At 37.8% G+C, this 57,671-nt stretch carries 56 protein-coding genes and 2 other annotated features (2 of these 58 running past the window's edge); of the genes, 7 read left to right on the forward strand and 49 right to left on the reverse strand.

What is annotated here, in order from left to right; genetic code table 11:
* Nucleotides 1–289, reverse strand: partial view of a GNAT family N-acetyltransferase gene (locus tag AZF08_RS03430; protein ID WP_033672657.1) — the 5' portion only. Its footprint begins 218 nt before the window's first position; the window shows 289 of its 507 coding nt (coding positions 1–289); the start codon lies at nucleotides 287–289; the stop codon falls past the left edge of the window.
* A 4-nt stretch (nucleotides 290–293) separates the two neighbouring features.
* Nucleotides 294–1,247, reverse strand: a complete 954-nt coding sequence (locus tag AZF08_RS03435) for a LacI family DNA-binding transcriptional regulator (RefSeq protein WP_051725617.1) — start codon at nucleotides 1,245–1,247, stop codon at nucleotides 294–296.
* A gap of 124 nt (nucleotides 1,248–1,371) precedes the next feature.
* Between AZF08_RS03435 and AZF08_RS03440 the strand changes: the two genes are divergently transcribed.
* Nucleotides 1,372–2,127: an HAD family hydrolase gene (locus tag AZF08_RS03440; protein ID WP_033672659.1), complete on the forward strand. Its 756-nt coding sequence runs from the start codon at nucleotides 1,372–1,374 to the stop codon at nucleotides 2,125–2,127.
* A 172-nt stretch (nucleotides 2,128–2,299) separates the two neighbouring features.
* Here AZF08_RS03440 and AZF08_RS03445 read toward each other — a convergent pair whose 3' ends face one another.
* From AZF08_RS03445 to AZF08_RS03490, 10 genes are all read right to left on the reverse strand, one after another.
* Nucleotides 2,300–2,695: an ankyrin repeat domain-containing protein gene (locus AZF08_RS03445; protein WP_033672660.1), complete on the reverse strand. Its 396-nt coding sequence runs from the start codon at nucleotides 2,693–2,695 to the stop codon at nucleotides 2,300–2,302.
* The gene (locus tag AZF08_RS03450) at nucleotides 2,662–3,480 is read right to left on the reverse strand and encodes an ABC transporter ATP-binding protein (RefSeq protein WP_033672661.1); all 819 of its coding nucleotides are present in this window, start codon (nucleotides 3,478–3,480) and stop codon (nucleotides 2,662–2,664) included. The genes AZF08_RS03445 and AZF08_RS03450 overlap by 34 nt, the downstream gene beginning before the upstream one ends.
* Nucleotides 3,467–4,495 (reverse strand): FecCD family ABC transporter permease, encoded by a 1,029-nt coding sequence (locus tag AZF08_RS03455; RefSeq protein ID WP_033672894.1) that lies wholly within the window; start codon nucleotides 4,493–4,495, stop codon nucleotides 3,467–3,469. Before AZF08_RS03455 ends, AZF08_RS03450 begins: the two co-directional genes overlap by 14 nt.
* A gap of 5 nt (nucleotides 4,496–4,500) precedes the next feature.
* Nucleotides 4,501–5,448: a helical backbone metal receptor gene (locus tag AZF08_RS03460; RefSeq protein WP_033672662.1), complete on the reverse strand. Its 948-nt coding sequence runs from the start codon at nucleotides 5,446–5,448 to the stop codon at nucleotides 4,501–4,503.
* 165 nt (nucleotides 5,449–5,613) lie between these two features.
* Entirely contained in the window at nucleotides 5,614–5,841 is a 228-nt protein-coding gene (locus tag AZF08_RS03465) for a YrhC family protein (RefSeq protein ID WP_033672663.1), read from the reverse strand.
* A gap of 126 nt (nucleotides 5,842–5,967) precedes the next feature.
* Nucleotides 5,968–8,571: a bifunctional acetaldehyde-CoA/alcohol dehydrogenase gene (adhE, locus tag AZF08_RS03470; protein ID WP_033672664.1), complete on the reverse strand. Its 2,604-nt coding sequence runs from the start codon at nucleotides 8,569–8,571 to the stop codon at nucleotides 5,968–5,970.
* A 240-nt stretch (nucleotides 8,572–8,811) separates the two neighbouring features.
* On the reverse strand, nucleotides 8,812–9,945 hold the full coding sequence (locus AZF08_RS03475; RefSeq protein WP_033672665.1) for a bifunctional cystathionine gamma-lyase/homocysteine desulfhydrase: 1,134 nt from the start codon (nucleotides 9,943–9,945) through the stop codon (nucleotides 8,812–8,814).
* A 3-nt stretch (nucleotides 9,946–9,948) separates the two neighbouring features.
* Nucleotides 9,949–10,872 (reverse strand): O-acetylserine dependent cystathionine beta-synthase, encoded by a 924-nt coding sequence (locus tag AZF08_RS03480; protein WP_033672666.1) that lies wholly within the window; start codon nucleotides 10,870–10,872, stop codon nucleotides 9,949–9,951.
* 82 nt (nucleotides 10,873–10,954) lie between these two features.
* The gene (gene mtnN / locus AZF08_RS03485; protein ID WP_033672667.1) at nucleotides 10,955–11,650 is read right to left on the reverse strand and encodes a 5'-methylthioadenosine/S-adenosylhomocysteine nucleosidase; all 696 of its coding nucleotides are present in this window, start codon (nucleotides 11,648–11,650) and stop codon (nucleotides 10,955–10,957) included.
* Between the two features lie 14 nt (nucleotides 11,651–11,664).
* Nucleotides 11,665–12,303: a class I SAM-dependent DNA methyltransferase gene (locus AZF08_RS03490; RefSeq protein ID WP_033672668.1), complete on the reverse strand. Its 639-nt coding sequence runs from the start codon at nucleotides 12,301–12,303 to the stop codon at nucleotides 11,665–11,667.
* A gap of 136 nt (nucleotides 12,304–12,439) precedes the next feature.
* Here AZF08_RS03490 and AZF08_RS03495 point away from each other — a divergent pair, with 136 nt between their 5' ends.
* Nucleotides 12,440–12,655, forward strand: coding sequence for a YrzA family protein (locus tag AZF08_RS03495; protein WP_033672669.1), 216 nt, complete (start codon nucleotides 12,440–12,442; stop codon nucleotides 12,653–12,655).
* Between the two features lie 38 nt (nucleotides 12,656–12,693).
* On the opposite strand, the gene AZF08_RS03500 is transcribed toward AZF08_RS03495, so the two are convergent.
* The 13 genes from AZF08_RS03500 to AZF08_RS03560 all read right to left on the reverse strand — a co-directional run bounded on the left by AZF08_RS03500 (nucleotide 12,694) and on the right by AZF08_RS03560 (nucleotide 26,296).
* On the reverse strand, nucleotides 12,694–13,335 hold the full coding sequence (locus AZF08_RS03500) for a YrrS family protein (protein ID WP_033672671.1): 642 nt from the start codon (nucleotides 13,333–13,335) through the stop codon (nucleotides 12,694–12,696).
* Nucleotides 13,336–13,451: 116 nt separating this feature from the next.
* Nucleotides 13,452–15,203: a peptidoglycan D,D-transpeptidase FtsI family protein gene (locus tag AZF08_RS03505; RefSeq protein WP_033672672.1), complete on the reverse strand. Its 1,752-nt coding sequence runs from the start codon at nucleotides 15,201–15,203 to the stop codon at nucleotides 13,452–13,454.
* A 109-nt stretch (nucleotides 15,204–15,312) separates the two neighbouring features.
* A complete protein-coding gene (gene greA / locus AZF08_RS03510; RefSeq protein WP_033672673.1) occupies nucleotides 15,313–15,789 on the reverse strand; it encodes a transcription elongation factor GreA in 477 nt (158 codons plus the stop codon).
* Between the two features lie 281 nt (nucleotides 15,790–16,070).
* Entirely contained in the window at nucleotides 16,071–16,709 is a 639-nt protein-coding gene (udk, locus tag AZF08_RS03515) for a uridine kinase (RefSeq protein WP_033672674.1), read from the reverse strand.
* 17 nt (nucleotides 16,710–16,726) lie between these two features.
* Nucleotides 16,727–18,007: a peptidase U32 family protein gene (locus AZF08_RS03520; RefSeq protein ID WP_033672675.1), complete on the reverse strand. Its 1,281-nt coding sequence runs from the start codon at nucleotides 18,005–18,007 to the stop codon at nucleotides 16,727–16,729.
* An 18-nt stretch (nucleotides 18,008–18,025) separates the two neighbouring features.
* The gene (locus AZF08_RS03525; RefSeq protein ID WP_033672676.1) at nucleotides 18,026–18,955 is read right to left on the reverse strand and encodes a peptidase U32 family protein; all 930 of its coding nucleotides are present in this window, start codon (nucleotides 18,953–18,955) and stop codon (nucleotides 18,026–18,028) included.
* A gap of 7 nt (nucleotides 18,956–18,962) precedes the next feature.
* Complete coding sequence (locus AZF08_RS03530; RefSeq protein WP_033672677.1) at nucleotides 18,963–19,604, reverse strand: O-methyltransferase; 642 nt, start codon at nucleotides 19,602–19,604, stop codon at nucleotides 18,963–18,965.
* A gap of 215 nt (nucleotides 19,605–19,819) precedes the next feature.
* Nucleotides 19,820–20,890, reverse strand: a complete 1,071-nt coding sequence (gene mltG / locus AZF08_RS03535; RefSeq protein WP_033672678.1) for an endolytic transglycosylase MltG — start codon at nucleotides 20,888–20,890, stop codon at nucleotides 19,820–19,822.
* Between the two features lie 223 nt (nucleotides 20,891–21,113).
* A complete protein-coding gene (locus tag AZF08_RS03540; RefSeq protein ID WP_033672679.1) occupies nucleotides 21,114–21,398 on the reverse strand; it encodes a DUF1292 domain-containing protein in 285 nt (94 codons plus the stop codon).
* Nucleotides 21,399–21,410: 12 nt separating this feature from the next.
* Nucleotides 21,411–21,824: a Holliday junction resolvase RuvX gene (gene ruvX / locus AZF08_RS03545; protein WP_033672680.1), complete on the reverse strand. Its 414-nt coding sequence runs from the start codon at nucleotides 21,822–21,824 to the stop codon at nucleotides 21,411–21,413.
* Nucleotides 21,825–21,827: 3 nt separating this feature from the next.
* On the reverse strand, nucleotides 21,828–22,094 hold the full coding sequence (locus AZF08_RS03550) for an IreB family regulatory phosphoprotein (RefSeq protein ID WP_033672681.1): 267 nt from the start codon (nucleotides 22,092–22,094) through the stop codon (nucleotides 21,828–21,830).
* A gap of 78 nt (nucleotides 22,095–22,172) precedes the next feature.
* Nucleotides 22,173–24,815, reverse strand: coding sequence for an alanine--tRNA ligase (gene alaS / locus AZF08_RS03555; RefSeq protein WP_033672682.1), 2,643 nt, complete (start codon nucleotides 24,813–24,815; stop codon nucleotides 22,173–22,175).
* Between the two features lie 54 nt (nucleotides 24,816–24,869).
* Nucleotides 24,870–25,137 (reverse strand) — a binding site (T-box leader).
* 82 nt (nucleotides 25,138–25,219) lie between these two features.
* Nucleotides 25,220–26,296: an AI-2E family transporter gene (locus AZF08_RS03560; RefSeq protein ID WP_082245977.1), complete on the reverse strand. Its 1,077-nt coding sequence runs from the start codon at nucleotides 26,294–26,296 to the stop codon at nucleotides 25,220–25,222.
* 180 nt (nucleotides 26,297–26,476) lie between these two features.
* Here AZF08_RS03560 and AZF08_RS03565 point away from each other — a divergent pair, with 180 nt between their 5' ends.
* Entirely contained in the window at nucleotides 26,477–26,689 is a 213-nt protein-coding gene (locus AZF08_RS03565) for a hypothetical protein (protein WP_033672895.1), read from the forward strand.
* Between the two features lie 45 nt (nucleotides 26,690–26,734).
* Here the strand turns inward: AZF08_RS03565 and AZF08_RS03570 are convergent, their stop codons facing one another.
* The 7 genes from AZF08_RS03570 to cymR all read right to left on the reverse strand — a co-directional run bounded on the left by AZF08_RS03570 (nucleotide 26,735) and on the right by cymR (nucleotide 33,197).
* Nucleotides 26,735–26,863 (reverse strand): YrzQ family protein, encoded by a 129-nt coding sequence (locus AZF08_RS03570; protein ID WP_033672684.1) that lies wholly within the window; start codon nucleotides 26,861–26,863, stop codon nucleotides 26,735–26,737.
* Between the two features lie 18 nt (nucleotides 26,864–26,881).
* The gene (locus AZF08_RS03575) at nucleotides 26,882–27,070 is read right to left on the reverse strand and encodes a hypothetical protein (protein ID WP_000490499.1); all 189 of its coding nucleotides are present in this window, start codon (nucleotides 27,068–27,070) and stop codon (nucleotides 26,882–26,884) included.
* A gap of 186 nt (nucleotides 27,071–27,256) precedes the next feature.
* Nucleotides 27,257–29,593 (reverse strand): SF1B family DNA helicase RecD2, encoded by a 2,337-nt coding sequence (recD2, locus tag AZF08_RS03580; protein ID WP_033672685.1) that lies wholly within the window; start codon nucleotides 29,591–29,593, stop codon nucleotides 27,257–27,259.
* 102 nt (nucleotides 29,594–29,695) lie between these two features.
* Nucleotides 29,696–30,355 (reverse strand): tetratricopeptide repeat protein, encoded by a 660-nt coding sequence (locus tag AZF08_RS03585; RefSeq protein ID WP_033672686.1) that lies wholly within the window; start codon nucleotides 30,353–30,355, stop codon nucleotides 29,696–29,698.
* A gap of 112 nt (nucleotides 30,356–30,467) precedes the next feature.
* Nucleotides 30,468–31,583 carry a tRNA 2-thiouridine(34) synthase MnmA gene (gene mnmA, locus AZF08_RS03590; RefSeq protein WP_033672687.1) on the reverse strand — a complete coding sequence of 372 codons (1,116 nt, stop codon included), beginning with the start codon at nucleotides 31,581–31,583 and terminating at the stop codon, nucleotides 30,468–30,470.
* Nucleotides 31,584–31,599: 16 nt separating this feature from the next.
* Nucleotides 31,600–32,745, reverse strand: coding sequence for a cysteine desulfurase family protein (locus tag AZF08_RS03595; RefSeq protein ID WP_033672688.1), 1,146 nt, complete (start codon nucleotides 32,743–32,745; stop codon nucleotides 31,600–31,602).
* 35 nt (nucleotides 32,746–32,780) lie between these two features.
* Nucleotides 32,781–33,197: a cysteine metabolism transcriptional regulator CymR gene (cymR, locus tag AZF08_RS03600; protein ID WP_000704116.1), complete on the reverse strand. Its 417-nt coding sequence runs from the start codon at nucleotides 33,195–33,197 to the stop codon at nucleotides 32,781–32,783.
* A 306-nt stretch (nucleotides 33,198–33,503) separates the two neighbouring features.
* Here cymR and AZF08_RS03605 point away from each other — a divergent pair, with 306 nt between their 5' ends.
* Together AZF08_RS03605 and AZF08_RS03610 are read left to right on the forward strand one after the other, a co-directional pair.
* Nucleotides 33,504–34,778: a replication-associated recombination protein A gene (locus AZF08_RS03605; protein WP_033672689.1), complete on the forward strand. Its 1,275-nt coding sequence runs from the start codon at nucleotides 33,504–33,506 to the stop codon at nucleotides 34,776–34,778.
* A 51-nt stretch (nucleotides 34,779–34,829) separates the two neighbouring features.
* Nucleotides 34,830–35,474, forward strand: a complete 645-nt coding sequence (locus AZF08_RS03610) for an RsfA family transcriptional regulator (RefSeq protein ID WP_033672690.1) — start codon at nucleotides 34,830–34,832, stop codon at nucleotides 35,472–35,474.
* A gap of 296 nt (nucleotides 35,475–35,770) precedes the next feature.
* Here the strand turns inward: AZF08_RS03610 and AZF08_RS03615 are convergent, their stop codons facing one another.
* From AZF08_RS03615 to AZF08_RS03675, 13 genes are all read right to left on the reverse strand, one after another.
* On the reverse strand, nucleotides 35,771–36,025 hold the full coding sequence (locus tag AZF08_RS03615; RefSeq protein WP_033672691.1) for a hypothetical protein: 255 nt from the start codon (nucleotides 36,023–36,025) through the stop codon (nucleotides 35,771–35,773).
* A 131-nt stretch (nucleotides 36,026–36,156) separates the two neighbouring features.
* Nucleotides 36,157–36,924, reverse strand: a complete 768-nt coding sequence (locus AZF08_RS03620) for a tRNA threonylcarbamoyladenosine dehydratase (RefSeq protein ID WP_033672692.1) — start codon at nucleotides 36,922–36,924, stop codon at nucleotides 36,157–36,159.
* Between the two features lie 582 nt (nucleotides 36,925–37,506).
* Nucleotides 37,507–39,282: an aspartate--tRNA ligase gene (aspS, locus tag AZF08_RS03625; RefSeq protein WP_033672693.1), complete on the reverse strand. Its 1,776-nt coding sequence runs from the start codon at nucleotides 39,280–39,282 to the stop codon at nucleotides 37,507–37,509.
* Nucleotides 39,283–39,294: 12 nt separating this feature from the next.
* On the reverse strand, nucleotides 39,295–40,566 hold the full coding sequence (gene hisS, locus AZF08_RS03630; RefSeq protein ID WP_033672694.1) for a histidine--tRNA ligase: 1,272 nt from the start codon (nucleotides 40,564–40,566) through the stop codon (nucleotides 39,295–39,297).
* 69 nt (nucleotides 40,567–40,635) lie between these two features.
* Nucleotides 40,636–40,867, reverse strand: a binding site (T-box leader).
* Nucleotides 40,868–40,921: 54 nt separating this feature from the next.
* Nucleotides 40,922–41,098, reverse strand: a complete 177-nt coding sequence (locus AZF08_RS30675) for a hypothetical protein (RefSeq protein ID WP_033672695.1) — start codon at nucleotides 41,096–41,098, stop codon at nucleotides 40,922–40,924.
* 289 nt (nucleotides 41,099–41,387) lie between these two features.
* Nucleotides 41,388–42,077 carry an alpha/beta fold hydrolase gene (locus AZF08_RS03640; RefSeq protein WP_033672696.1) on the reverse strand — a complete coding sequence of 230 codons (690 nt, stop codon included), beginning with the start codon at nucleotides 42,075–42,077 and terminating at the stop codon, nucleotides 41,388–41,390.
* Nucleotides 42,078–42,216: 139 nt separating this feature from the next.
* Nucleotides 42,217–42,657 (reverse strand): D-tyrosyl-tRNA(Tyr) deacylase, encoded by a 441-nt coding sequence (locus tag AZF08_RS03645; protein ID WP_033672697.1) that lies wholly within the window; start codon nucleotides 42,655–42,657, stop codon nucleotides 42,217–42,219.
* Between the two features lie 15 nt (nucleotides 42,658–42,672).
* Nucleotides 42,673–44,856, reverse strand: coding sequence for a GTP diphosphokinase (gene relA, locus AZF08_RS03650; RefSeq protein WP_033672698.1), 2,184 nt, complete (start codon nucleotides 44,854–44,856; stop codon nucleotides 42,673–42,675).
* A gap of 210 nt (nucleotides 44,857–45,066) precedes the next feature.
* Nucleotides 45,067–45,579 (reverse strand): adenine phosphoribosyltransferase, encoded by a 513-nt coding sequence (locus tag AZF08_RS03655; RefSeq protein ID WP_033672699.1) that lies wholly within the window; start codon nucleotides 45,577–45,579, stop codon nucleotides 45,067–45,069.
* 47 nt (nucleotides 45,580–45,626) lie between these two features.
* Nucleotides 45,627–47,966 carry a single-stranded-DNA-specific exonuclease RecJ gene (recJ, locus tag AZF08_RS03660; RefSeq protein WP_033672701.1) on the reverse strand — a complete coding sequence of 780 codons (2,340 nt, stop codon included), beginning with the start codon at nucleotides 47,964–47,966 and terminating at the stop codon, nucleotides 45,627–45,629.
* Between the two features lie 122 nt (nucleotides 47,967–48,088).
* Nucleotides 48,089–48,982: a cation diffusion facilitator family transporter gene (locus tag AZF08_RS03665; RefSeq protein ID WP_033672703.1), complete on the reverse strand. Its 894-nt coding sequence runs from the start codon at nucleotides 48,980–48,982 to the stop codon at nucleotides 48,089–48,091.
* A gap of 285 nt (nucleotides 48,983–49,267) precedes the next feature.
* On the reverse strand, nucleotides 49,268–51,529 hold the full coding sequence (gene secDF / locus AZF08_RS03670) for a protein translocase subunit SecDF (RefSeq protein WP_033672704.1): 2,262 nt from the start codon (nucleotides 51,527–51,529) through the stop codon (nucleotides 49,268–49,270).
* Between the two features lie 375 nt (nucleotides 51,530–51,904).
* On the reverse strand, nucleotides 51,905–52,189 hold the full coding sequence (locus AZF08_RS03675) for a post-transcriptional regulator (protein ID WP_033672706.1): 285 nt from the start codon (nucleotides 52,187–52,189) through the stop codon (nucleotides 51,905–51,907).
* Nucleotides 52,190–52,407: 218 nt separating this feature from the next.
* Here AZF08_RS03675 and spoVB point away from each other — a divergent pair, with 218 nt between their 5' ends.
* The gene (gene spoVB, locus AZF08_RS03680) at nucleotides 52,408–53,967 is read left to right on the forward strand and encodes a stage V sporulation protein B (protein WP_033672707.1); all 1,560 of its coding nucleotides are present in this window, start codon (nucleotides 52,408–52,410) and stop codon (nucleotides 53,965–53,967) included.
* Nucleotides 53,968–54,010: 43 nt separating this feature from the next.
* Here spoVB and AZF08_RS03685 read toward each other — a convergent pair whose 3' ends face one another.
* Nucleotides 54,011–54,667, reverse strand: a complete 657-nt coding sequence (locus tag AZF08_RS03685; protein WP_033672708.1) for a DUF421 domain-containing protein — start codon at nucleotides 54,665–54,667, stop codon at nucleotides 54,011–54,013.
* Nucleotides 54,668–54,781: 114 nt separating this feature from the next.
* On the opposite strand from AZF08_RS03685, the gene AZF08_RS03690 reads away from it, so the two are divergent.
* On the forward strand, nucleotides 54,782–55,165 hold the full coding sequence (locus tag AZF08_RS03690; RefSeq protein ID WP_033672709.1) for a TIGR04086 family membrane protein: 384 nt from the start codon (nucleotides 54,782–54,784) through the stop codon (nucleotides 55,163–55,165).
* A 32-nt stretch (nucleotides 55,166–55,197) separates the two neighbouring features.
* Here the strand turns inward: AZF08_RS03690 and yajC are convergent, their stop codons facing one another.
* The 3 genes in view from yajC to queA are tightly spaced (at most 28 nt apart) and all read right to left on the reverse strand, a layout consistent with a single transcriptional unit that may run on beyond the window.
* Complete coding sequence (gene yajC, locus AZF08_RS03695) at nucleotides 55,198–55,458, reverse strand: preprotein translocase subunit YajC (protein ID WP_033672710.1); 261 nt, start codon at nucleotides 55,456–55,458, stop codon at nucleotides 55,198–55,200.
* A 28-nt stretch (nucleotides 55,459–55,486) separates the two neighbouring features.
* Nucleotides 55,487–56,626, reverse strand: coding sequence for a tRNA guanosine(34) transglycosylase Tgt (tgt, locus tag AZF08_RS03700; protein WP_033672711.1), 1,140 nt, complete (start codon nucleotides 56,624–56,626; stop codon nucleotides 55,487–55,489).
* 14 nt (nucleotides 56,627–56,640) lie between these two features.
* Nucleotides 56,641–57,671: the 3' portion of a tRNA preQ1(34) S-adenosylmethionine ribosyltransferase-isomerase QueA gene (gene queA, locus AZF08_RS03705; RefSeq protein ID WP_033672713.1), read on the reverse strand. It continues 22 nt past the right edge of the window; 1,031 of the gene's 1,053 nt are visible here — the last part of the coding sequence; its start codon lies off the right edge, out of view; it ends in the stop codon at nucleotides 56,641–56,643.

The raw sequence follows: 57,671 nt of genomic DNA on the forward strand, positions 1-57,671 counted from the left end.
GCAACCAATAACCAATTTCAATTTCTTCTTTTCCGTCTATTTGCTGCCTAACAAGTCCAGCATGACCAATTGGTGTACCTGTACCCCTTTCAATCATCAGAAATAACCCTAAGCCGTTTTTATAACCAGGAAAAACCCTGTCCTCTAAACTTTTTTTACACTGCATATATGTTTTTAGGGTTCCGTTCCCGATGTAACGCATAACCTTCTCATTTTCCCATAAAGAAGCGTAAAAATCTAAGTCAGTCATTGTATATTTACGAAATTGTAAACGGTCTGTATGAAACATATTCCTACTCCTTTCTCGTAGATTCCCTTTCGATAACTGAAATAGGCAATTGAATACGTTGTATACGTTCCCCTTTTAATTTTTTATGCAATAGGGCAATAGCATTCTTTGCCATACTTTTAATAGAAGTATGGATCGTCGTTATATTAGGATTCATTATCATCGAAAGTTCTTGATTATCAAATCCTATAACACCAAAATCTTGTGGGATAATAATTTTCAATCTTTGTGCCTCCATAATGATTCCAGCAGCTATTTCATCACTGCCTGTAAAAATGGCATTAGGAGCATTTTGCATGGATTGAATAATATGTATAATCTTTTTTCCATCCTTTAGCCCATAGCAATTTGAAAATACCCATTCTTGCTGAAGCTGTAGACCGTACTCATTTAAAGCTCGTTTATATCCTTGATATCTCTGTCTTTGTGCCTTACTTTTTAATGTATCGTAACAAAACCCAATACGTGTATATCCACTTTCTAAAAGATGCCTCGTTCCTATATACCCTGCCAACTCTTCATCAAATTGAACAGTGGATACCTTTTCTGTTTCAACATGTTCATTACAGATAACAATTGCTCCTGAAGTTATTGCGTGTTCTACTTCCTCTATTGATAAAGAAAGTGTTGCAAAGATAAGTCCATCTAACTTCTTCGTCCTAATATATTGTAAAAATCCCCTTTCTCTCTTGATTTCATAATTTGATTGCAAGATTACAACATCATAACCATCTGTTTTTAAAATATCGCTTAACGTTTGAATTAATTTACTAAAAAAGGGATGATGTAAATTTGGTACAACCACACCAATTAAATTTGTTTGCAAGCGACGTAAATCTTTTGCTGTTGCCACAGGTACATAATTCTTTTCATCAATAATTGCTTGTACCCTTTCCCTTAATTCTGGACGTACATACGGATGATGATTAATTACACGTGAAACCGTTGCTTTAGACACTCCAGCTAATTTAGCGATGTCTTCAATTGTAGAAATTTTAACTACCCCCTTGACCTGTAATGCATTTCAGAGTGTACAGTTTATGGTAAGTTTTACATCTATTATAAACGAGGTGATATGAAATATGGAGAAAATTCAAATTTCAGGAGAGATTATTGAAATAAACGCAATTGCCTTTGATAAAGACGGTACATTATTTCAAGCTATTCCCTTTTGGCAAGAAATTGATAGATTACGACGACAGAAATTCTTACAAATTGTTGGTGAAGAATATCGGCTACTTTGGGAAAAAGCGGTTGGATTTATTCCCCCTAACCAAGTTGATTTTAAAGGGCTATTAGCGGTTGCATCTGAGGACGAGGAAATTATTGTTGTCGCAAGCCTCTTCTATCAAATTACAAAATATCCATGGCACCATTGTAAAGAAATTGCCACAGCTATTTTTAGGGAGAGTAATGAACAATTATGTATTACAGAGGCATTTCATCCTATTAATGGAGCAGCTGAATGTATACATTCCTTACAACAAGCAGGCATATATACAGGTATTCTCACCTCTGATAATAAAATAAGAACGAAAAAGTGTATTGATTTACTTCACTTACCACCTCTTCATTTTCTCTTTACTCCAGAAGATGTGGAAAACGGAAAGCCTAATCCAGAAATGATTCTAAAAACATGTAAGCATCTTGATATTAAACCAAATGAGTTAGTAATGGTTGGAGATACTGTTGTAGATGTAAAAATGGCTAAAGAGGCCGGAAGTATTGCTGTAGGCATTGCAAATCATGAACATGCCATAGAAGAACTAACACCTTATGCAGATTTTATTATTTCCGATTACAGTGATATACAAGTCTTAACGAAAAAAAGACAGTAGACAAAAGCTTATCTACTGCATCCATATCATAACTAGTATAAAGAAAACTACAACTGAGGGGGGTGTAGGATTTTCGGTTATATACTAGGTATTTATCCCGTTCTAACGGGCGGTAAACCTTCCAATCTTTCAAGTGGAAGGTTTACCGCACATAAGAACCATTTGCGGTAATTTAAGTAAGGGCTGTTACATACTCAAAAACACGATGCGCTGCTTCCCCGCCCATTCTTGCATGCTGAAGAAGAGGAATACCATGTGGTCCCGATGCACGCAATGCTTCTGGTTGTACTACTAAAATTGCTTGAACAATTGCAAGTTCTCCAAGCATTGCCGCTGCAAAAATATCCATACGTGCCCCTTTTTCTAATAAATAAAGAGCAATATCTCTACGACCTACATGTGCGGCTGCTCCTAAAGCACTTTCCCAGTCTGCACCGCCCCAATTATAAGAAGCATGAAGCAAACTTGGATGTTCTGATAGAAGCTCCTGCACCTTCTCAAAATCTCCATGAGCTGCCATGACAAATCCTCTCACTAATTCAGTGGTAATACGTTCCTCTGTTTGCATCTCTCTTCTCCTTTTTCACAAATTCGTTTCGGAGTAAAAAACGGTTTTTCGCTCCCTTGAAAAATGTCGACCTCAATTCCAAAGACGTGCTGAAACATTTGATGACATAACACGCATTCTGGTACCCCGTCATATTGAATTGCTCCTTGCTTTAAAACGAGTAAACGATCGCTATATTGAGCTGCTTGGTTAATATCATGAAGAACCATTACAATCGTCATACCAAACTCTTCATTTAATCGCTTGACGAGTTCCATTACTTCTAACTGATGGACAATATCTAAAAAGGTTGTCGGCTCATCTAACAGCAAAACATTTGTGCGCTGTGATAATGTCATTGCAATCCAAGCACGTTGTCTTTCCCCACCTGATAGAGATTGCAGGAGCCGATATTCATATCCTTCTAACTTTGTAACTGATAATGCCCAATCCACAATCTCTTCATCTTCTTTACCTAAACGACTGTTCCATGATTTATGAGGTTGTCTGCCAAACTCCACCAACTCCTTAACTGTTAAATCTAGTTGGTGATCTTGCATTTGTGGTAGCATCGCTAACTGCTTCGCAACTTCTGCGCTTTTCATACTATGAATGTTTTTCCCATTTAAAACAATTTCACCCATTTTAGGATCTAGTAATCTTGCTATTAAACGTAATAATGTCGACTTCCCCGATCCATTTGGGCCAATTAAACTAATCATTTCACCAGCTTCAATATGTAGGTTCATATCTTGCATTTGAAATCTTTCTGAATGCGCATAAGACACCTCTTTAACGGAAAGCACTTTGTTTTCCTCCCCTCTGGATTAAATATAAGAAGAACGGACCGCCCAAGAAGGATAGTAAAATTCCAACAGGTAACTCAATAGGATCAAACCAACTTCTAGCAATTGCATCAGCAAAAACAAGTAATACCCCACCACCTAAGCAAGAGAGAGGCAGTAAATATCGATAATCATTTCCGACTAATAGACGTAACATATGCGGAACAACAAGTCCAACAAATCCAATGAGTCCAGAAACACTTACCGCGATTCCAGCTAATAGTGTACTTACTACGATTAAGAAAAAGCGACTACGTTCTACGTTGTGCCCAAGTAGCTTTGCCATTTCATCTCCAAGCATAAGCACACGAATGTGTTTAATACCAAAGAAAGCTAAGACAATGGCAAAGATCGCATAATAAATAATCATATTAAGGTGAGCCCAGCTTACACCACCGATTCCACCTGCGAGCCATGGTAAAACAGATTGTACTTTATCACTATGAAGTAACATTAATGCTGAAGTTGCAGCACCAATCAAGGCATTTATTGAAACACCAACCAATACAATACGTGACGGAGGCGCTCCTTTTTGCCAGGATAAAGCATAAATTACCATTGCTGTAATAAATGCTCCTAAAAAAGCTCCAAGCGGTAGAAATGCCATATGCTGCGGAAATAAAATCATAATAAAAATGGCAACGAAGCCCGCTCCTGATGAAACGCCAATGATTCCAGGATCAGCAAGTGGATTTCGCATAACCCCTTGTAGCAATGCCCCTGATGCCGCTAAGCATGTACCTACAATAAAGCCAACAAGTACACGCGGTATCCGAAGATCCCATACAATTCGGTGGACTGTTGAATTCTCATCTTGTATACCTCCTGCAATATCTTGCAATGAAAAGGATAAACTCCCTGCAATGAGTCCATAAAAGAGGGCCAGGACGGTTAGTACAACTAAACTAACCGTCAATATCCATCTTTTCTTTGCAAAAGGATGTGCCTTTTCTTTTACTACTGCATTACTCTGCATGTTCATCATTTCCTTACATCTTGTATACTTTTATACATAAAGTCCATCGCTTCAGTTACTTTCGTTCCAGGATTTGAACCGAATAAATCTGGTGGTAAAATAACAACGCGATTTTGTTTTACTGCTTCTAAGTTTTTCCACGCTTCGTTTTTCATCATTTCACCTTCAAATGCTTTTTTCACACCTGCAGGATCGCCGTGGGTAATTAAGAAAATAACCTCTGGGTTTGCTTCAATAATTCTTTCTACACTAAGCTGTGCATATTGCGGATATTCCTTCATTTTCGGGAACTCTGCAGCAATATTTTTACCACCTGTTTTCTCTAAAATATCACCTGATAAAGAGTTTGGTAATGCCGCTAAGTATGTACCTGGTGCTCCGTAAACTAGTAATGCTTTTACATCGCTCTTTTTCTCATATTTTTTCATCTGATCGTTAATTTTTTGATTTAATTCTTTCGATTTATTTTCTTTTTGCATTAATGTTCCATATATATCGATACTCTTCTGAATATCTTTTATAGAGTTTGCTGAAGAAATCATCACCTTTGTTCCTTGTCCCTCAACTGTCGGAATATTTTTTTGGAACCCGTTATTCGCCACAAGAAGGTCGGGTTTCAAACTAGCAATTTGCTCAAAGTTTGGTTGATGCGCATTCCCGATTACTTGTGCTTTCTTTAAATCGTCTGGAAGTGTTAATTTCGTATCTGGACGGCCGACAATTTTACCACCTAGTGCATGAATGATATTCATATCGCCTACACTCAGAGTAGCAAAACTTTTCGGGGTCTTATCAAATGTTACTTTTCTGTCTGAGAAGTCGGTAATCTCGATTTGTTTTTTTCCTTTGTCTGTTTTTGTTGCAGACGCTTTTTCGTTGTCTTTTGCATTGCAACCGATTAACAAGAAAAAAATAGATAGAATCGCTGTAAACAGCGTTATATATTTTTTCATTTCCTCACCTCTAATTGATAATGATAATCATTAACTACCATTCTACTTTAATTGATAAGGATTATCATTGTCAATACAAACCGCATACATTTTCTACAAAATTTTACTTATACTAAAAAACGCTACAAAAAGGATACTCTTTTCGTAGCGTTTTATCTAGCAATCTTATTCATATTCGTTCTCCTCTAACTGATCACGCAGCATTTTTACACGTTTGAAAAAGAAAAATGACGCACCTAAAAAGAAAACAATAGCGCTCATCATGGTAAATAATTGTGGTGTCGCTCTTCCCTCATTTGGAATCAGTAACCCAATCATTAAAAATGAGCCTAGCGCAAGGAGAACTTGACCGAAGCGAATATAATCTGCTATTTTCTGTTGTAACTCTTTCATACATCTACCACTCCTCCTTCTCACTGTATCATATTCTACTAGTTTCAGAGGCATGCAAATACAGCCAATGAGGGAGAAGTTTTCCAAAGTAAAAGAGCTGCTAAAAATGCAGCTCTTTTTCATTCATTACACACCTTTATACGCTTCCATATATACTTCTTTCAGTTCTGAAATAAGCGGTAATTTTGGATTTGCTGTTGTACATTGATCTTCAAAAGCTCTTTCTGCAAGTAGTTCAACAACTCCTTCAAATACTGCTTGTTCTACACCTTGTCCAGCAATGCTCATGTTCATATTTAGTTCTTTTCCAAGAGCGATAATTGCTTGTACGAGTGATTCTACACCTTCTTCTACTGTACGTGCTGGAAGTCCAAGCATTCTTGCAATATGAGCGTACCGTTCATCAGCAACAAAGTGCTCATATTTTGGGAACAAGGCATGTTTTCTTGGTTTAATTGCATTATAGCGAATTACATGTGGCATTAAAATTGCATTGGCGCGGCCGTGTGGAATATGAAATTCTGGTCCAATTTTATGTGCCAAGCTATGGTTAATGCCAAGAAATGCATTAGCAAATGCCATTCCTGCAATTGCAGACGCGTTATGCATTTTCTCACGTGCCTCTTCATCATTTCCATCTTTGTATGCTCTCGGTAAATATTTGAATACAAGATCAATTGCTTTTAATGCTAAACCATCTGTATAATCATTTGCCATAATAGACACGTACGCTTCAATCGCATGTGTTAATACATCCATTCCAGTATCTGCTGTTACATGCGGCGGTACTGTCATTACAAATTGCGGATCGACAATCGCTACATCTGGTGTTAATTCATAATCAGCAAGCGGATATTTTATATTGTTCTTCTTATCTGTAATAACCGCAAATGGCGTCACTTCTGAACCTGTTCCTGATGTCGTTGGAATCGCTATAAATTGCGCTTTGTTTCCAAGATTTGGATATTTACATGTCCGTTTTCTTATATCTAAAAACTTTTGCTTAATTCCAAAGAATGTTGTTTCTGGATGCTCATAAAATAACCACATTCCTTTTGCTGCATCCATTGCTGATCCACCGCCAAGAGCAATAATTACATCAGGCTTAAAACTTCTCATCATTTCAGCACCTTTAAAGACAGTTTCATCTGACGGATCTGGTTCTACTTCAAAGAACACTTCTACCTTTACATCATTTATATGTCTACGTAAATAGTGCATTACTGTATCGACGTAACCATGCTCTACCATTCCAGGGTCTGTTACAATAAATGCTCGTGAGATGTTTCGCATATTTGCTAAATATCCTGTAGCATGTTTTTCAAAATAAATTTTGGGTGGCAGTTTAAACCACTGCATATTCTTTTTTCTGCTTGCTAACCTTTTTATATTTAATAAATGTGTTGCTGTTACATTTTGAGAAACAGAGTTCTTTCCGTATGATCCACATCCAAGTGTAAGCGATGGAATAAACGCATTATATATATCACCAATTCCGCCTTGTGATGACGGAGCATTTACGATTAGACGACATGCTTTCATACGTAAACCAAATTGTTTTTGTACTTCTTTATTTGTTGAATGAATAACTGCCGAATGCCCTAAACCACCAAGGTCTAGCATCCCTTCACAATATATAAAACCTTCTTCTAATGAGTTTGCTTTTACACAAGCTAATACCGGGCTCAACTTTTCGCGAGATAGCGGATAGGCTGCCCCGACACCTTTAATTTCAGCTACGAGCATCTTTGTATCTTTTGGTACAGTAATCCCTACTAATGCCGCAATATAGTATGCTGACTTACCTACAATATCACTATTTACTGCACATGTATTTTCATTAATGACAAGCTTCTCTAATTTTTTTTGTTCCTCTTCTGTTACAAAGTAACAATTATTTGCTAGCATTTCTTCTTTCACATCATCATAGATTTCTTTATCTACAATCATTGCTTGTTCAGAAGCACAAATCATACCGTTATCAAATGTTTTTGATAAAATCAAATCATTTACAGCACGTTTTACATGTGCTGATTTCTCTATATAACAAGGTACATTTCCAGGTCCTACTCCAAGCGCTGGTTTACCAGTAGAATACGCTGATTTCACCATCCCTGCGCCTCCAGTTGCCAGAACAAGTGCAACACCTTCATGATTCATTAATTGCTTTGTTGCCTCAACAGAAGGTTTTTCAATCCATTGCATACAGTTCTCTGGCGCACCCGCCTTCACTGCTGCATCACGTAATGTTGTAGCTGCTGCAATCGAGCAGTTTTGTGCAGAAGGATGAAATGCGAAAATAATTGGGTTTCTTGTTTTCATTGCGATTAACGCTTTAAACATCGTTGTCGAAGTTGGATTCGTTACTGGTGTTACCCCAGCAACTACACCAACTGGTTCTGCAATTTCTATGATTTCTTCATGAGGATCTTCATGAATGATTCCCACTGTTTTATCCCTTTTCATACTATGCCAAATATATTCGGTGGCAAAAATATTTTTGATGCACTTGTCTTCATATACACCGCGGCCCGTTTCCTCAACAGCCATTTTCGCAAGCGGCATATGTTGGTCTACACCCGCAAGTGCCATTTCATGTACAATGTTGTCAATTTGCTCTTGTGTAAAATCCTCTAATGCCCGTAAAGCTTCCTGACCGTTCTTCACCAACGTATCAATCATTTCTGTTACTTCTTGCATCTCATTTACAACTTTCTCTTTGACTACCATGTAAATCTCTCCTATTCTGCTATTTGGTCTTATAAAGTCCCTATTAGCGTAAAAAAATAGAGTTACTTTTCTACATGAATCCCATTATTTGTGAAGTTTTTCACAAAATTATATATGAAGCATCGTTTCTTGATTTTACTATACACGAAATCTTTTTCTTTGTGTGTGTCTGGTTTGTGAAATTATTCACATTTAAAACTACAAGAAAAGCACTGCCCTATTTAGCAGTGCTCCTTTTCATTATGCTAACGCTTGTGCTAAATCTTCAATTAAATCTTGGCCATCTTCAATGCCGACAGAAATACGAATTAATGTATCTGTAATTCCTAATTCTTTACGACGATCTGCTGGAATAGATGCGTGTGTCATTTGAGCAGGAATAGAAACTAGGCTTTCTACTGCTCCTAAACTTTCAGCAAGTGTAAAGTACTGCACTTTCTCAAGTACTTTATTTAACGTTTCTTCACTATCTACATCAAATGAGATAATTGCACCGTATCCGTTTGCTTGTTCTTTTGCTAATTCATGATTGGAATGCGACTCAAGACCTGGGTAATATACTTTGTTTACTTTTGGATGATTGTTCAAGAACTCCGCAATTGCACGTGCATTTGTTTCATGCTCTTCCATACGAATCCCTAATGTTTTTAAACCGCGAAGTAATAAAAAGCTGTCTTGTGGTCCAAGAATACCACCTGTTGAGTTTTGAACAAAATGAAGATCTTCTGCTAATTGTGGGCTATTTACAACAACTAATCCAGCGACAACATCACTATGTCCACCTAAATATTTCGTTGCACTATGAAGGACAATATCTGCACCTAAAGAAATTGGAGACTGCCAGTACGGTGTCATAAATGTGTTATCAATAATTGTTAGTAAACCTTTTTCTTTTGCAAGTGTAGAAATTTGCTTAATATCTGTAATTTTTAATAGTGGGTTTGTTGGTGTTTCTACATAAATCGCTTTCGTGTTAGGACGAATTGCCTCTGCTACTTCGTCTAAGTTTGTTGTATCAATAAATGTATGCTCAATCCCAAAGCGGTTCAATACTTTTGTAATGACGCGATACGTTCCGCCATAAACATCATCTGTTAAAATGACATGATCCCCTTTTGAGAATAACATAATCGTTGCTGTAATAGCAGCCATCCCTGAACCAAAAGCAAATCCTGCATGACCGTTTTCTAGCACTGCAATCATTTCTTCTAATGCAGAACGCGTTGGATTTCCTGTACGTGAATATTCATATCCTTGATGTTTACCAACCGCCTCTTGTTTATACGTACTTGTTTGATAAATCGGTACGTTTACAGATCCAGTTAAAGGTTCTCCTATGCGAATACCATGAATTAACTTTGTTTTTGCTCTCATTTTTTATTCCCATCCTTTGTATATATCTTTACTTAAGTAACGCTCACTACTATCTGGAAAAATCGTTACAATATTTGTACCTGGTTTTGCTTTTTCAGCCTCTAATAAGCTTGCGTGAAATGCCGCTCCTGAAGAACTCCCAACAAGAAGGCCTTCTTTCTGCGCTAACTCTTTCACGCGTCTGAATGCATGTTGGTCCGAAATTGTATAAATTCCATCGAAATAAGATGTTTTTAAAAATGGCGGAATAAATTCAAGACCGATTCCTTCTGTTTCATGTGAACCAGCTTCACCACCATTTAAAATAGATCCTTCCGGTTCTACAATTACTGTCTTAATTTTACTGTTCTGTTCTTTTAAATATGATGCAGTTCCCATAAAGGTTCCCCCAGTACCTGCACCTGCCACAAATATATCAATCTCTCCTTGTAATGCATCCCATAACTCAGGGCCTAGTGTTTTAAAATAGGCACGGGGATTTGCATCATTTGCAAATTGGCTTGGAGAGTATGAATTTGGAATTTCTCTTTCTAATTCTTTTGCCTTTGCAATTGCACCAGTCATGCCTTTTTCAGTAGGGGTATGCACAACGGTTGCACCAAGTGCTTTCATTAACTCTTGCTTTTCAATACTGAATTTTTCCGGGACACAAACGATCACATGTAAATCATGCTCGAGTGCCGCAAGTGCCAGTCCAATACCAGTATTCCCTGCTGTCGGTTCAATAATTGTTCCCCCTGGCGTTACAAGCCCTTTTTCCAGTGCATCTTCAATTAGTTCTCTTCCTAAGCGATCCTTCACGCTTCCACCTGGATTATAAAATTCAAGCTTCGCAAATAAACGAACACCCTCTGGAAGTGAAAAACGAGTAATTTCTACAACTGGTGTATGGCCAATTAATTCATGAACTCCACGATATACTTTCATCGTGTTCTCCTCCTTGTTTGCCAATAAAGAAAAGGCAACTGTATGTATTTTCTTTATATGAGACAGTTGCCTTTTTGTTACATTACTTTAACTCTTCTAATACTTTCACAATGAAGTTTGTAGAATGAAGAGCTGCTTGATCTAAAAATTGATCGAAAGAAACATCAGATTCTTTACCAGCAATATCAGAAAGTGCACGAATAATCACAAATGGTACTTTATATTGATGACATACTTGTGCAACCGCTGCCGCTTCCATTTCTACTGCATAAAGGTTTTCAAATTTATCGCGGATTGCTGCAACACGATTCGGATCACTCATAAATGAATCACCTGTTGCAATCATTCCTTTAACAACTTGAATCTTTTCTTCAGCCTTCATACATTTCTCCGCTAATGTAACTAACTCCTCATCAGCTTTAAATCCTGGTGGCATACCTGGCACTTGACCATACTCATAATCAAATGCAGTTACATCCACATCATGATGACGAACTTCTGTTGAAATGACAACATCACCAACGTTTAATGATTGATGGAACCCACCAGCTGAGCCAGTATTAATTACTTTTTCAGGTTGATATCTCTCTAATAAAATTGTCGTTGACATAGCTGCGTTCACTTTACCAATACCTGACTTTAACAAGATTACTTCATGTCCTGCTAATGTCCCTTTCGTAAACTCACAACCTGCAACGGTTTCTGTTTCTGCTTGTTCTAATTTGTCACGCAAAATACGTACTTCTTCTTCCATTGCTCCAATTACAGCAATTCTCAATCTAATCCCTCTTTCTATTGCTTAGTTGCCTCCATTACCCACACGAAATGATTTCTTCTCGTAAATGTTACATGGAAGCCATTGTTTTCAAAAATAGATTGCATGATCGGAATACGTGTATAGTATTCCGTTTGCAAATCATCTGCTAACTGATGAAAACCTCTCTGCTTTGCAACTTCGACAGTTTTATCATATGCTTCTTGATCTGCAAATATCGTATCAGCAAACACTATTTTACCACCTTTGTTTAGCAATTGACTATACTTCGCAATTGCTACATCTTTTTCTTCATCTGTTAGATGATGAAACGCATAGGTGCTCACAATTGTATCAATAGCATTTGGGACATCAAAAGAAAGAAAATCTCCCTCTGTAATTGAAAATTCTTTCGGCAATTTTTCTTTTGCGATAGCACGCATTTCACGTGACGGCTCTATGCCGTAAACAGTGCGACCAGCAAGTAATAATTGATTTGTTAAATTGCCAGTGCCAACACCAAACTCTAATACATTTCCAAATGATTTGTTTACTACATCCTCTAAAATGTCCTCATAATGGGCGAAAACTTCTTTATATTGTATATCTTCGCCTTGTACGAATGAATCATACGTATGAGCCCATTCATCAAATAAACCGTTAAATTCTGTACCCATATAAAATTCCCCTTTTTCTTATCGGTTTTATCAGTATGATATGCCCTAATGGGGGAAATGTCAATTGAAATGTACATGGTATTTCCTTCTTTTCTTTGTTACACTTAACTTGATTATGTAGAGAGGAGCGGTCTTTATGTCATTTACCTTTGAAATGCTAGAAGATAAAGTGGAATTTTTTGAGGCTGCAAACTTAGTTTCTTTAGAAAAGAAAATTAACGAGCAAATTGACAATAACAAAGCACTTATGCTAGAAGTTCATCACATTTCTCACCAAATGGTTATGGATCCCGAAAGCAAAAGACCTTATTATAGTGCCGTTGTTCATTTTAAATTAAAAAAATTACGCTAACTAAAAAAGAGAGAGGTTCTTAAGAACCTCTCTCTTTTTTAGTTTAGAGTTTGAACAAGTGTTGGCTTCCAACCCTCATTGTCTACCCAATCAATATTTACATAATATCTTTTACCGCTTTGTTTATCTTGGACATTACCATACGCTTTTTGTTGACCGTTATTTCCAATGCGGTGAATGGTTAATTGTTCCACTGGAACTTCAATTGCAGAGGAAATGGCTTGCTTCATTTCATTCCAATCTGCTGATCCTTGTTTAAATGTCATTGCTGGTGTTGCACCTTGTTCTGTACCAATCGGCTTCCAAGAAGGTTTTGTGTAAGCTTCTTTAGCTTGTGGCTGTGTTTTTTCAGCTGGAACCTTTTCATTAGCTTTCGCTTCTTCCTCAGCTTTTTGTTTCTCTTCTTCAGCCTGTTTCTTCTCTTCTTCCTCTTTCTTCTTCTGCTCTTCTACTTTCGCTTGTTCTTCTTTATCTTTCTTTTTCTCAGCTTTACTATCTTTCTTCGTTTCCTGAGATACTTTCTTTTCTTTAGGAGACGCTTGTTCTGTTGTATCAGAAGTAAAGAATACTTGGTACGCTACAACAAGTACCGCTAACAATACGATAGCAATTGCAATATTTAAAACACCGTTTTGACGACGTTTTTGTTGTTTCTTTTGGAATCTAGATCCTCCTGCCATTCTTCAAACCTCCATGCAGTTTTTCCTACTTGCTATTGTAACATTAAATCTAAAAAGGTTGAACAATTACAATGATATTTTAACGAAATGACAATATTTAATAACCAATTGCAAGATTACTTCCTGCTTTCCCACCCTGCAATGTCTTCTACCAATTCTTTAAAAATTGGTGTTACTTTATTTTGATTACTATTTGTTTCTATATCAACTACAACTAAAGCATATCTTGGTTGTTCATAGGGAAAATAGCCGGCGAACCAACGATTTACCTTCTCTCCTTTTCCAGTTTGTGCTGTCCCTGATTTTCCAGCAATAGATAATGGCAATGATCGAAAAGCAGCGCCCGTTCCTTTCTCCATCGTTACAACATTTCTTAATAATTCCTGTACCTTCTTCACCGTTCCATAAGAAAGTTGTCTTCCTTCCAACTTATGCTCCTCAAATCGGAAGAATTCCGTTCCATTTCTATACCTTACTTCATTCACAGCTTTTACTTCTCGCTTCTCTCCATTCCTAGCAATTGTAGCCATCATATTTGCTACAGCTAAAGGCGATACTTTTACATCCTTTTGCCCAATTGCTGTTTGTGCAACTGCCTTATGGCTACCTTTATTTTGTTCCCCGTTCCAAACTATTGCTTTCTTTTCTTCTGGTAACTGTTTAAATTCGGATGTATGAAACACAGTGCCTTTCCAACCAACTGTTTCACTCGCTCCTAATGCCTCCAAATACGTTTCCATCACCTGTTTATCCTTTTGTATTAATTCGTTACCAAGGACCGCAAATGCCCGGTTACAGCTTCTTACAAAACTCTCTGTAAAATTTAATTTCCCCATCATAACTTGCGGCGTGTTCTCACCATATGGGTCGGTATCACAATTAAATGTGCGACCAGATGTCAAATTGTTATCAATCGCTGCAGCTGCTACAACTGTTTTAAAGACAGACCCAGGAAAATGCGGTGTTAGCATTTGATTCTCCATACTTTGCTTATATGCCATTTTATCATTCATCTGTAAGGACGGTTTACTCACCATTGCTACAATTTCATTCGTCTTCACATCAAGTAATACTAATCCGCCCTTTTTCAGTCCATGTTTTTGGACGAGTTCCTCTGCTTTTTGTTGCAACGATTTTTCTATCGTTGTTTGAATTGTCACAGGATAAAAAGGGTTTCCGGGAGAAGTGTATTTTGCACGCTTCCCAAAAATCGGTTCTCCCTGCCTATCTACTTGATACAGCACTTTTGTTTCTCCATCTGTCATTACAAACTCATCAAATGATTGCTGTAAACCAGAAATACCGATGGGTGTTTGACTAGGCAATTTCTTTATTTTCTCATACCTCTTTTTAAATTCTTTCTCATTCTCTCCTACTACGCCAATTAAATGTTCAGCTTCTGATAATTGCTTCATCCTCACCTCTGTTGCCACCATACCTAACATATCAGCACCGTTCACTCTCTCCATCTGCTCTTTTGTCAATTTAAATGGTCGATCACCTCTTTGAAATATAAATGGTTTACGTCTATCTTTCATTTGTCTACTCATGTCTTGCCCTGGCACACCAATGATATGCGCAATTTTCTCTAACATGTCATTTTTTATTTGTAAAAATGGAAAAATAATTAATACTGGATAGCTTTCTTCGCCGAGTTCTATTCCATTTCGATCAACAAAATGGCCCCTACCATCATCCACTGTGATCGCTTGCGTCCGTTGGATAACACTTTTTTCAATTAAATTTATATGCTTATCCGTAAATGACTCCGTAGCTATAAGTTGTATTTGTATCAGTCTACCAAGTAGTACGAACATGATGCACATAAAACATAGTAAGGTGATCATAATTCTCCGCTTCATTTTCATAAAAAACACCTCGTCTTTCAGTTTAGACGAGGTTTCATTCCTTTTATACAAATCATACTTTCACTTTATAAAAAAAGGTCACTCATATCAATATGAGTGACCTTTTTCATTATTTTACAGAAACAATCTCAACTTGCATTTCTCCGCCTGGTGTTTGGATTGCTACTTTTTCACCAATTTGCTTACCAAGTAAGCTCTTTGCGATTGGAGAATCGTTAGAGATTCTTCCTTCAAACGGATCAGCTTCTGCACTACCAACGATTGTGTAAGCTTCTTCATCTCCATCTGGTAATTCTTTAAACGTTACCGTTTTACCTAATGTTACAACTGTAGATTCTTCGCCATTATCTTCAATGATGACTGCGTTACGAATCATATTTTCTAATTGTGTAATACGTCCTTCTACAAACGCTTGCTCATCTTTTGCTGCATCGTACTCAGAGTTCTCAGAAAGATCCCCGAAACTACGCGCGATTTTAATACGCTCTACAACTTCCTTACGTCGTACTGTTTTTAATTGTTCAACTTCATTCTCTAACTTTTGTTTTCCCTCAAGTGTCATAGGGTATGTTTTTTCTGTTGCCATGTTTTCCACTCCTTTTATATACCAATCCCCCGAAAAAAAGAGGAGTTCAATATGAAAACTCCTCCGCCTTATTATATAGCGGAGGTTTCTAGCGCAATAACACCAGTGGAGTTGTCACATACAACCCCGTATTTTTCCAATTCTTCCTTAATATAAAGAAGATATGTATGGAAATCTCATATAAATATGCCCCCACCTAGCATTAGGTGAGGTTGCATGATTCATTGTATTCGATAAGAAGGAAAAAAATCCCTTCCTATCGTATATCTTTTACTATGCTATTACAAATTTACTTTTTGTTCAAGAATTGTTGCTATTTTTGTAACCATAATATCAATTGCAACATGATTTTGTCCACCTTCTGGGATAATAATATCCGCAAATTTCTTAGAAGGCTCGATAAATTGATTATGCATTGGACGCACAACATTTACATATTGTTCGATAACAGAGTCCATTGTACGACCACGTTCTTTAATATCGCGTTGCATGCGACGTAAAATACGCAAGTCTGCATCTGTATCAACAAACAGCTTAATGTCCATTAATTCGCAAAGACGTGGGTCTTCTAAAATTAGAATTCCTTCTAGAATAATTACATCTTTCGGTTCAACGGGAATGATTTCTTCTGACCGAGTATGCAATGTATAGTCATACACAGGCTTCTCAATCGGTGCATAATCAAGCAACTGATGCAAGTGCTCAATTAACAAATCATTATCAAATGCTAATGGATGATCATAATTTGTTTTTAAACGCTCTTCCATCGGTAAATGGCTTTGATTTTTATAATAATAATCTTGTTCCAAAATTAAAATCGAATGACCTTGAAAATGATCAAAGATTGCTTTTGTTACACTTGTCTTACCAGATCCTGAACCACCAGCAATTCCAATTACAACAGGCTTGTTCGTCCCCATTCAACTACCACTCTTTCTTATTGAAGTATGCTTTTTCGCATCATGTTGTTCACATACACTGGTTGATCCACTTTGAATTTCACGATTTGCAACGGATGTCTCGCTGCATCTAATTCGTTTCCATCCTCATCCCAAATTTTCTCCACCGTTTGTGTAAAGTTTTCTATTTCTGGTCCAAAGAACTCAACTTCATGACCTGGTTTGAAGTAATTGCGCTGCTGAATCGTCACAATACCTGTTTCTTCGTTATAATCTAACACTAAACCAGCAAAATCATACGTTGTTTTCTTACTATGATTTCCATACATTTGTTCTTGATGCCCAGGAACTCCTTCAAAGAATGCTGGAGCTGTATCACGATTTGCACATTTATCAAGCTCATCTAACCATTCTTGTTTAAACTCAAAGTTATCAGGATCCGCACAATACGTATCAATTACTTTGCGATATACAGTTGCTACCGTCGCTACATAATGAATAGATTTCATACGACCTTCTACTTTTAAGCTGTCAATTCCAATTTCAATCATTTTTGGAATTGACAGAATCAGATTTAAGTCTTTTGGACTCATCGCAAAATGTTCATCGCCTTCTTGGAATAAAGGAAGTTCTTCTGCTTCTTTATGTTGTGATACTGTTTGTACTAGATCATAATCCCAGCGACAAGATTGACAACAACCACCGCGGTTTGAGTCACGTGCTGTCATATGGTTACTTAATGTACATCTTCCGGAATATGCAATGCACATTGCACCATGGACGAAGGCTTCAATTTCAACATCAACATTTTCTTTAATTTCCTTCATTTCTTCATAGCCGACTTCACGCGCTAATACAAGACGATGTAAGCCTTCTTCTTTCCAATACTGTGCTGCTTTCCAGTTGGATAGTGATTGCTGTGTACTTAAATGTACTTCAACAGAAGGTGCTACACGTTTACACGTCTCAATAATAAGCGGATCTGCAACGATAATACCTGTTACACCAGCTTTTTCAATCCCTCGTAAATATTCTTCAAGTCCATCCATATTTTCATTATGCGCAAAGATATTTGTTGTTACATATATTTTCGCACCATATTTCTTTGCAAATTCAACGCCTTCTGCCATTTCTTCCAGCGTAAAGTTACCTGCATTTGAACGAAGGCCAAATTCTTGTCCACCTAAATATACAGCATCTGCACCATAATGGATAGCTACTTTTAATTTTTCTAAATTACCTGCAGGGATTAACAGTTCAGGTTTTTTCACAATAACGCGTTTTCCATCGACTACTCGTGAAATTTCTTGTACAGTCATTTCCTACACCCTCCTCGTTTAGTAAACCGTTTCTTTAAAGAAGAATCCTGTATCTAACGGACGATTTACTGGTTGAATTTGTTCTATCTCTTTATATAAATCGTCTTTCACGTCATAATACGCATCGCGATCTTCTACACATAAATCAATAGCTTTACGATATTTCTTTGTCACTTGGGTAATGTATTCAGAGCTTTTTAATACCCCGTCAATCTTCAAGCTATCAATTTCAGCATCAATAAGTTCATCTAACTCATCAATGAAGCAAATATCATTTGGACTCATAATATGAGTCCCATTTTCATCCTCATAAATTGGATATTTGTTATTACGTTCTGGATCATGTAAAAACATATTCTCTTCGTGCTTTTTCTTTTCAATTTCCAGATTACGATCTTGATACTCAAAGTAGTTTCCTACTAATGAACGTTTTGATTGGAACATGCATGTCATACCGTGAATTTGTACTTCTAGCTCTACTTCAGCGTTTTCTTTTAATTCAACAATTTCATCTAAGCTTAATTCACGTGCAAGTACAGCACGCTTTGCACCTTTTCGGCCCCAATAGTTACATGTGAACCAGTTCGTTGCTGTCGTTTCTGTATTCCAATGCATTTGCATGTTTGGCGCTACTTCACGTACAGTCATTAATACCGCTGGGTCTCCAAAAACAACTGCGTCTACATTTACTTCTTGTAAAAATGAAACGTAGTCTTTTAATTCTTCTACTTTGTCGTTATGGAACATAGCGTTCATTGCTACGTATACTTTCATACCATTTTCATGTGCAATGCTTACTGCCTGTTTCACATCATCACGTGAAAACTCCCCTGCTAAACGTAAACCAAACTTTTGTTCACCGATCATTACTGCACTTGCCCCTGCTTTTGCAAGAGGTTCAATATCCGCCACCACTCTTGGCGTTACTAACAATTCAGGTTTTTTCATACCCTTGTCACCCTCTCTTTTTACTCACGGCTACTCCATCACCAATTGGGAAAATGGTTGTGTCATATCCTTCATGGTTCATAAGCCATTCATTGTACGTCTTAATACGACGAATCAAACCACGTGTACGTCTATTTTCGATTTTCTCTTTTGTCGTTACAAGTCCATGGTACATAACATTATCTGAAATAATGACACCACCAGGATTTAATAATGGCTCATATAAGTCAAAGAAACGACGGTATTGTCCTTTTGCTGCATCAATAAAAATAACGTCGAATGTTCCATGTTCCTTCACTTGTTCGCCCGTTTCTAATGCATCTCCATAAATAACTGAAATGCGTTCTTTCACAGAAGAACGCTCTATATATTCAAGTGCTTTTTCATATCGATCGCTATTGCGTTCTACTGTCACAATACGCGAATTTGGAATTGCTTGCATCATACGAATACTAGAATAACCAATCGCTGTTCCAAGTTCTAATATACTTGTTGGTCCAATTAACCGTAAGAATTGCAACATAAATTCCATCCCAAGACGATCCATAATTGGCACATGATTTTCACTTGCGTACTGTTCCATTTCAAGAATAAGTTTATCTTTCGGATCAATAAATGATAATAGGTACTCGTTAACTGCATCCTCCATAAATGGTCCTCCTTATTTACATGGAGAAGTGCCTCTATGACGTGTCAGTCTTTGTCTTTTCACACATAGAATGCAATAAAAATACAAGCCAGCTTTACCCTTAGCTTGTACGTCCCGTTTTGATATTAAAAACGATTCTTCTGCCAGTTTTTAACCCGATATATTTTACCATAAAAAAGAGGGATATGCGACCCTTTTCGCTCTCCCTCCTATTTTCATTTCTTTTGCGTAATATATTTTTGTTTTAAAGTATTATGTTCTTCTAGTGTTTTAGCATAATACACTTCACCACTTGGTGCTGCTAAGAAATAGTAATAATCTGTTTGAGCAGGTTCTAACGCTGCTTGTACAGAATGTTTCCCAGAGTTCGCAATTGGTCCAACTGGCAACCCTTTTACAAAATACGTATTATAAGGCGAATTCACTTTTAAATCTTCATATAAGACACGTTGTTTATGTTTTCCAAGCGCATATAATACTGTCGGATCTGTTTGTAATGGCATTCCTTTCGCTAACCGATTATAAAAGACGCTAGAAACCTTTTGACGATCCGTAAACCCAGTCGCCTCTTCTTCAATTAAAGAAGATAGTGTTAATAGCTGATGAACGTCTAACTGTTTTTCTTTCATTTTCGCTTCATTTTGAACAATTAGGGCATTTGTTTTCTCAAGCATCACCGTCACAATTTCTTCTAAAGCTGTATCTTTTTTATAGAAAGAATATGTTGCTGGATATAAATAGCCTTCTAACGGATATTTAATATTGCCATCAAAAATTTTATTCGTTAATAATACGGGATATTTTTGCTGCATCTTTTGAACAAATGCCTTATCGTTTAATTGGCGAACAACATCTTCCTTTTTCCATTTCAGTTCCTTCGCAATCATATCGGCGATTTCAACAACTTGTGCGCCTTCTTTAATCGTCAATTTATATGCAACTGGACGATGTACATTACCTGATGACATTTGTTCCATTACATCATCCACACTCATCGATGAATTTAATAAATATGTACCAGCTTGCAAGTTTTTAGATTTTGCTTTGGCATAAAAGCTAAATACTGTACCATTTTTAATAGCACCTTTTTCTTCCAAAACCTCTCCAATTTTACTTGTTGATGACCCTTTTGGAATTTCTACTTCAATTTCTTTTTTATTTCCACTATCCACTGGTTGTAACGCGGATGAAATATATGCATAGACTGAACCGCAAACTACAATTAGTGCAATAATAACAATTAAAAGCCCACGTCTATACTTCTTCTTCGCTTGATTTTCTAACAAAGTTCTTCCTCCTTATTCAATTGTAGACCATATGTATCTACTCTATACAGCATCCTACAAAATCGCGACAAATACACCTATCGTTTCTAGACAGGCATTTTATTTTTTCTGCAATCCGTCTTATTATACTATAAACAATTATGTAGTTTCGACAAAAAATCTGTCATTTTGCACATGAATAAAAAAAAGATGGACTGTATGCACAGCCCATCTTTTAAATGAATTACTCTTGACCTTCTTCTTCTTCAGCAAGCGTGTTAAACATTTCTTGCACCATTTCCCACTCTTCTTCAGATTCGATCGGAAGTAATGTTCCACCTGACTCTTCTTCATTTTGCTCAAAAGCCATTGCGTCATAAATTTGCTCGCCATCTTCGTCAACCTCACCGATTGGAGAGAAGACTACATAAGATTTCTTGCCAAATTTTTCAGCATCAAAAGTGAAAATAATTTCACATAAATGTTCGTTTCCTTTTTCGTCTACAATTGTAATTTGATTTTCTTCCATTCTGGTCACCTCTTATTTGCTATCTAAATATCCTTGTAAAATCACGACTGCTGCCATCTTATCAATGACTTGCTTTCGTTTTTTTCGGCTTACATCAGCCGAAATGAGCAGACGTTCGGCTGCCATTGTTGACAGACGCTCATCCCACAGTACAACTTCCAATTGTAACAGCTCCCGTAGGCTTTGTGCAAATTGTTGGCAAGCTTCACCACGTGGTCCAATTGTACCATTCATGTTTTTTGGCAATCCTACTACTATCTTGTCCACATTGTACTGTTTTACTAACTCAGAAATACGATCAAAACCGAAATTTCCTCGTTCTTCATTGATTTTAATCGTTTCTAAGCCTTGTGCTGTCCAGCCCATTTCATCACTGATCGCAACACCTACTGTTTTTGTACCAACATCTAAACCTAATATCCGCATAAACTACTCCTCACGATGATGTTTCAAGTAAGACTTCACAAGCTCTTCAATTAGTTCATCACGCTCTAACTTGCGAATAATGTTTCGTGCATCTTTATGACGAGGTATGTATGCTGGATCTCCACTTAATAAATAACCGACAATTTGGTTAATCGGATTATACCCTTTTTCTTGAAGTGCATCATACACAGTTAAAAGTACATCATTTACATGGACACTCTGTTTTTCATCTTGAAAGTTAAACTTCATTGTTTTATCAAAACCGTCCATTTTAAGCACCTCACTTATAAGTAGTAAGTATAGGGAGAAGAATCTCTCCTCCCCCTACTATTGTACACTACTCTCTTATTATTTTGAAACAGATTTAACGTACTCTTCTACAACTGCTAACGCTTCATCCACTTGTGCTGGATTTTTACCGCCTGCTTGAGCCATGTCAGGACGGCCTCCACCGCCTCCACCACAGCGAGAAGCAACTTCTTTCACAAGTTTACCTGCATGGTAACCTTGGCTAATTAAATCTTTCGTTACACCTGCTAAGATATTTACTTTATCATCGTTTACAGCTACTAATACAACAACCGCAGACTCTAATTTATTTTTAAGGTCGTCCATCATTGTACGTAAGTTATTCATATCTGCAACATTTACTTTTGTTGCTAATACATTCACTCCATCAACTGTACGTACTGAATCTGTTAAGTTTCCTGCTTCAATATTGCTCAATTTAGCAGCAAGAGATTCGTTCTCTTTTTGAAGTTGTTTCACTTCTGCAAATAGGCCATCTACTCTTGTTAAAATATCTTTCGGATTTGTTTTCATTTTTCCTGCAGCTTCTTTTAACAACCCTACTTGATCGTTCATTAGTTCGTATGCAGATTTACCTGTTACTGCCTCAATACGGCGCGTTCCTGCTCCGATACCTGACTCAGCAACAATTTTGAAAATACCGATAGATGCTGTGTTATCAACATGGCAACCACCACAAAGTTCTAAGCTGTAATCGCCAACTTGAACAACGCGTACAACATCTCCGTATTTTTCACCGAATAATGCCATTGCACCCATTTCTTTTGCTTCTTCAATTGATTTTTGAGAAATGGCAACATCAATACTTTCCCAAATTTTCTCGTTTACAATACGCTCAATTTTTTCTAATTCGTCAGCTTGTACTTGACCGAAGTGAGAGAAGTCAAAGCGTAAACGTTCTGATGTTACAAGGGAACCAGCTTGGTTAACATGCGTTCCAAGTACATCTTTTAATGCTTGGTGCAAAATATGCGTCGCCGTATGGTTTTTCACAACACTGCTACGGTTTTTCGTATCAATAACAGCTTTAACTGCAGCCTCTTTCGTTAATGTTCCTTCTTCTACAACCACTTTGTGTAAGTTTTGACCATTTGGTGCTTTTTGTACGTCTTTTACAAGAACTTTTACACCGTCAGCAAGAAGATAACCACGGTCTGCAATTTGTCCACCGCTCTCAGCATAGAATGGTGTTACATCAAGCATTAATTGTCCTTCTTCACCTACTTGCAAGCTATCTGTATATTCGCCGTTCTTTACAAGTGCAACAACATTACTTTCTGTAGCAACTGTACCGTAACCAACGAATTCACTTGCTACTTTAACTTCTCCGAGTACGCCACCTTGAACTTGCATAGAATCAACATCTTGACGAGCAGCACGTGCACGCTCACGTTGTTTTTCCATCTCTGCTTCAAAACCTGCATGATCAACTGTCATACCAGCTTCTTCTGCATATTCTTCTGTTAACTCAATTGGGAATCCGTATGTGTCATATAAACGGAATGCATCTGCTCCAGAAATAACAGTTGTTTTTTCTTCTTTCGCTTTTGCAATCACTTCTGCTAAAATCGCTTCTCCGTCATGCAGTGTTTCATGGAAACGCTCTTCTTCATTTTTCACAACGCGTGCAATGAAGTCTTTCTTTTCAAGAACTTCTGGATAGAAGTCTTTCATTACTTCTCCAACAACCGGTACTAATTCATACATAAATGGACGATTGATGTTTAATTTCTTCGCATAACGTACAGCGCGGCGTAATAAACGACGTAATACATAGCCACGGCCTTCATTAGAAGGAAGCGCTCCATCACCAACAGCAAATGTTACTGTACGAATATGGTCAGCGATTACTTTAAATGCCATATCTTTTTCTGCATCACCATCACGATACTTCTCGCCAGAAATTGATTCTGTTGCACCAATCATTGGCATAAATAGGTCTGTATCAAAGTTTGTAGGTACATCTTGAACGATAGATGTCATACGCTCTAGACCCATACCTGTATCGATGTTTTTCTTAGGAAGTGGCGTATATGAGCCATCCGGATTATGATTAAATTGAGAGAATACAAGGTTCCATACTTCTAAGTAACGCTCGTTTTCTCCGCCTGGATATAATTCTGGGTCACTAAAATCGTTACCGTAAGCTTCACCGCGGTCATAGAAAATTTCTGTATTTGGTCCACTTGGTCCTTCTCCAATATCCCAGAAGTTTTCTTCTAAACGAATGATGCGCTCTTTTGGAACGCCCATTTTTTCATTCCAAATTGTAAATGCTTCTTCATCCTCTGGATGGATCGTAACAGATAGTAATTCTTTTTCGAATCCAATCCATTTGTCGCTTGTTAAAAACTCCCAAGCCCATGTAATTGCTTCTTCTTTAAAGTAGTCGCCAATTGAGAAGTTTCCTAACATTTCAAAGAATGTATGGTGACGAGCTGTTTTCCCAACGTTTTCAATATCATTTGTACGAATTGATTTTTGTGCGTTTGTAATACGTGGGTTTTGCGGGATTACACGACCATCAAAATATTTCTTTAATGTCGCTACACCACTGTTGATCCATAAAAGAGATGGATCCTCGTGCGGAACTAATGATGCACTTGGTTCAATTGCATGCCCTTTTTCCTCAAAAAAGTCTAAAAACATTTGACGAATTTGTGCGCCTGTTAATTGTTTCATCTATATTTCCTCCTTTAAGAAATTCCATAAAAAACAAAAAACTCCCGTCCCTATAAAAGGGACGAGAGTTAACTCGCGATACCACCCTAATTATGAAATAAAAAGCAGAAGCGTCTTGCTTTTAGACGCTGAAGCTAGATTGCATATCATAACAATATGCATTTATTTCATCACCTCATGGTGCCGTAACGTGGCAAGACGGCAGTGATTAGCTGCTCTCAGGATTAGCGTTCTGTTACCCTTCATTTAAAACTTCTTTCAGCCGATGGAAGTTTCTCTCTAAAAATGGACTGTAACATACTCGTTCCGTCATCAATTTAAAATCATACATGATACGTTTTGATATATAAACTTATATAAGTTTATCCTATATGCCAAAATTGTAGCGAATCCGTTTCCATTTGTCAATGTTTCCAAAGCGGCTTTATATGAACAATCACTGTACGTACCACTGCTAAAATAGGGACGGCTATTAAAAGACCTATAATCCCACCAATTTCCCCTCCAATAAGAAGAGCGAGCATAATAATAACTGGGTGCATACGTAATGATTTCCCCACAATATACGGTGATAGAATGTTACTTTCAACAAATTGTAAAATCGCAAGTGCGATACCTGCTTTGATAAAAAGATTCGTGGATATCGTCGCTGCAATCATCAAAGTTGGGATTGCACCTAAAATAGGGCCAAAGTACGGGATAATGTCTGTAACCCCTACAATAATCCCAAGTAAAAGCGGATACTTCATACCGATAAACCAAAAAGAAAGAGCAGATACTCCTCCTAATACTAAACAAACAAATAATTGTCCTCGAATATAACTTCCAAGCGACTTGTCAATTTCCTTTGCTAAAACTTGTCCTGTACTACGCCATTTACTCGGAACAAGTTTCCAAAAAACATGATAAAACTCCCCATAGTCTTTTAATATGTAAAATACAATGAACGGAATTAAGAAAATAATCAGCAATGAATCCAGTACACCACGCGCTGTACTCATCACTTTATTTAAAAGCGCTTGTATCTTCGTTTCAATACCGACAAAGATTTGTTTTACTTTCTCATGAATAAAGTCCGGGAAATTCGCAGTCTGTTCTGTTACTCCATCCATCCAAGAATCATACATTTTCATAAACTGTGGAAACTGCTCATTAATTTCTTGTAACTGTGCAATCACAATCGGTGTTCCTTTATAAATCCCATAGCCGAGACCACCAAAAAAGAGAATATAAATAAGCAAAATAGCAAGTGTTCGCGGCATTCCTTTTTCATGTAATTTTTCAATTAAGGGATGCAATAAATAGGCAATAAAACACGCAATAAAAAATGGTGTAATCGCTACTTTAAATACGAATATAATTGGTGCCCATAGTGGTTTTATCTTTAAAAAGACAAGCAAGCAAAGAAAGACTAATAACAATAAACCTAATCGATAGATCCAAATGATTTTAAGATTCTTCACACGAAAAACCTCCTCCATCCTTATTTTGAAAAGAAATAGAGCAGGTTATGTGTAAAACTTTAAAAAAATCACTGGACTAAAATATTTTTATACGGACCATACTGTTTTTAAAAACCTTACATATATTTAACATACTACGGACAACCACTCGGATTTCTATAGAAAATAAAGATTACCGTGAGGGGGAACACTATGACAATTGTTTGGTCTATGTTAATTCTTTCTACACTCTGTATGATTCTAGAATGGGTATGCATCGGTTTTGGTATTTGGAAAGGATTCTTCACTCGTTCAACGCGAAAAGAACGGGCAAAACAGCTGTGGTATTACGGGGTACTCGGAATTGGATGCTATGGACTTTCTCATCTTTTTTCAGAAATTGGACTTTTTTATCTATATACAAGCATATAAAAAACTCCCTAATCATAAGGGAGTTTTTACATTTTATCAAAATGATTATAGGTAAGACTTAATCATTTTACGTGCTTTTTTCATATTGCGTTTTGAAAACATATCCTGTTTACGTGCATATTTATATGCCGCAGCCCCAACACCTAATGCGATTAATGAATTGCGTACGTTCAAAGTAAATCCCCCTTTTGATTATCCGATGGTCCGTTCATTCTCATCAAATAAATCATCAAGAGAACTAAGCGAGCCATCTTCTTCTACTTGATGCGTATGGATTTTCCCCTTTGAAACCGATAATTCAATATAACAATTCCAGCAATAAAATTGGTTGACACCTATTTTTCCAATGTCTTTCCCTTTACAATTTGGACAACTGAACATATGGCTTTCATCTCCTCACAGTCTCCCAGATTCTATTCGCCATTATGTCCAAACTGTATTCATTTATACATGCTAGAACTATCTAACACTTTCCTCACTTCTGTCTAAGAATCAACTCGAGTGAGTGGAAATCATAATAATTCAGTGATTTCCGCAATGAAAGTTTCACTATATAATTTCACCTTGCTACATGAAATCATACGGTGAAATGTTTTCCACATCCATTTCTTCACCATCAATTGTTACAAGCTGTACTTCTCCTTCCGACTCCTGCAAACGACCTGCTAACGTCGTTTGACGCATTGCATCATCAAGACGATTTACCCCAGATTGAAAAGCTGATTCTTCTCCGCAAATAATTAAAAACTTTTTACTTCTCGTAATACCTGTATAGATTAAATTACGGCGCAACATTCGATAATAGCTCTTTACAATCGGCATGATTACAATTGGGAATTCACTTCCCTGCGACTTATGAATGGAGCAGCAATAAGCATGTGTAATTTGATTTAAATCTGGCTTTATATACGTTACTTCAATACCATCAAATGAGACGACGACCATATCTTGTTTTTCCACATTTTCTTTTGCATAAAATACAGAAACAATTTCTCCGATGTCCCCATTAAACACTTGGCTTTCTGGTTGATTTACGAGCTGTAGTACTTTATCACCTGTTCGATACACAACATCACCGTAGGCAATTTCTCTACTTTTTTCTTTTTTCGGATTGAATACTTCTTGGAGTGCCTCATTTAGCACATTAATACCTGCTGGCCCGCGGTACATAGGCGCTAAAACTTGTACATCTCTTGCGCTAAAACCTTTCGTTTTCGCGTTTTCACATACTTGCTTTACAACTTCAACAATTTGAGTTCCCGCACAACCAATAAACGAACGGTCTTTTTTATTTTGCGCTAAATCTGACGGCAACGTGCCTTTTTTTATCGCATGGGCAAGCTGAATAACAGATGATCCTTCTGCTTGACGGTAAATTTCTGTTAACTTCACTGTCGGAATTGCACCTGCATCTAATAAATCTTTCAATACTTGTCCAGGTCCTACCGACGGCAATTGATCTTCATCACCTACAACAATTACTTGAATGTTTGTTGGCAATGATTTAAACAATTGATTCGCTAGCCAAATATCAACCATTGAAAATTCGTCAATAATAAGTAATTTCCCTTGTACAGGATCTGTTTCATTACGCTGAAAGGCTCCCTCAGGAGTCCAGCCAAGCAAGCGATGAATTGTACAAGCAGGAAGCCCTGTTGACTCACTCATTCGTTTCGCAGCTCGCCCAGTCGGAGCTGTTAACAGAATTGGAAATGGATTATCATCACTGTAATCTTTCGGATTTAACGATAACCCATGCAGCGAAGCGTACATTTCGACAATCCCTTTAATAACAGTTGTCTTCCCTGTTCCTGGTCCACCCGTTAATAGCATCATCGGTTTATGAAGCGCAGTTTGAATCGCCTCTTGCTGAAGTGGAGCATACTGTACTTTCAATTGCTCCTCAATTTCCCCTAATGTTAACAGTACCTCCGCTTCAGGAAACGAAGGCGTCTCTTCTTGATTCATAAGACGGCGAATTGATTTGACAACACCCTTTTCAGAATAGAATAAAGACGCTAAATAAATGCGATTTTCTTCTATTATGACTTTCCCTTCGCCTTGCATCATTTCAACACATTGTAATATATCTTCTTCCGTCACAACACCATCTTGATTATTTAAAAGCGACACAGTTTCTCGAACAAGTTGATCTTTTTCCATATAAACATGACCTTCTTGTAACGAAACATTTTCTAACGAGTAGAAACATCCTGCTCGCACACGGTCGTTATGGTTACCAGATATCCCAAGCGCTCGTCCTATATCATCAGCTCTTCCAAAACCGATGCCATCAACTTCCTCAATAAGTTGATATGGATTATTCCGAATTACCTCAAGTGTCATTTCTTTGTATTGCTGATAAATTTTAATTGAGAGCTTCGTTCCAAATCCATAACCATTTAAAAAGCTCATAACTTTTTCAAGGCCTTGGTGTTCAATAATTGTGTCATATATTTCTTGTGCTTTTTGCTTGTTTACAACCCCCTCTAATGCAGCAGGGTCATCCATAATTTTAGAAATAGCATGTTCCCCAAGGTGATCAACAATCTTTTCCGCTGTTCTCTTCCCGATTCCTTTAAATAAATCACTTGCTAAATATTGCACCATACCTGTTTTTGTTTGGGGTAATTCTTTTTTAAATGTTTCAACTAGATATTGCTTTCCGTACTTTGGGTGGTCTTTAAAGTGACCAGTCAATGTAAACACTTCATCTTCATGCATACGGGGAAAGTGACCGTTAATCATCACTTTTTTTTCGTCGTATGTTTCATTTGTTTCAATGATTTTCATACTGACAACGGAATAGAGGTTTTCTTCGTTGTGGAAAATGGTATGAATAACTTGTGCTTTTATAAATTTTTTCTCTTCCTCAAACAAATCCATCGCATGTTGATTTCCCATCTTTCCTCTCCTTTCCGGTCTCTCTCACTTTAACGAGCAGTAAAGCCCCCACCTTATTCTTCCAAATTAGATGAGGGGTAACTGCACGTTAAGGTACAATCTCTATTCAGCCTCTTGTTCTAATAAACGAACACCATTTCCTGCTAAAAAGTGATCTGGCTGAATCTCAGTCGCCTTCTTAAATAGAGCAAGTGCTTTCTCATTATTTTCCTCAAACACATATGCCACACCTAAATTGTAATATGCATCTGCATGCTCTTCGTCCATTTGTAATACCTTTTCAAAATAAGGTTTTGCGTATTGAATATGTTCTAGTCGTGCAAAGCATAGTCCGCATTGGAATACTGCTTCTACATCCGTCTCATCTAATTCAGCTGCTCTTTGTAAAAATGGCAGTGCAAGACGATCATTCCCAAGTTGCACATGTGTAATCCCAAGCATAAACGTCACGTCTGCTGATTGTAACCCAGCTTTCATTGCTTGTTCAAATACCGCTTTTGCTTCTGCAAATTGCTCTTGTCCATAATATACGTTTCCTAACCCATAATAGGCGGCAGCTGATTTTTCATCTAGCTCTATTGCACGTTTATAAAACAGAATCGCACGCTCACTATCACCTAGTACATCTAATAAATTTGCAAAGTTGACGTATCCAAGTGCATCTTTCGGATTTTCTTCAATTGCCTCTGTAAAGTTTTTGGCTGCTTCTTCCCAGTTTCCTTCTTGCATATATTGAATGCCTGCTTCAAGTTTATTTGACATGTTCCTCACCTCTACAACAAATTATAACAAAGAATCTATTTTCCAAGCGAACAAAAATTCGCTGTTGTAAAAAAGAAACCTCTGACCGCTAATCGGCAGAGGCTTCTCAATTTTATCCTAAGTAGTCTAACTTCTTACCACTACGATATACTTCATCAATTGTAGCGCCACCTAAGCATTCATCTCCATCATAGAAAACAACTGCCTGTCCTGGCGTAATTGCACGAATTGGTTCATCACAAAGAATACGAATCGTATTCTCATCAACGATTTGAACCGTTACCTTGTTATCCTCTTGGCGATAACGGAATTTTGCAGTGCATTTAAATTCTTTTTCTTTCGTTCTATCGCTTACCCAACTTATATTCGTAGCAATGACTTCATCACCATATAGAAGTTCATTATGGAATCCTTGATCCACATATAAAATGTTTTCTTTTAAGTTTTTCCCAACAGCAAACCAAGGATCACCATTACCACCAATGCCAAGACCATGACGTTGTCCGATTGTATAATACATTAAACCATCATGTTTTCCTTTTACTTCACCAGATAATGTTTGCATCACACCTGGCTGAGCTGGCAAGTAGTTGCTTAAGAAATCTTTAAAGTTACGCTCACCGATAAAGCAAATACCTGTACTATCTTTCTTCGTCGCTGTCGCTAAACCAGCTGCTTTCGCCATTTCACGAATTTGCGGTTTCTTGAGCTCACCTAACGGGAACATCGTTTTTGATAGTTGCTCTTGGCTTAACTGATTTAAGAAGTATGTTTGATCCTTATTATCATCAACGCCGCGTAGCATTTTATATTCGCCGTCTATATAAGCAACACGTGCATAATGACCTGTCGCTACATAATCAGCTCCAAGCGCAACAGCATGCTCTAGAAAGGCTTTAAATTTGATTTCTTTGTTACACATTACATCTGGGTTTGGCGTACGACCAGCTCGGTACTCATCTAAAAAGTACGTAAACACTTTATCCCAGTATTGTTTTTCAAAGTTTACTGCATAATACGGGATACCGATTTGATTGCATACTTCAATTACATCATTGTAATCTTCTGTTGCTGTGCAGACGCCATTCTCATCTGTATCATCCCAGTTTTTCATAAAAATTCCGATTACATCATAACCTTGCTCTTTTAATAAAAGAGCAGCTACAGATGAATCAACGCCGCCAGACATCCCGATGACAACGCGCGTTTCGTGAGGTAGTTTGTTCATCTCGTCACCTCCCATGCTAGTTTTGTGTTAATCGTTTCACGATTTTCACTGTTTCGTACGCTGCCTTTTCGATCTGTTCTTGTGTATTCCCAAGACCAAAGCTAAAACGTACGGATGAACGTATTTGATCGGACTCTTTTCCAAACATCGCCACTAGTACATGTGATGGGTCAATAGATCCAGCTGTACATGCAGAACCACTTGATACTGCAATACCTGCTAAGTCTAAGTTTACAAGAAACGGCTCAATATCCATCCCTACAAAACTTACATTAAACACATGCGGTAAGCAATGCTCTAAGTTTCCGTTTACCTCGAAAGTAATGTCTTCTTTTTTAAAGACAGATACCATTATATCTTTAAATTCTTCATATTGGGCATTTTTTTGCTCACGTGTTTGTTCCGCAAGTAAGATTGCTTGCTGAAGTCCAACGATGCTAGGGACATTTTCAGTACCTGCACGACGTTTTCGCTCTTGTTCCCCGCCTGTTAATAATGGTTCAAATTTCACTTGCACGCCGGCATATAAAAATCCGACACCTTTTGGACCATTAATTTTATGAGCTGAGATTGATAATAAATCAATGCCTAAATCTTTCACATCAATTGCTGTTAAACCATAGGCTTGTACAGCATCCGTATGAAAATAAGCTTGATGTTCCTTCAACAATTCCCCAATTTCCGCAATCGGTTGAACCGTACCCACTTCATTATTCCCAAACATAATAGATACGAGAACTGTTTCATCTGTTAATGCCTCTTGCACATCAGAAATCCGAACACGCCCTGTCTCATCGACTGGTAAGTACGTCACTTCAAAACCTTCACGCTCGAGCACCTCGCATGTGTGCAAAATAGCATGATGTTCAATTTGTGTCGTAATAATGTGATTTCCTTTATTACGGTTTGCACGCGCTACACCTAAAAGCGCTAAATTATCAGCTTCTGTACCACCGCTTGTAAAAATAATTTCATTTGGATTTGCATTGATGCTGCGTGCACACGTGCGTCTTGCTCCATCTACCGCATGACGCGTTTGGCGCCCATAAAAATGGATACTAGACGGATTACCAAATATTCCTGTCATATATGGAATCATCTTTTCGACTACTTCTGGGTGAGCCGGAGATGTCGCAGCATGATCTAAGTAAATGCGTTCCATCAGATCTCCTTCTTTCCAAATCGTTTCACAAGGAATTAAATGTAAAACATATAGCCCCCGTGATTTTCTTCCTCATAGCGTACTAAATCTTCTAAAGTTGTACTATCTAATACTTCTTGTACGGCATCACGAACACGCATCCATAACTGGCGCTGCGCTGGTTCTTCCTCTTCTATCATTTCAACCACGCTAATCGGACCTTCTAAAACACGAATTACATCACCAGCTGTAATGTTAGCTGGTTGGTCAGATAATACGTAACCACCGTATGCGCCGCGTGTACTCTTTACAAGACGAGCGTTACGGAGTGGAGAAATTAATTGCTCTAAATAATGTTCAGATAAGTCATGTGCCTGCGCGATTGATTTTAAAGAAATCGGGCCCTCACCAAACTTTTTCGCAAGATCAATCATAATTGTTAAGCCGTAACGGCCTTTCGTTGAAATTTTCATCTATTTCGCACCTCTTTTCAAATTTTCACTTCTATTGGTCAAATCTTTATTCGTAAAAAGAACACAATTTAAAATCCTATGAAATTATAGCATAATATAGTATTATAAGAAATTTCAACTTGTGTATTCAAAATGATAACACAAAATCATATTGAAAAACTCGGAAATTATTACAATTAAGAGAAAAATGAAAAACCTTTATGTAATCACTTACATAATACACTTACATACATCATTACGTTTTAGTTTTCCACTCAAAAGATGATACCATATAATGAGAATATATACTAAGGGAGACGGTTATTAATGAAACAACCACTCGCACATCGAATGCGTCCGGTAAACATTACAGAAATAATTGGGCAAGAGCATTTAGTTGGTGAAGGGAAAATTTTATGGCGAATGGTTCAGGCAAACCATTTCCAGTCGATGATTTTGTACGGTCCTCCTGGCACAGGAAAAACATCAATTGCAAGCGCCATCGCGGGCAGTACCGGGACGCCATTTCGCCTATTAAATGCTGTTACTCATAATAAAAAAGATATGGAAGTTGTTGTGCAAGAAGCGAAAATGCACCGCCACCTTGTTTTAATTTTAGATGAAGTTCACCGCTTAGATAAAGCAAAACAAGACTTTCTCTTACCACATTTAGAAAGCGGGCTTCTTACCTTAATTGGGGCAACAACGAGCAATCCATTCCATGCAATTAACTCCGCTATTCGTAGCCGTTGCCAAATCTTTGAACTACATGCACTAACAGAAGATGATATTTTAATTGGTTTAACACGCGCGCTTGAAGATAAAGAAAAAGGTCTAGGCGAATATGATGTAACTGTTACAGATGAAGCACTACGTCACTTTGCAAATGCATCAGGCGGAGATATGCGTTCCGCATATAACGCACTGGAGCTTGCTGTTTTGTCTAGCTTTACAACCAATAATCAAGCAGCTGAAATCACACTGGAAATCGCCGAAGAATGTTTACAGAAAAAAAGTTTTGTTCATGACAAAGGCGGAGATGCTCATTATGACGTACTATCTGCGTTTCAAAAATCAGTACGAGGTAGCGACGTGAATGCTGCACTTCACTATTTAGCTCGGCTCATTGAAGCCGGTGACTTGCAAAGCATCGGCAGACGCCTGCTTATTATGGCATATGAAGATATCGGACTAGCTAACCCACAAGCTGGACCACGAACACTCGCTGCGATTGAATCAGCAGAACGCGTTGGGTTTCCTGAAGCTCGTATCCCACTTGCCAATGCCGTTATCGAGCTTTGCCTTTCTCCAAAATCGAATTCAGCATACAAGGCACTTGATGCAGCACTTCACGACTTACGGAATGGTCAAACAGGCGATGTACCAAGTCATTTGAAAGATAGTCATTATAAAGGTGCTGAATCGCTAGGTAGAGGCGTTGGATACTTATATCCACACGATTATCCAAACGGATGGATCGAGCAACAATACTTGCCCGATAAAATTAAAAACAAGCAATACTATAAACCAAAAACGACTGGAAAATTTGAACAAGCACTCTCTACTGTTTACGAAAGATTGCAAAACTCGCATAAAAAGTAATCTAAAAGGGAATTCTAAGCAAAAACGATACGATTACTGGAGGTTTCGCTTATGAAAACGCGCCAAGATGCATGGACTAGAGAAGACGATCTCCTTTTAGCAGAAACCGTTTTACGACATATTCGCACAGGAAGCACACAACTAAAAGCGTTTGATGAAGTTGGAGACAAATTAAACCGCACTTCTGCCGCTTGTGGGTTTCGCTGGAATGCTGAAGTTAGACAAAATTACGAGGATGCGGTACAGCTTGCGAAGAAGCAAAGAAAAGATTTAAAGCGTTCTGAAGCAAATGTAGAAAAACAGCAGCTATTAGAGCCAAAAACCAAAATCGTAATTGACGCTGAATTTTCTGAAGAGCTTATCCCGAGTAAAGCTTCCCTTACAATACAAGATGTGATCGTATTTTTGCAAAACTTGGAGCACAATAATCCTCACGTAGAAAAGGTACAAATTGAAAATGAAGGCTTGCATACGCAGCTTGCTTCGTTACAAAAAACGAATAATGAACTAGAAGCAAAACTAGCAGTATTAACAAAACAGCAACAAGCCATCGAAGAAGATTATGCAATGCTTGTTAGAATTATGGACCGCGCTCGAAAACTTGTGTTAGTAGATGAACAGGCAGATCAAATTGCCCCTATTTTCAAAACAGATCAGAACGGAAATTTAGATATTATTTATACGGCTGAAAATTAAAATACTCCCCACCTAACATTGAAAGGTGGGGAGTATTTTTTATATAAATCTAAAAACAGATAAGGGAATATATTACTTTTATGTGATTATAAACCTAACGAATTATTGAGGGGAGAGGTTATCTATTTCACTAACAATTTTCAAAATTACACTTGGTATTCTCGTTGTGATTTTAGGATTTTTCACAATTAAAAGCTTAAACAAGACTTCCTCATACAAATCGGATAAATATGATAATTATTTATTATTTTTAGTCGCCTTTGAATCTATTTTATTACCGATGTGGGTATTTCATTTCAAAATGAATTAATATACATGAAAGATAGCTCTTTCACTTCTAAGTTATGCCTATCAGCCGCCTCTTTCGCAACTTCCATCGCTTCTTCTTTCGTTTTCAAATGTTCCGCAATTACTTGACATGCTTGGCAATACGCTTTTTCATTTCCAGCCAATTTATGAGTAATTCCATTTTTACAGCTAAATTTTACAAGCCATCCTTTTGAATTTTCCCATACTCCTACAAATGCTACCGCTGGATGTAATTGTTCCATGCTTTCTCCCCCTAGCTAAGTGTAAGTATTTCCAATTATATTATAAACGGTAAATAAAAATATACGGATAAATACATCCATTAGAAACCAAAAAGTGTATTCCTCTAATGAGGAATACACTTTTTTATCCGTTATTCTTGCCCTACACGCTTCACTTCTACATGCTTCAAACGTTCACGCACAACGTGACTTGCCATAATTAAGCCAGCCACAGATGGTACGAATGCATTTGAGGAAGGTGGTAATTTCGCTTTACGAATTTTTGCGTTTTCGTCTGGAACGATTTCTTTACGAACCTCTTCGCGAATTACGATTGGATTTTCGTCAGAAAATACAACTTTCACACCTTTTTTAATACCTTCTTTGCGAAGCTTCGTACGAATCACTTTCGCAATCGGGTCTGTATGTGTTTTAGAAATATCCGCAATACGGAAACGAGTTGGATCCATTTTATTTGCTGCACCCATACTTGAGATGATTTTAATTTTTCGTCGCAAGCATTGTTTAATTAAATGAATTTTGAACGTAATTGTATCAGATGCATCCACTACGAAATCTAAACCATGTTTAAAGAACTCTTCATACGTTTCATCTGTATAAAACATTTCTAATCCAATTACTTCACAGTCTGGATTAATATCAGCAATACGCTCTTTCATTAATTCTACTTTTGAACGACCTACTGTAGAAATTAATGCATGAATTTGACGGTTCACATTTGTAATATCAACAACGTCTTTATCAACCAATACAAGACGTCCTACACCAGAACGTGCTAACGCTTCTGCTGCAAACGAACCTACGCCGCCAATCCCTAAAATACCTACTGTACTATTTTTTAATATTTCAAGACCTTCTTTTCCGAAGGCTAGTTCATTACGTGAAAATTGATGTAACATGCGTCCTACACTCCTATTACAAAAATGGTCTACCATGTATTCTAGCGTTTTTCCGACTATTTGTATAGAAAAAGTTATAGAATTCCTAAAAATACATATCCAAAAAGGATAATACAGGAAATCAAGTTGTTCCAGTCCTAAAAAATCCCGAAAATACAAAAAGTGTAGCCGCTATCTTGACCGGACTTTTTAAACCTCCTCTTCAAATCCTTCTTTAAAAGGAGGATTCAGAGAGCCGAGCTGTTCGAGACGCTGAAGCCAGGAGGAGCAGAGTGTAGAGGGACTACACGAGCACCGGACTGGCGAAGCAACGAAGAAATGCGACCGCTATCTGAACCGGACTTATCTGAACCGGACTTTTTAAACCTCCTCTTCAAATCCTTCTTTAAAAAGGAGGATTCAGAGAGCCGAGCTGTTCGAGGCGCTGAAGCCAGGAGGAGCAGAGTGTAGAGGGACTACACGAGCACCGGACTGGCGAAGCAACGAAGAAATGCGACCGCTATCTGAACCGGACTTTTTAAACCTCCAACCTCCGCTAAAAAAAGCCTAGATGGGTTTAGTATAACCACCTAGGCTCCGTTCCTACTTCTCTTCTTTTACGTTTAATTGTAAATATAACTCTTCAAGCTGCGCTCCTGAAACCGGACTTGGAGCATCTGTTAACAGACAGCTTGCACTTGCTGTTTTCGGGAATGCAATTGTATCACGAAGGTTTGTACGACCTGCAAGTAACATAACAAGACGGTCTAAACCTAATGCGATTCCGCCATGTGGTGGTGTACCATATTCGAATGCTTCTAATAAGAAACCGAATTGTTCTTGTGCTTCTTCTTGCGTGAAACCAAGTGCTTTGAACATCTTCTCTTGTACATCACGCTCATAAATACGAAGTGATCCACCGCCAAGCTCATAACCATTTAATACAAGGTCATATGCTTGTGCACGTGCTTTTTCTGGTGCTGTTTCTAATAGCTCAACATCTTCACGGAATGGCATTGTGAATGGGTGATGCGCTGCGAAGTAACGATCAGCATCTTCATCGTACTCAAGAAGTGGCCAATCTGTTACCCATAGGAAATTAAATTTACTTTCGTCAATTAACTCAAGTTCTTTACCTAAGCGTAAGCGAAGTGCACCTAAGCTATCTGCAACAACGCTTTTCTTATCCGCAACGAATAATAATAAGTCACCAGCAGTCGCTTCTAATGCGCTCATTAGTACGTTTGCATCTTCTTCACCGAAGAATTTCGCAATCGGTCCTTTCAAGCCATCTTCTTCAACTTTTAGCCAAGCTAAACCTTTTGCTCCGTATACTTTTACAAATTCAGTTAATGCATCGATGTCTTTACGAGAATATTTACTCGCTGCACCTTTTGCATTAATTGCTTTTACTTGCCCGCCGCTTTCTACAGCGCTTGTAAATACTTTAAAACCACAACCTGCTGCAAATTCCGATAGATCAGTAAGCTCCATTGCAAATCGTGTATCCGGCTTATCAGAACCATAGCGAGCCATCGCATCTGCATACTTCATACGAGGGAATGGCGCGCTAACCTCTACACCTTTTGCGTCTTTCATGACTTTTGTCATCATACGTTCCATCATCTCTAAGATTTCATCTTGCGTTAAGAATGATGCCTCGATGTCAATTTGTGTGAATTCTGGTTGGCGATCTGCACGTAAATCTTCATCACGGAAACAACGTGCTACTTGATAATAACGCTCAAATCCGCCGACCATTAGAAGCTGTTTAAATAGCTGCGGAGATTGAGGTAACGCGTAAAATTCACCTTCATGCACACGGCTTGGTACTAAGTAGTCACGCGCTCCTTCTGGTGTACTCTTTGTTAAGATTGGTGTTTCAACTTCTAAAAACTCTTCTGAATCTAAGAAGTTACGAATTGTTTTTGTCACGTCGTGACGCATTTTGAATGTGTTGTACATAACAGGGCGACGTAAATCCAAATAACGATATTTTAAACGAACATCTTCTGATGCATCTGTATCATCTGAGATAATAATTGGCGTAGTTTTCGCTGCATTTAATACATTTACTTTCGTTGCTTGTACTTCGATGCGTCCAGTTGCCATATTGTCATTAATTGCACCTTGCGCGCGTTCAACAACCGTTCCTTCTATGTGCAATACGTATTCGCTACGAATTGTTTCTGCGACTTCTAGTGCTTCTTTAGATGTTTCTGGGTTAAATACAACTTGTACGATACCTGTACGGTCACGTAAGTCGATGAAAATAAGTCCACCTAAGTCACGGCGTTTTTGTACCCAACCTTTTAATTGAACTGTTTGTCCAACTGCTTCTACTGTTACTTTTCCACATGCATGTGTTCTTTCAGCCATTGCTAGTTCCCCCTATATTAATTTCTCTGCTACGTATGAAGCAAATACATCTAATGCGACTTCTTCTTGTCCACCTGTTACCATATCTTTTAAGTTAATGATACCTTTATCTAGCTCATCTTCCCCTAATACAGCTACATATTTTGCATTTAGACGATCTGCTGATTTAAATTGTGCTTTCATTTTGCGATCTAAATAATCTTTTTCAACTGATAATCCAGCTTTACGAAGATCGAATGCAACTTTCGCAGCGTAATCCTTCGCTTTATCTCCAAGTGCTACAACATAACAATCAATATTCTGTTCAATTGGCAACTCAATATTTTCAGCTTTCAGCGCCATAATTAAACGTTCAATACTCATCGCAAAACCGATACCAGGCATTTCTGGGCCACCGATTTCTTGTACAAGTCCGTTATATCGACCGCCACCACTTAATGTTGTAATCGCGCCAAAACCTTCTGCTTCACTCATAATTTCAAACACAGTGTGCTGGTAGTAGTCTAAGCCACGCACTAGATTTGGATCTTTTTCAAATGGCACATCCATCATTGTTAATAATTCTTGTACTTTCTCATAGTACGCTGTTGATTCTTCATTTAAATATTCTGTAATAGATGGCGCCGTGCTCATTAGCTCATGATTACGATCCTTCTTACAGTCTAAAATACGAAGTGGATTCTTTTCTAAACGAGATTGACAATCCGAACAGAACTCACCAATGCGCGGTTCAAAATGAGCAATTAATGCCTCACGGTGTGCTTGACGACTTGCTGAATCACCCAAGCTGTTTAAGACAACCTTAATGTTTTTTAAGCCCATGCCGCGATAGAATTCTACAGCAAGCGCAATTACTTCCGCATCGATTGCTGGATCATTACTACCAATCGCTTCAATACCGAATTGTACGAATTGACGATAGCGACCTGCTTGTGGTCGTTCATAACGGAACATTTGACCGATATAATACAATTTCGTCGGCTGCGTTGCATCACCATACATTTTATTTTCAACGTAAGAACGTACAACAGGTGCTGTTCCTTCTGGACGTAATGTTAAGCTACGCTCTCCACGATCTTGGAATGAGTACATTTCTTTTTGTACGATATCAGTTGTATCACCAACACCACGTAAAAATAATTCCGTGTGTTCAAAAATTGGTGTACGAATTTCTTTATAGTTGTAACGACGGCAAATTTCGCGTGCTTGCCCTTCGATATACTGCCATAACTCAACCGTTCCTGGAAGAATATCTTGCGTTCCGCGTGGGATTTGAATAGACATATTCAGTTCCTCCTCAAATTGTTATAATCTTATTAAAAATAAAAAAACTCCCGCCTCTACTGATTATCCAGTAGGGACGAGAGTATTATACCCGTGGTGCCACCCTAATTGAAGCACGTATGCTTCCACTTTTTTAATAACGCTTAAATTCGCGTTCAACCTCTACTAAGCATAGGTGCCGTTCAAGATGAAACCTACAGAGTGTCATTCGATCAGTCATCATGTAGAAATGTTTTCAGCCTCAGACATTTCTTCTCTTTCCATGTGTATCTCATCTACTCTTCTCTATTATCGGTTCTCTTCATATGTAAATATAAAATTACTATACGTTTCTTCACTAGGATTGTCAAGTGCCCTAGGAGCGTTCAATCTGCCTCTTTAACCGCTTTACATCTTGTAGTGAAATACCAAATTCAGAAGCGAGCTCCATAGAGGTATTGTTTTGTTCTTTCGCGATAAACTCATGAAAATTCACATTAAACAACTGGTTTGCACTATTTGTAACAGAGTGCCCTTTTTCGTTCATACGCATACGTATATCCCTCACATTCAATATGGATGTTTTTACTCTTATTGTTCCATATTGATTGTCCGGTTATACTCACAAACGAATAACATTTATTTCATCAACAGCTCTTTATTATACTGCACACATCTTCTCAGGTAAGACTATTCCGCACTACTTTTATATAAATAATCCCAAGAATACATAACTCTAATATGAAACGTAGGGCTATATTCAATTCTTGAACCATAATACACTGGCCTCCTGTTTTAGATTCTCCTTCTCCCATAACAAGCTGAATTTATATGAAACCAAATCACTCATTACATTGATTTAATATACAAACTAACACTTCGGGGTTTGTTTGCATGACCCAGTGCCCACCTGTTTCCACTGTAAAAACATCCCATTCTCTTTCTTTTGCTACTTCAGCAGATTTTCGAAAAATAGGGGTCATCGGCCAATTTTCTGGATGATCCAAAATTTCTACATACGTATGAGGTATCTCATTAACTTTATAATTCTGCATTTCAACTGCTTGTGTAAAAGCTAATAAAGGCATAGCTGATTTTCTCTTATCTGATGCATTTCTAGGGAGAACACGCCATCCCTCTCCATGCAATTTCACTTCTTCTATAAAATGAGTAGCCATTCCCGGACCAGAAATATCCATAACAGAATCACCATCATTCGGAAGCATCGCGTCTACATACACAAGATTTTTAATAGATTCAGGAATAACTTCAGCTACACCTGTTATCACCATACCAGAATAACTATGTCCTACTAAAATCACATCGTGTAACTGCTCATATTGAATGATATTTATAACATCTTGGATATATGTTTCCAGACCTACACTAGGCTGCAAAAGATGTGTTCGTTCTCCAAGTCCTGTTAATGTAGGTGTATATACTTCATGCCCATCTTTTCTGAGACTTGTAGCGACTTCTTTCCAAACATATCCTCCATCCCATGCACCATGTACTAATACAAATGTTGCCATAACAATTACCTCCTCCAAAATTCCCCTATTACTTTTTTTGTTATTTTCCAAATAATTATACTACAAATTAACAAAATATACCTTTTTTAGAAACTTATAAAAAAAAGAGAGGATTACATAATCCTCTCTTCCATCACTATTATTTACTTTCTAAAATTAAGGTCACCGGACCATCATTAATTAAAGAAACATCCATCATTGCTCCGAATTGACCCGTTTCTACGTGCAATCCTTGTTTGCGAATTTCTTCATTGAAGAAATCATACAAACGCTCTGCGTAGTCTGGCTTCGCAGCATCCATAAAGTTCGGGCGTCTTCCCTTGCGGCAATCCCCATATAATGTGAATTGCGAAATAGAAAGAACTTGCCCTTCCATATCAAGTACAGAATGGTTCATCTTCCCGTTCTCATCTTCAAAAATACGTAAATTTGCAATCTTTTCAGCAATGTAAGTTGCATCTTTCTCTGTATCTTCATGTGTAATGCCAACTAGCAATGTTAAACCGAACGGAATTTGTCCTACAATTTCACCATCTACTGTAACAGACGCTTCCTTTGATCGTTGCAAGACAACTCTCATATCGAACACTCCTTATTAATGCATCATACGGCGTACTGCATAAATTTCCGGAACTCGCTTAATACGCTCTACGACTTTTTTCAAATGGTGTAAATTACGAATGGAGATAGACATATTAATCGTCGCCATTTTATTACGATCGCTTCTACCTGAAACAGCCGAAATATATGTTTTCGTTTCTGTAACAGCTTGCAGAACTTCATTTAATAGGCCGCGGCGATCATATCCAGAAATTTCAATATCAACGTTATACTCAATCTCTTTTTCTGGACTACCTTCCCACTCTACTTCTAGTAAACGCTCTTGTGCTTCTTCCGTATGCACATTGACGCAATCACGACGATGAATAGAAACACCTCGTCCTTTCGTAATATATCCAACGATATCGTCTCCCGGAACTGGGTTACAGCATTTTGATAAGCGAATTAATAAATTATCCGCCCCGCTTACTTTTACACCAGAATCCCATTTCCGAATTTTCATTGGCTTACGAACTTCTTTTACTTCAACAATTTCTTGTTCTTCTTCACGTTTGCGGAACTTGTCCGTTAAGCGCGTTACAATTTGCGCCGCAGTTATGCCGTTATATCCAACTGCTGCAAACATATCTTCTTCATTCGCAAAATTATATTTTTCAGCTACTCGTTTTAAATTGTCAGGTGCTAATACTTCTTTCATCTCGTACTCTAAGCCACGTACCTCTTTTTCAACGAGCTCACGGCCTTTTTCAATATTCTCGTCTCGGCGTTGCTTTTTGAAAAATTGACGAATCTTATTTTTCGCATGAGAAGTTTGAGCAAGTTTCACCCAGTCCTGACTTGGTCCATACGAATGTTTAGAAGTTAAGATTTCAATGATGTCACCTGTTTTTAATTTATAATCAAGTGTTACCATTTTACCATTTACTTTTGCACCAATCGTTTTGTTCCCAATTTCTGAATGGACACGGTAAGCAAAATCAATCGGTACAGAACCTAATGGCAATTCCATCACATCGCCTTTTGGTGTAAAGACGAACACCATATCAGAGAATAAATCAATTTTCAATGATTCCATAAACTCTTCCGCATTAGAAGCTTCATTCTGCCATTCTAATATTTGACGGAACCATGTTAATTTTTTTTCAAGTGTACCTGTTGTTTCTGCTGCTTTTCCCTCTTTATAAGCCCAGTGCGCCGCAATCCCGAATTCTGCAATCTCATGCATTTCTTTCGTACGAATTTGTACTTCAAGCGGATCGCCTTTCGGTCCAATTACAGTTGTATGAAGTGATTGATATAAATTTGCTTTTGGCATTGCAATATAATCTTTAAAACGCCCTGGCATTGGTTTCCAGCACGTATGAATAATCCCCAATACCGCATAGCAATCTTTAATACTATTTACAACAACGCGTACGGCTAACAAATCATAAATTTCATTGAATTGTTTATTTTGAAGTGCCATTTTACGATAAATACTATAAATGTGTTTTGGTCTTCCTGAAATATCAGGTTGAATCGACACTTCTTTCAATTTCTCACGGACACCCGTCATAACCTCTTCTAAATATTCTTCACGCTCTGCACGTTTTCGCTTCATCAAATTGACAATGCGATAGTATTGCTGCGGATTCAAATAGCGAAGTGATGTATCCTCTAGCTCCCATTTAATAGTATTGATTCCGAGTCTATGGGCTAAAGGTGCAAAAATTTCTAACGTTTCATTCGCAATACGACGCTGCTTTTCTTGAGGCAAATGCTTAAGCGTACGCATGTTATGAAGACGATCGGCTAATTTAATTAGAATAACCCGAATATCTTGAGCCATTGCAATAAACATTTTGCGATGATTCTCTGCTTGTTGCTGTTCATGAGACTTGTATTTAATTTTTCCAAGCTTCGTAACACCATCAACAAGCATCGCAATTTCTTTATTAAATTCCCGTTCGATATCTTCCAGTGTAACCTCAGTATCTTCTACTACATCATGCAAAAAACCTGCTGATACTGTAGATGGATCCATGTGTAAATCAACTAAAATACCTGCAACTTGAATCGGATGAATAATATATGGTTCGCCCGATTTTCTGTATTGTTCGCTATGTGCATCACGTGCGTATTCATAGGCACGTGCTACTAGTCCAATATCATCATCCGCTAAATATTTCCGTGCTTTCTCGAGTACCTGTTCAGCTGTTAGTACTTGCTCATTTGCCATCGAATCACCTTTTATTGAAAATTGACTTTCCCTTATCATGAGAATAAATTTTATTCTATCATTATAACCTAATGATTGTGAATTGTGAAAAGGAAAAGATTTTACTGATATTTCACCATACTTTTTTGTGTAATTATACAAAAATACCCGGTCCTCTCCAAGAGATTCACGGGTATTTTTTCTATCACCGTAGTTTTACCTATATAATAATTAGTATTTTTCTAACACTAATACATCATAACCGTCTAACATTTTGCGGCCATCTAAGTAAGTAAGCTCTACTAGGAAGGCAATCCCCGCTACAACTCCGCCCAGTTCTTCAACTAGCTTAATTGTCGCTTCAATTGTTCCACCTGTAGCTAATAAATCATCTGTAATTAATACACGTTGACCTGGTTTAATTGCATCTTTATGGATTGTTAAAACATCTTTTCCATACTCTTTACCATAGTCTACTGTAATTACTTCACGAGGTAATTTCCCTAATTTACGAACTGGTGCAAATCCTACTTCTAGCGCATAAGAAACAGGACAACCGATAATAAAACCACGTGCTTCTGGTCCTACTACAAGATCGATATCTCTTTTTTTTGCATAAGCAACGATTTCATCTGTTGCTGCTTTGTATGCTTTTCCATCGTTCATTAAAGGTGTAATATCTTTAAACACGATACCTTCTTTCGGATAATCCGGTACAATTGCGATATGTTGCTTGAAATCCATATTTCTGAATCCTCCTCAGATATAAAAGGTCTGTAAATACAAGGCCTTTACCCTAACTGTTCTACTTCTTTATGATTACGAATCGTTTCAAACCATGTATATAGTTGTTGATATGTGCTATAAACCAATTCTTTTTCTAATTGTAAGTGGTTCATTTTCTCACGATATGTGTTCGATTCAATTAAATCACGCTTTTTCATTTCGTCTGCCATAAAAATGACACCGTCTTTTATTGTAACAAATTCTAGCTCAAAAAACACCTGTGTCATGAAATTTACTGTATCTTTTGACCAACCTTTATGACGGCATAGTTGTTCCCCATGCTGCCTCAAAGAAAATGGTGCTTTTTGATGTAAGAAGGAATAGTACCATTTAAAGTGTTCCCTTGTTGGAACTGTACTAAATAAATGATTATTCTCCTGGTAAAATAGCGTATAAATCCGCGCTGGGAACCCCGCCTTAAATAACTCGCGTAATTCGTCTGTTGCCTTTGGTAAATCTAGCAAAACAATATATCTATCTTCTAGCTCAGTTACTTCTGAAGCATGAACCAATTGTTCTTTATACGCCTCTAAAGAAAATTTATTCAATACTTCCTCAGCAAAATACACCATTGTTATTTTTTCTTTCGGAAGCTCTGCTAAATTCGTTTCTACATTACGCATGCTACGCCAATCAAATAATTGCCAAGCCTCTACCGCGATATCTTGAATCATCAGCTGAGGTTTTTTGAAATTATTCCATTCATTAATTGACGCTTCACCTACAACAGAAACGCGGGCAACTGGAGAAATTTCTTTTGCATAGCTTCCAAAACCAAAACCAATCGTGTCTAGTGTCGCTTGTCCATCACATAATGCCATTTTCAGATGGGAGCCATCTGATCCAATAGCACGAATACTTTCTAGCTCTGCATCTTGCACCGCGATACGTGGCTTTGGATTTCCAACACCAAACGGTGCTAGCTTTTGCATTTCTTCAATTGCCGAAAGCGTCACATCTTCCACCTTACACACTGCATCAACTGTTGTAATTGGAATAAAATCTTCTGGCGTTAAAATCGCCTCTGCTTGTTCATTTAAACGGCGGCGCAATTCAACTACATCATCCATATGAAGCGTCATTCCTGCCGCCATTGGGTGCCCTCCAAAATGCGGCAATAACTCCCTACAATCTGATAAGTTCGCAAACAGATCAAAACCGGCAATACTTCGGGCAGATCCTTTTGCAGTTTGTTTCACAGGATCAATACATAACACGATGGTTGGACGATAAAAACGCTCTACTAATTTAGAAGCAACAATTCCAATTACCCCTGGGTTCCATCCTTCTTTCGCAAGTACTAATACTTTATTTTCCTCTGGCGGATAGTTGTTTTCTACTTCTGCAATCGCCTCTTCTGTAATTTGCTTTACAATATCTTTTCGAAGTTTGTTCAGCTCATCAATTTCTTCAGCAAGCTCTTTCGCTTCTTCCGGGTCTTCTGATAAAAGAAGGTGAACTGCCGGCGTCGCATCTTCTAAGCGCCCAACTGCATTAATACGAGGTGCAAGTGAAAAACCAATACTTTCCTCTGTAATTTCACTTTGCGAAACGTTAGCTACTTTAAATAACGCTTTTAGCCCAATGCTTTTTGTCATTCGCATTTGTTTCAAACCACGTTGTACAAGTAGTCTATTTTCACCGTGTAATGATACTAAATCTGCTACTGTACCAATCACTGCAACTTCTAATAAATGTTCCGGTACCCGTCCCAGTAACGCATGCGCTACTTTAAACGCAACACCAACACCCGCTAAATAATGAAACGGATATACACCGCCCTCTAGCTTCGGATGAATAATAGCAAACGCTTCTGGCAGTTCTGGCGGCGGCTCATGGTGATCTGTAATAATAAGATCCATCCCAAGTTCCTTCGCTACCTGTGCTTCATGCACCGCTGCAATCCCTGTATCAACAGTAATGATAAGTGAAAACCCCGCACTATGTGCCCAGCGAAATGCCTCTTCATTTGGTCCATACCCTTCAGTAAAACGGTTTGGAATGTAAAACTCTACATCTGCACCTAGTTCTTGAAGAGCCAAAAATAAAACGGTTGTACTACTCACACCGTCTGCATCATAGTCTCCGAATATTAAAATTTGTTCTCCATTTTGAATGGCTTGCCCTATACGTTCTACTGTACGGTCCATTCCCTCAAGTAAAAATGGATCATGAAATTCTTGTTTGTCTGTATTTAAAAAATCCACAATCTGTTCTTCTGTATCTAACCCTCTACCGAGGAATAACGAAGTAACAAGCGGTGATAATTGTAGTTTACTCGCTAATTCACTCACCAGTTCTTCATTATATGATTTTTCTTTCCAACGCGTTTTCGGTTGTAACACGAAATCACCCCTTAACCTGTCCATTATACAAGACAGATTAAGGGGTGACAACATTATACAAACTACGATTTAATATCTCTATAATCAGATGAATCCCTAATTTTTAGGATAATTAACGAATATTAATCAGGAGAATACGGGTTAATATGAACAAATACATTCTGCACGTTATCTCGCTTCATCAATATCTCTTTCACATGTTTCCCAATGCGATGTCCTTCTTCAACTGTAATATACGGGTCAACAGACACTTTAATATCAACAATGACATAATGACCATGTTCCCTCGCATATAGCGCCCCAATTTTTTTAACACCCTCTACTTGAAGGACAGCTTCTCTAAGTGGAATGACATCTTCTTCGTGAAGAACATGATCAAGTGTTGTATGGATCGCCTCTCCTCCAATACTCCACGCCATCTTCACAACAAGAAGAGAGACAAATAACCCAGCAACAGGATCGGCATACACAAGCCACTCTACACCTAATTGGTTTCCGATAATCGCTGCACAAATCCCAATTAAAGCTGCAATTGAAGAAAACACATCTGAACGGTGCTCATATGCATTTGCAATAATTGCATCACTGTTTACCCGTTTCCCTAATCGATACTTATACTGAAACATCCCTTCTTTCACGACGATAGAAAGAAGCACCGCAAAAATTGTAATCCCCTTTGGTGGTTCAAGTTCTTGCGAGAAAGCCTTTATAGAAGAAATAGCAATTTCAATTCCTACAATAAATAATAAAACAGCAACAACGATAGCTGAAATCGATTCCGCTTTTCCGTGACCATAAGGATGATCTTCATCGGGTGGTTGCTTCGCCGCACGTAAGCCGAAAAACACAGCCAACGAGCCGACTACATCTGACGCTGAATGAACCGCGTCTGCTAAAAGCGCCTTACTATTCCCAATATAACCGATTACCGCTTTTACAATCGCTAATACAATATTACCAACGATTCCAACAATGGCACCGAACTCCGCTTGTTTAAAACGTTCATCTTTTTCCATAACCGAAATCCTTTCTTTTCCTCAATCTACCTTCTTATTGTAGCAAAAAATAATGGCAGAAGTATTACTTCCTTCCAGTTTCTCCACACTTAGCCTTTAGCAAAAAGTGCTAGAAGTGTCACTTCCCCAGTACAAAAGACCGCAACTTGTCTGTGGCATAATATCCTTTATACTCCAATTAACTTTACTAACCTTTAGTGAAAAGACGCTACTTTATTGTATCCACAAACAAAAAAGAGATGCCTTTTAACAGGCATCCTCTTTATATACATTCTGTTCTAATTGTTACACTTGTGGTTCAGATACTTCAGTTTCTACTTTTTTCTTACCTTTGCCTTTTTTCAATCGGCGATTTTCAAGCATTAACCAAATTTGAGAAGCAACAAAGACAGAGGAGTACGTACCTACAATCAACCCAACCATTAATGCAACTGAGAAGTTTCGCAGTGATTCACTACCAAAGATAAGTAGCGCAATAACCGGGAACAACACTGTTAGAACCGTGTTAATAGAACGACCAATTGTTTGACGAATACTTGAGTTTACGATTTCTTCTAGATCTTTTAAATCCCGAATTCGTTTTTTCTGTTTGTATAGCTCACGGTTTCTATCAAAAGTAACAATCGAGTCATTGATAGAATAACCGATGATCGTTAATACCGCTGCAATAAACGTTAAATCTACTTCCAATCGGAAGATACTAAACACAACAATCATAACGAATGCATCATGTAACAATGCGATTACAGCAGATAGCGCATATGTGAAACGGAAACGAATACTTACATATAAAATGATAACCGCTGAAGCAATCATAACTGCGATAAATGCATTTCGTGCAATTTCATTCCCAATTGTCGGAGACACTGTACTTACATTCGGATCTGTACCATATTTATCGTGGAAGAATGTTTTTGCTTTCGCGATTTCATCTTTTGATAAAACACCTAACGTACGAACAGCAAACCCTTTATTGTCATCTCCAGTTGGTACAATATCTTCTTCTTTCACATCAATTTTCAGCTCTTGTAAATCTTTGTGCACTTGTGAAACACTAACCGCTTGTTTAGATTGCAAGTCCATACGTGTTCCACTTGCAAAGTCAATTCCAAGGTTCATTTTGAAAATTGGTAGTATAATTGCTCCAGCAATAACAACTACAATTGAGAATAAGAAGAATTTATGACCGATATTTACAAAGTTAATACGATCAAATCTTGTTGGTGCATGTTCTACACCTTTTGACAACGGAATGATTTCTTTCTGCTTCACACCAAAATAAGATAATTTCTTATCGAAGTAACGGCTTTTTACAAGTAATCCAAGTAGGAAACGAGTACCGAATACGTTTGTAATGAAACCAACTAAAATACTTACGATTAAACTTGTTGCGAATCCTCTTACAGAACTTGTACCATAAGCGAATAACACACCAGCTGCTGCAATTGTCGTAACGTTCGCATCTAAAATTGTCGCTAACGAACGGTGATTACCTGCGCGATATGCTGACATCATTGACTTACCAATTCGCAACTCTTCCTTCAGTCGCTCGTACGTGATAATATTCGCGTCAACCGCGATACCAACTCCGAGTACTAATGCCGCTATACCCGGTAGTGTAAGCACCGCATGCATCCAATTAAATACAAGTAATGTAACGAAAATGTATAAACCTAACATGATAACCGCTACAAGTCCTGGTAGACGGTAGAATACCAGCATAAATAAGAAGATTATTGCAACCCCAATTATACTAGCGAAAATCGTTTGCTCCAATGCTTGTTGACCAAATTTTGCTCCAACAGATGTTGAATACATTTCTTTCAAATCAACAGGAAGTGCACCAGCATTTAATAAAGATGAAAGCTGTTTTGCACTTTCAACTGTGAAGTTTCCACCTGTGATAGATACTTCCGCTTGATTAAACACTTGATCTACTGTTGCTGCTGATAAGAATTTAGGATTTGGTTTTGCAGCTTCTGCTTTATAAGAATCTTTACCTTCTTCAAAATCAAGCCAGATTACCATTAAATTATCAGGCTTCATACTTAATATTTTTTCTGTTACAGAGCGGAACTTGTCAGCACTTTTTAATGTCAATCCAACACTTGGTCTTCCTTGATCATCAAATGTTTGCTTCGCTCCTCCGCCTTTTAAATCTGTTCCGTCCATGAGAAGATTATCATTCACATCACGGAACGTTAATTTCGCTTGAGTAGATAAGATTTCACGTGCTTTTTGCTGATCTTGTACACCAGCAAGCTGTACACGGATTCGATCTTCCCCTTCGATTTGAATGTTTGGTTCACTAACACCAAGAACATTCACACGATTTTCAAGAGCACCAACTGTACTTACAAGTGCATCACGATCGATTTTATCTCCCTTTTTCGCTGGCTTTACTTCATACAAAATTTCAAAGCCACCGCGAAGGTCTAGTCCGAGACTAATTCCTTTTGTTATGTTTTTCCCTGTCGCACCAATAATTCCACCGATTAATAATACGATGAGAAAAAACGCGACGATTCTAGTACTTCGCTTTGCCATATGTACCTTCTTTCTGCTACTAAAACCATAAACAAATCATACAATTCATTTACGCTAGACAACTTCCTGTAATCATCATTTCTGTTTACTCACAGGCATTTCTCTACACTTATGCGTTTGTCTAGTTAGTAGGCTTCCTTTCTTTGAATTTTTAGCTTTTTAGCTAGCAATGTAGGCAACATCTCAGTTTTACATGATTTTTCCGCCTTTTACATTGCGCATAGGACATATAATCACAGCCTATATCTTATTACAAATCATTATGGTTTCTATTTCATACCTCCTTTGCTTGAAATCTCTGACATTTATATTCCTCTTTATCAATACCTATCATTATACTGCAAAAGGAAGGAAGAACAAACCAATTACAGCCAATTATTTATTTTCATATTCTTCGAATGACCAAAGTGGTGCTTGATATGCTTCCATTGTTAAATATGTCATGTACTCATTTGTAGTTAGTGTCAACACATCATTCACGAGTTCATACAATCTAACCTCATGGTCAATCTTTTTCCACTTTTTCACCTTTAAACATTTCCAGATATCTTGTACCGTTACTCGGTCATAACCGATCATTTGAAATTCTTCTACTTTGCTTTCTAAAACGACTTGTAACTGTCCGCGGTAAGCTTCTACCAAATCTTCTTTTTCAACCATATATCACATCTCCTTCTTATTTCAGCACGAAAAGTCGCTTTTCATCCCGCTCTAATGGACAGCAATAACTACTTTTAAGAGTTCCATCACCCTACCTTCTCCCAATAGAAGTTTCACTTTATGGGTTCTTCCTCTTAAATGCTTGTCATTCTTGTCTCATACGTGCATATAAATTATTGTAAATCATTCCATTGATTTTGAGAAGGTAGGAGAAGACCATGACGAGACAAAGCTTTCTACGAGGGGCATTTATTTTAATGATTGCCGGGTTTATTACAAAAATCCTCGGGTTCATTAACCGAATTGTAATGGCACGTATTCTAGGAGAAGAAGGTGTCGGTCTCTATATGATGGCTGTTCCCACCTTTATTTTAGCAATTACACTAACACAAATCGGACTTCCTGTTGCCATTGCCAAATTTGTTGCCGAGGCAGAAGCAGTAAATGACAAACAAAAAATAAAAAAAATATTAACAGTATCATTAGCTGTTACATCCGTTATTAGTATTATCTTAACAATCGCTATCATGCTACTAACTCCAATTTTAGCTAAAACATTATTAACAGATGAAAGAACCTACTATCCATTAATGGCCATTTTACCTGTCGTTCCTGTAATCGCTGTTTCATCTGTTTTACGCGGTTATTTCCAAGGAAAACAAAATATGAAGCCCAGCGCATATGCCCAAGTACTAGAACAAGTTGTCCGTATTACCATCATCGCCATATGCATTCAGCTCTTTTTACCTTACGGCGTTGAATACGCCGCAGCAGGTGCAATGCTATCAGCTGTTCTTGGCGAAGTAGCCTCTTTATTATTTTTACTCTCTTTATTCCAGCGTGAAAAACACCTTTCAATTCGCACTGGTTTTATGGGCACCGTCAAACAAAGTAAACATACATTTCATTCGCTTATGGAAATCGCACTTCCAACTACAGGGAGCCGCTTAATTGGTTCAGTCTCTTATTTTTTCGAGCCGATTGTCGTGATGCAAAGCTTAGCAATAGCTGGTGTTACCGCTTCAGTTGCAACGCAGCAATACGGTATATTAAACGGCTATGCATTTCCACTCCTATCACTACCGGCTTTTATTACATACGCCCTTTCTACAGCACTCGTACCATCTATAAGTGAAGCAATGGCAAAAAAACAACATCGATTAGTTGAACATCGTCTGCAACAAGCACTGCGTATTTCTTTAATTACAGGTGGCTGGTCAGTCGTTATTCTTTACGTATTTGCTTCACCTGTCCTAACTCTCATGTACGGTTCAGATAACGCTACTTCATTCATTCAATTACTCGCGCCCTGCTTTTTATTTCACTATTTTCAAAGCCCTCTGACATCCGTCTTACAGGCCTTGAACTTAGCACGCGCCGCAATGATGAACACATTTGTTGGCGCTATCGTAAAATTGCTCGTTATTTTCGTACTAGCTTCACGTCCAGAATTTCAAATGATGGGCGTCGCACTTGCTATCGCCGCTAACATTGTAACCGTAACATTCCTTCACTACGCTACCGTCTTAAAAAAAATTACATTCACTATTTACATGAGAGATTATATTTTCGGTGGAATTGTGATTGCCATTGCAGGAGCATTCGGATTTTACCTTCACAAATACATTGTTTTTTCACACTCACTCGGTATACAAACATTATGTGAAATCTCATTAACTACAACTCTTTACATTCTGCTTCTTCTTATTTTTAAACTGATTCGTAAAGAAGAATTACGACGTCTCCCATTCATCCGGAGACTATCATTTTTGAAATAACCATATAAGTAAGAAGCTTGCCGTGTTAAAAACGGCAAGCTTCTTACTTATCTTTTAAATCCACAAAAAACTCCCCATTTTGAAAACTACAATACAAAATTTCTGACACATCGCTATACCCTATATTCCCCAACTTCCTCGCGAGCCATTCTTCCGATTGTTCAATCATCTGTAAATGTGACTGTTGAATTTCCCCATCAATAATAAGTGGAAATGAAAAAACAGGCATATCATTCTTATTTTTTTTACTCTTTTGTTTTTGAAATACAGATAGTTTTCCTGACGCTTCTAAAATAGCATATTCGACATCACGAACATCACCGATTCCTTCTTCTCTTAGCTGCATTAATAAATCATCAATATTATAGCGTTGCTTTCGCATTTGTTTTTCATCAATTTTCCCTTTTCGAACAATAATGGCCGGCTCACCATCTATTAGATGGCGTATCTTGCCACTTTTGAGTGAAGCATATGCTAATACAATCTGGATAACTACAATGACTACCATAGGAACGATTTGATCCCACATAGGACGATCAGCTTCTATAATTCCTAATACGGCAAGTTCTCCCAACATAATAAAAACAACTAAATCCAAAATACTCAGTTCTCCAATTTCACGTTTTCCCATAACGCGAAAAATGATTAACATAATAAAATATAATAGAACGGTTCGAAAGGCAATTCCCCAGAGTTCCATCTTTAATCCCCTTTCTCCATTTTTCTTCTACGATGTAGTTTAACCATCAAAAAAGAAACTAGTCTAACTTATCCAAAATGAAAATATGCTTGTATTAAAAAGGGGGACTGCATAGTGGATGGAACAAAAAAAATATCTACCGCAATCGGATTTGGTATCATTACTTTATTGATACTCGCTACTGTTACAAGTATGGTGATTGCTCTTTTACTGAAGTTTACACATATCAGCGAAGGGACATTGGCGACGACCTTGTTCGTATTCGCTATTCTTTCTATGATTATCTCTGGATTTATTGCTGGAAAAAAAGCACAAGGAAAAGGGTGGTTTGTCGGGCTTATAACTGGACTCACCTTTACTATTCTTGTTTTTCTCGTTAATTACTTAGGATTCTCCAATTCTTTATCTAACTCACAACTTCTCTATCAACTGGCGTTAATGGGTTCTAGTACACTTGGAGGCATATTTGGCGTGAATATGACGAAACGTACAAATTAAAAAAAGCCCTGCATTTGCAGGGCTTTCGCTTATTACTTCTTCACAACTTCACGAATCGCATTACGATCGAATGTTAAGTGTGAACCACCAGCTTTAATTACAATCGTAGTATCATCTACTGATTCAATTGTACCGTGTAAGCCACCAATTGTTACGATAGCGTCACCTTTTTGGATTTCATTTTGCATTTGCGCTACTGCCTTTTGACGTTTTTGCTGCGGGCGAATTAATAAGAAATAGAAAATCGCAAACATCGCAACGATCATGACAATATTCATCATACCTGGATTCATTTTTTGTTCCTCCTTCAATTATTATGTATTAGAAGTTTTTAGCATTCGGTTTATTAAAGCCATACTGTTCAAAGAACTCTTCGCGGAAGTCACCAAGACGGTCTTCACGAATGGCTTGTCTCACCTGCTCCATTAAGTTTAACAGAAAATGAAGGTTGTGATAAGACGTTAAACGAATTCCAAACGTTTCATCACATTTCATTAAGTGACGAATGTACGCACGAGAGTAATTCTTACATGTATAGCAATCACAATTTGGATCAAGCGGACCAAAGTCTTTTGCAAACTTCGCATTTTTCACAACTAAACGCCCTTGACTTGTCATACATGTACCATTTCGAGCAATACGAGTTGGAAGTACGCAATCAAACATATCAACACCGCGAATTGCACCATCAATTAATGAGTCAGGAGAACCTACTCCCATTAAATAACGTGGTTTATTGTCTGGAAGAAGTGGCGTTGTAAATTCAAGAACACGGTTCATAATATCCTTCGGTTCCCCAACTGATAATCCACCTATTGCATAACCAGGGAAATCCATTGAAACAAGATCTTTTGCACTTTGACGACGAAGTTCTTCAAACTCTCCGCCCTGTACAATACCGAACAACCCTTGATCCTGTGGGCGCTCATGAGCTTTCAAACAACGCTCTGCCCAGCGGCTCGTACGTTCTACAGATTTTTTCATATATTCAAAAGTAGCTGGGAACGGTGGACACTCATCAAATGCCATCATAATATCTGAACCTAACGCATTTTGAATTTCCATTGCTTTTTCTGGTGATAAGAATAACTTGTCTCCATTTAAGTGATTACGGAAGTGAACGCCTTCTTCTTCAATACGGCGGAAATCACTTAAACTAAACACTTGGAAACCACCAGAATCTGTTAAAATCGCGCGATCCCAGTTCATAAATTTATGTAAACCGCCTGCCTCGCGTACAATTTCATGTCCTGGACGCAGCCATAGATGATACGTATTACTTAAAATAATACCTGAATCCATCGCCTTCAGCTCTTCTGGTGACATTGTTTTCACTGTCGCAAGTGTCCCAACCGGCATAAATGTCGGTGTATCAAATGAACCGTGCGGTGTATGGACACGTCCTAAACGGGCACCCGTTTGTTTACATGTTTTAATAAATTCATAACGAATTGCTGTCATATCTGTACTCCTTTTTATTTGTTTCTTGTCTTTAGATGAGATGCAACGAACATCGCATCACCAAAACTAAAGAAACGATACTTTTCTTTTACTGCTTCGTTGTAAGCATGAAGAACATTTTCTCTATTTGAAAATGCACTTACAAGCATAATTAATGTTGATTTCGGCAAATGGAAGTTTGTAATTAAACCATCAATTGCTTTAAATTCATAACCAGGATACATAAAGATATCCGTCCATCCAGATGCAGCACAAAGTTTGCCATCGTGATCTGTTGCAATCGTTTCTAGTGTACGTGTTGATGTTGTACCAACTGTAATGATACGACCACCGTTCTCTTTCACACGATTTAACAATTCTGCTGTTTCTTCTGACATATGATAGTATTCCGCATGCATATGGTGCTCTTCAATTGTATCAGCAGAAACTGGTCTAAATGTACCAAGACCCACATGAAGTGTAATAAATGCTAAACCTACACCTTTTTGCTTTAATTTCTCTAATAACTCTTCTGTAAAATGAAGTCCAGCTGTCGGCGCCGCTGCAGAACCAATTTCCTTCGCGTATACCGTTTGGTAACGATCGCGATCTTCTAGTGTTTCTTTAATATATGGAGGAAGTGGCATCTCTCCAAGTTCATCTAAAATCTCATAAAAAATACCGTCATATGAAAATTCAAGCTGACGACCACCTTGGTCAGCTGTTCCGATGCATGTTGCTTTTAGTTTTCCTTCGCCAAAAGAGATAACAGTTCCTTCTTTTACACGTTTGGCTGGTTTCACAAGTGTTTCCCACTTATCGCCATCCTCTTGCTTTAAAAGAAGTACTTCAATATGTGCACCTGTGTCTTCTTTCACACCATGCAAACGAGCAGGCATAACTTTCGTTTCATTTAAAACTAAACAATCGCCCTCATGTAAATAAGAAAGAATGTCCGTAAAATGCTTATGCTCTATATCACCCGTTTCACGATCTAACACCATTAATCTTGATGTCTCACGCTCTTCAAGCGGTGTTTGTGCAATGAGTTCTTCTGGTAAATGAA

The sequence above is a fragment of the Bacillus gaemokensis genome, assembly GCF_001590835.1.
Taxonomy (GTDB): Bacteria; Bacillota; Bacilli; order Bacillales; family Bacillaceae_G; genus Bacillus_A; species Bacillus_A gaemokensis.

Excerpts from the sequence above, each read along its gene's own strand:
- AZF08_RS03440 (WP_033672659.1), top strand. The coding sequence starts at position 1,372 with ATGGAGAAAATTCAAATTTCAGGAGAGATTATTGAAATAAACGCAATT.
- AZF08_RS03445 (WP_033672660.1), bottom strand. The coding sequence starts at position 2,695 with ATGCAAACAGAGGAACGTATTACCACTGAATTAGTGAGAGGATTTGTC.
- AZF08_RS03455 (WP_033672894.1), bottom strand. The coding sequence starts at position 4,495 with ATGCAGAGTAATGCAGTAGTAAAAGAAAAGGCACATCCTTTTGCAAAG.
- AZF08_RS03460 (WP_033672662.1), bottom strand. The coding sequence starts at position 5,448 with ATGAAAAAATATATAACGCTGTTTACAGCGATTCTATCTATTTTTTTC.
- AZF08_RS03465 (WP_033672663.1), bottom strand. The coding sequence starts at position 5,841 with ATGAAAGAGTTACAACAGAAAATAGCAGATTATATTCGCTTCGGTCAA.
- adhE (WP_033672664.1), bottom strand. The coding sequence starts at position 8,571 with ATGGTAGTCAAAGAGAAAGTTGTAAATGAGATGCAAGAAGTAACAGAA.
- AZF08_RS03475 (WP_033672665.1), bottom strand. The coding sequence starts at position 9,945 with ATGAGAGCAAAAACAAAGTTAATTCATGGTATTCGCATAGGAGAACCT.
- AZF08_RS03480 (WP_033672666.1), bottom strand. The coding sequence starts at position 10,872 with ATGAAAGTATATCGTGGAGTTCATGAATTAATTGGCCATACACCAGTT.
- AZF08_RS03490 (WP_033672668.1), bottom strand. The coding sequence starts at position 12,303 with ATGGGTACAGAATTTAACGGTTTATTTGATGAATGGGCTCATACGTAT.
- AZF08_RS03495 (WP_033672669.1), top strand. The coding sequence starts at position 12,440 with ATGTCATTTACCTTTGAAATGCTAGAAGATAAAGTGGAATTTTTTGAG.
- AZF08_RS03500 (WP_033672671.1), bottom strand. The coding sequence starts at position 13,335 with ATGGCAGGAGGATCTAGATTCCAAAAGAAACAACAAAAACGTCGTCAA.
- AZF08_RS03505 (WP_033672672.1), bottom strand. The coding sequence starts at position 15,203 with ATGAAAATGAAGCGGAGAATTATGATCACCTTACTATGTTTTATGTGC.
- greA (WP_033672673.1), bottom strand. The coding sequence starts at position 15,789 with ATGGCAACAGAAAAAACATACCCTATGACACTTGAGGGAAAACAAAAG.
- udk (WP_033672674.1), bottom strand. The coding sequence starts at position 16,709 with ATGGGGACGAACAAGCCTGTTGTAATTGGAATTGCTGGTGGTTCAGGA.
- AZF08_RS03520 (WP_033672675.1), bottom strand. The coding sequence starts at position 18,007 with ATGACTGTACAAGAAATTTCACGAGTAGTCGATGGAAAACGCGTTATT.
- AZF08_RS03525 (WP_033672676.1), bottom strand. The coding sequence starts at position 18,955 with ATGAAAAAACCTGAATTGTTAGTAACGCCAAGAGTGGTGGCGGATATT.
- AZF08_RS03530 (WP_033672677.1), bottom strand. The coding sequence starts at position 19,604 with ATGGAGGATGCAGTTAACGAGTACCTATTATCATTTATTGATCCGAAA.
- AZF08_RS03540 (WP_033672679.1), bottom strand. The coding sequence starts at position 21,398 with ATGGAAGAAAATCAAATTACAATTGTAGACGAAAAAGGAAACGAACAT.
- ruvX (WP_033672680.1), bottom strand. The coding sequence starts at position 21,824 with ATGCGGATATTAGGTTTAGATGTTGGTACAAAAACAGTAGGTGTTGCG.
- AZF08_RS03550 (WP_033672681.1), bottom strand. The coding sequence starts at position 22,094 with ATGGACGGTTTTGATAAAACAATGAAGTTTAACTTTCAAGATGAAAAA.
- alaS (WP_033672682.1), bottom strand. The coding sequence starts at position 24,815 with ATGAAACAATTAACAGGCGCACAAATTCGTCAAATGTTTTTAGACTTT.
- AZF08_RS03560 (WP_082245977.1), bottom strand. The coding sequence starts at position 26,296 with ATGGAGGAGGTTTTTCGTGTGAAGAATCTTAAAATCATTTGGATCTAT.
- AZF08_RS03575 (WP_000490499.1), bottom strand. The coding sequence starts at position 27,070 with ATGTTCAGTTGTCCAAATTGTAAAGGGAAAGACATTGGAAAAATAGGT.
- recD2 (WP_033672685.1), bottom strand. The coding sequence starts at position 29,593 with ATGGGAAATCAACATGCGATGGATTTGTTTGAGGAAGAGAAAAAATTT.
- AZF08_RS03585 (WP_033672686.1), bottom strand. The coding sequence starts at position 30,355 with ATGTCAAATAAACTTGAAGCAGGCATTCAATATATGCAAGAAGGAAAC.
- mnmA (WP_033672687.1), bottom strand. The coding sequence starts at position 31,583 with ATGAACAAACTACCTCACGAAACGCGCGTTGTCATCGGGATGTCTGGC.
- AZF08_RS03595 (WP_033672688.1), bottom strand. The coding sequence starts at position 32,745 with ATGGAACGCATTTACTTAGATCATGCTGCGACATCTCCGGCTCACCCA.
- cymR (WP_000704116.1), bottom strand. The coding sequence starts at position 33,197 with ATGAAAATTTCAACGAAAGGCCGTTACGGCTTAACAATTATGATTGAT.
- AZF08_RS03605 (WP_033672689.1), top strand. The coding sequence starts at position 33,504 with ATGAAACAACCACTCGCACATCGAATGCGTCCGGTAAACATTACAGAA.
- AZF08_RS03610 (WP_033672690.1), top strand. The coding sequence starts at position 34,830 with ATGAAAACGCGCCAAGATGCATGGACTAGAGAAGACGATCTCCTTTTA.
- AZF08_RS03615 (WP_033672691.1), bottom strand. The coding sequence starts at position 36,025 with ATGGAACAATTACATCCAGCGGTAGCATTTGTAGGAGTATGGGAAAAT.
- AZF08_RS03620 (WP_033672692.1), bottom strand. The coding sequence starts at position 36,924 with ATGTTACATCAATTTTCACGTAATGAACTAGCCTTCGGAAAAGAAGGT.
- aspS (WP_033672693.1), bottom strand. The coding sequence starts at position 39,282 with ATGGCTGAAAGAACACATGCATGTGGAAAAGTAACAGTAGAAGCAGTT.
- hisS (WP_033672694.1), bottom strand. The coding sequence starts at position 40,566 with ATGTCTATTCAAATCCCACGCGGAACGCAAGATATTCTTCCAGGAACG.
- AZF08_RS30675 (WP_033672695.1), bottom strand. The coding sequence starts at position 41,098 with ATGCGTATGAACGAAAAAGGGCACTCTGTTACAAATAGTGCAAACCAG.
- AZF08_RS03640 (WP_033672696.1), bottom strand. The coding sequence starts at position 42,077 with ATGGCAACATTTGTATTAGTACATGGTGCATGGGATGGAGGATATGTT.
- AZF08_RS03645 (WP_033672697.1), bottom strand. The coding sequence starts at position 42,657 with ATGAGAGTTGTCTTGCAACGATCAAAGGAAGCGTCTGTTACAGTAGAT.
- relA (WP_033672698.1), bottom strand. The coding sequence starts at position 44,856 with ATGGCAAATGAGCAAGTACTAACAGCTGAACAGGTACTCGAGAAAGCA.
- AZF08_RS03655 (WP_033672699.1), bottom strand. The coding sequence starts at position 45,579 with ATGGATTTCAAGCAACATATCGCAATTGTACCGGATTATCCGAAAGAA.
- AZF08_RS03665 (WP_033672703.1), bottom strand. The coding sequence starts at position 48,982 with ATGGAAAAAGATGAACGTTTTAAACAAGCGGAGTTCGGTGCCATTGTT.
- secDF (WP_033672704.1), bottom strand. The coding sequence starts at position 51,529 with ATGGCAAAGCGAAGTACTAGAATCGTCGCGTTTTTTCTCATCGTATTA.
- AZF08_RS03675 (WP_033672706.1), bottom strand. The coding sequence starts at position 52,189 with ATGGTTGAAAAAGAAGATTTGGTAGAAGCTTACCGCGGACAGTTACAA.
- spoVB (WP_033672707.1), top strand. The coding sequence starts at position 52,408 with ATGACGAGACAAAGCTTTCTACGAGGGGCATTTATTTTAATGATTGCC.
- AZF08_RS03685 (WP_033672708.1), bottom strand. The coding sequence starts at position 54,667 with ATGGAACTCTGGGGAATTGCCTTTCGAACCGTTCTATTATATTTTATT.
- yajC (WP_033672710.1), bottom strand. The coding sequence starts at position 55,458 with ATGAATCCAGGTATGATGAATATTGTCATGATCGTTGCGATGTTTGCG.
- tgt (WP_033672711.1), bottom strand. The coding sequence starts at position 56,626 with ATGACAGCAATTCGTTATGAATTTATTAAAACATGTAAACAAACGGGT.